This window comes from Tautonia sociabilis (genome assembly GCF_003977685.1).
Lineage (GTDB): Bacteria > Planctomycetota > Planctomycetia > Isosphaerales > Isosphaeraceae > Tautonia > Tautonia sociabilis.
This window is the reverse complement of sequence record NZ_RYZH01000003.1, coordinates 172,617-227,022: the sequence shown is the minus strand read 5'-3', so window position 1 is coordinate 227,022 and position 54,406 is coordinate 172,617. Positions and strand designations below refer to the sequence as shown.

Sequence of the window (54,406 nt, the reverse complement as noted above, 5' to 3'; positions counted from 1 at the left end):
GCCGGCTCGCCGGGCCGGAGCACGGCCCGGCCCAATCGGGAAGGAGCCCGATCGGGTGCGATGGCCTGCACCGACCTCCGGAGACGCCGGCCCGCTCCGGGCCCGGCTCGAACGGCTCGACGGCCTGCCCCTCCGGCCCTCGACCGCCCGGTCGCTGATCTTCGGCTCCCCTAAGGAGGCCGCGACCCTCGACCCCGCCTGGGCGCTACTGGTTTCCGCTCGGGGGGAGGACGAGGCCCGCCGCCTCCTGCCCGACTGGCCTCACTGGCCCCCCTGCGGCCCCCGGGCGGCTGCCGCCCGGGACCACCTCTGGCGCTGCTCGGTTGCCGCGGCCACTGCCGCCCGGTCCCTCGACGGCGATCCCGACCCCGAGGCCTCCTCTCGGCTCGCCCTGCTGCTGCCGATCGGCCTCTGGGCCCTCGCCGCCGTCGACCCCGACCGCCTTGCCGACTGGCTCGACGCCCGGGACCCGGCCCGCCGCGGTCTCCTGGAACGCTCCTGGTTCTCCCGGGATCTCCGCGGCCTCGGCCTGCTGCTCGCCCATCGGTGGGGATGCGACCCGGCACTGGTCGACGTCCTCCGATCCGTCGATCCCACGCGGCCGGCCGGCCCGTCCTCCGCCGCCGAGCCCGACCGGATCGCTCGCGTCCGAGCCGCCCTTCGCCTGGCTTCCCGGACCCCCTGGGCCCTCTCCCCTCCCGACCGGCCCAGCGAGCCGGACGATCCCCGACGCCGTTGGCTGATCGCCACCGTCCAGCACCGAACCGCCGGAGGCCTGCTGCCTTCCCTCGACCAGGACGACCTCGCCCCCCTGCTCCGAGAGGCCCTCCGCCTGAGGGACCGGGTCGATCGGCTCGAGGAGGGGCTGGCCGACGGTCAGGACCAGTCCCCGGCCGCCGTCGGCCCTGCTCTCCCCCCCGAGGCGCCCGGCCTCCCCTCGTCCCAGGTCCTCGACGCCATGGCCGAGTTCGCTGGCGGGGCCGCCCACGAGCTGAACAACCCGCTGGCGATCATCGCCGGCCGGGCCCAACTGCTCCGATCCCGAGAACCCGATCCCGACCGGCGGAAGGACCTCCAGACGATCATCGACCAGGCCCGTCGGGCCCACCAGATCCTCCGCGACTTGATCTACATCGCCCGTCCGCCGGCGCCCCGCCGAGTGCCTTGCCTCCCCGATCAAGTGCTCCGAGCGGTCGTCGACGACCTCCGCGGTGAGGCCGATCGGAGGCAGGTCGGGCTGGTGTTCCGGCCGGGGAAGGCAACCGGCGCCGTCCTCTCCGATCCGGACGCCCTCCGGCACCTGGCGGACGCCCTGATCCGCAACGCCCTGGAGGCGAGCGCCCCGGGAGGGCTGGTGGTCGTGCGATCGATCGGCGAGGCCCGATCGATCTCCTGGATCGTCCGGGATTCCGGCATCGGGCTCGACCGCGAGCGAGCCTCCCGGATGTTCGACCCCTTCTACTGCGGACGAGAAGCCGGGAGAGGGCTCGGCCTCGGGCTGCCGAGGGTCGCCCGGTTCGTGCGGTCGATCGGGGGCGCGATCCGGTGGAGATCGGCCCCGGGGCGCGGCACCATCCTCCGGATCGACCTGCCGGTCGAGACGGACGGCGAGCGACTCGGAGACGGCTCGAGGCTGCGGGACGTCGGTTGATCGGGAGGCCGAGATCAGGCGATGCAAGTGGTCCAGACCATCTGGTCGGCGATCTCGTGGCAGTCCGAACAGAGGAAGGTCACGTTCAACGGCTCGTCATAACTCCAGTGGTGTCGCTGGAGCCGCTGGCGACGACGGCACCAGGTACACACCTTCGGCCGGGTGATGAGCCCCAGCTGCTCGGCCAGCGCCGCCGCGTAGCGGGCCGACCGCGTCCTGATGCGGCGGGGCTTGCCGGGATGGAGGCAGATGTCGAGGTGACGCCGGAGCCGGAGGAACTTGGCGCGTTGCCGGTTCGGGCCTCGTTTCATCGTCGCATTCCCGCGAAGGAACCTTGGGACCAGCCAGGACGGCGACTGCGGTTCCCACTCCCTCGGCGGCGCTCCGCCCGGAGGCTCTCCTGCGACCGACGCTCCGATCGGGTTGTCACCGGAAGCTTACCGCAAAATCGGGGCCAGGGCCAACCTTCCCAAGCGTTTCGATTGTATCGACCTGTCCTCCTGTGGGCCCGGGGAGCGGCGGAGAGGGACTCGCCCGGGAGCTTCAGCGACCGACGACGGCCGGTCTGGGGACCGATCGCTCGGGGAAGAAGTGGCGAACGCCCGATCGGTTGCCATCCGATCAAGCAGTCTCGCCTCCTCGATCGGCATGGCGGAGCCACGCTCAGCCTGAGTGGACATTCTGGGGATGGGTGATCTGTTCCCGGGCGATGAGCGAGGCGCCGAGAACGCCAGCGTCGTCCCCCAGCTCGGCCTGCTCAATCCGGACGAGCCGATCGGGGTCGGCCATCGCCTGGGAGCGGGTGGCATTGCGGACCAGCTCGACGAAGGGGGGGCCGATCGCCTCGGTGACACCGCCGCCGAGGATGATGATCTCCGGCCCGAGGACGTTGATCAGGCCGCCCAGCGCCAGGCCGAGGAATCGGGCCGCCCGCTCGACCTCGTGGACCGCCACCGGGTCGCCGGAGCGGTAGGCCGAGGCCAGTTCCCTGCTCTTAAGGCGGGAGTGCTTGCTCTTGACCACCTCCCGGAGCGGAGTGGAGGCCCCCTTCTTCAGCGCCTTGTGCACCCGACGGGTGATCGCCGTCCGGCTGGCCAGGGCCTCCAGGCATCCCCGGCGGCCGCAGCCGCACTTCGGGCCTCCGGCCTTGACGATCAGGTGCCCGACCTCGCCGGCGTTGCCGGTCACTCCGGTGACGATCCGGCCATCCCGGATCAGGCAGCCGCCGATCCCCGTGCCGACGAACGCCGCGAGCACCTCCCGGTAGCCTCGGCCGGCGCCGAGGCGGAACTCGCCGAAGCCGCCGACTCTCACGTCGTTCTGGACGGCGACCGGCACGCCGAAGGCTTCCGAGAGTGTCGCCTTCAGCGGGAAGTCGATGACATTCAGATTCGGGCTGGAGCGGATCACCCCCGCCTCGACATCGAGCGGACCAGGAGAGCCGATGCCGACCGCGGCCAGGTGATCGGGACCGATGCCGGCGGCCTCGATCGCCTCCCGGCCGGCCTGGATCAGCGCCCCGCTCAACGCGACCGGCCCCTCCCGGGCCGGGGTCGAGACCTTCGATCGGCCGACGATCCGGTTCTCGGCATCGACGACGCCGGCCAGGATCTTCGTGCCTCCCAGGTCGATTCCCAGGACCAACGGTCCCTCGGACGGCATCGTCATCGGTCGATCTCCTCGGTTCGGTCTCTCGTGCGCCCGGGGTCGATGCTCGGGGCCTCCTGGGCCCGGTTCGTTTCAATCATGAGAGTAAGTCTGGGGAAACGGATGGGGTCGACTCCGTGTTCGGTTTTTGCAGACTCATCTCGTGGGACAGGTCGCGATGGAACCGCCGCCGATCCTCGGGCACGGGCACCCCGGTCGAAGCGATCGCGTCCAGGGCTCGGGAGATCGCCGTTCCGGACGGCAGCCCAAGTTTCTTGACAATCCACCGGGCCATCGATTCGAGCTGGATCGTGCCCCGACCGGGGTGTTTGAGGGCCAGAATGAGCCAGGCCACGAAGGCGGCTCGATCGGGCTCGTCGAGTTCCCACACGCGGGGCACATCCGTTGGGATCGTGTCGGGCTTGCTGGGATCGACCGATTTCCAGCGGGAGAGGTCCTTCCATCGTGCCTCGTCGGTCTTGCCCTTCCAGTGGAACTCGGTGAGCGCCCGAATGCATCCCCAGCGGAGTTGGGCGATCGAAGAAAGCTCGTTCCCGGGAGTGACGGCGGTTGGCTTCGGGACGGGAACGGGATCGACAAATTCGAGAGGGAAGTCAGGTTCGTTTCGGACCGAGGAGAAGGCGGGAGTCGGCTCTCGGCCGAGAAGCCAGGCCTCGACGCTCGGCACCTCCCGGGAGGAAGGGATCGGTGCCATCGGGACGAGCCGGGCGAACGCCGCTCGGGCATCCGAGATTTTGCCGTCCTTCGGTCCCGAATGCCACCAGTGGATCGGGCCGAGCGTCCGCAATTCCCGAGCGAAGGTCGGAACGACCTCGGCGAGCCTCGGGCCGTCGCAGGCGTTCAACAGGGCCTCGAAGAACCGAGCGGAGTGCTCTCCCTTGTCCAGCGTCAGCGACCAGCGCTGGGAGACCTCGCCGGCTCGCCGCACGGGCTCCTCGAGGAGTTCTCGACGGAGGTCCGGGGCAAGGGCTCGGTACCGCCGGGGATCGCGGAGCAGGAAGGAGCGGATCGCCCAGGAGTGCTCCGGCTCGTCGGCCCACCGGCAGCACTCGACCGCGATCGCGGAGGCAATGCCGTCGGGGGGCCAGTTGGGACCCTCGGAATCGGCAACCCCGAGGAGCCCTCGGAGTTGGTCCACGCGATCGGCCCAGGCGGCGGGCTCTCGGAGGAAGGGGAGGAGCAGGCCCGAGAGCGGGCCAGACAGGGGCGGAAGCCCCTCCGAGCCGGCATCGAACGCCCCAGGCCAGGCGAGGACGCAGCGTTCGAGGATGGGGCCGCTCGCCTCGAAGCTCCCGCCCGCCAGCCGATCAAGCAACAGGCCGAGGACCGGTGCGCGATCGTCGCTCGGAAGCCGCTGGAGCAGGTCGAGGCCGGGGTATTCCGGCGGGCCGATGATCAGCCGGGCGAGGACCTCCGCATCCGCGATCCGATCGAGGCTCCTCGACGACAGCCCCCCCGCTCGCTCGGCGGTTTCGATCCAGGAGCTCAGCGGTTCCCCGAGCTCGACCAGGCGGCGGGCCAATCGCAGCGGAGAGCCGATCCGGTCGAGATAGCGGTCGACCCACTCCGGCGACTCGGGTCGATCGGGGGTGCTCAATCGGAGCACGAGCGACTCCACCGCCCAGGAATACGCGACCGGCGAGGCATCCGGCCCCGAGGCGACCGCCAGGCAGACCGTCGCCAGCCGGGGCCGAAGAGCCTCGGGAGTGCGATCGCGGAGGGCGTCCCAATCGGGTCGTCGGATCTCCGTGGCGAGCAGGAGCCGGACGGCGGGGGCGAGCCAGTTCTGCCCGCCGAGGCCGGTCCTCGCAAGCGCCCAGCGCTCGAAGGCCGACCTCGCCTCCGGCGGGGCGTGCTCAATCTCGCCGCAGACGAACTCGACGATCGGCCGGGCCTCCGGGGAAGCACCGGCCTCGTCGGCGATCAGGTCAAGCGTCGCGGGGAGCGACCGGACGCGATCGATCGCGGCTCGGACGACGGACTCGAGCGCGTCTGCCCGGCGCTGCTCTCGGAGCAATCGGACGCCAAGTCGCGCCCGGAGCGGGAGCAGGACCTCGGGATCACCCCCTCCCGAGCGGTCGAGCCAGTCGAGCGCCTCGTGCGCCTCCTCGGCGGGGGAGGAGCGGATCAGTCCGTCGAGGAATCGGGAACGCTGGGAGACGGGGCTGATCTGACGCAGCGTCCTGGCGAGCACCCGGCTTCGGAAGGTCGGATCGCCCCGGCTCCAGAACCGAGAGGCGACGACCCCCCAGTGGGCGGCCTCCTCGAGACTGGAACGCGGCCAGGTCGAGGACGAGAGGGCAAGGGTCCAGAAGGCGATCTTCGCCTCTCGGTTCCGGTCGAGATCGCGGGGGGCGTTTTCCCACCAGGAGGGATCGCAGGCGTCAGCCAGTTCCGAGGAGAGGCCGGCCGCATCGGCCCAGGACGCCTGACGGGAGAGCCGGGCCCAGTCGAAGCCGGGGCTCGATGCCGATCCCGGTGACCTCAGGGCCTCGGCCTGGTGGATCAGGCCGTCGAGCCAGGCGTCGGACCAGAGGACGGCGGGATCGTCGGGGAGGCGGGCGAGTCGGCATCGGGCCTCGGTGGCAGTCCAGTCGTCGGCGTCCCCTGGCTCTCGTCGGGTGAGCCAGGCCGCCAGCGACCGGGCCCAGGACGGGGGAGGAGTCGCGGGCTCGAACCGGCCGGCGGCAAGGTCGGCGATGGGGCCGAGCCCGGCGAGGACCGCTCGGTTGAGCAAGGGGGACGGGACCGTTCCCTGGATGCGGAAGCCGCTGAGCTCCTCGGGACGGTCGTGGTAGGTCGAGAGGGTCAGCTCGCCTCGGAGAGCGGAGGGGAAGGCGAACGTGAGGGCGGCGATCCTCGGGCCGAGCCGATCGGGGGCGTCGATCAGGAAGAGGGCACGATTGGATCGAACCGCCTCGGCCACGGCGGCGAGCAGGAGGGCGAGGCTGTCCGGATCGAGATCGACCAGCGGGGCGACGTGCTCGAAGTCGGGAGGGACGGCCAGGGAGTCCCGGCCGATCACCAGGTCGTCGGGCCGGCGTCCCCGGCTGGGCTCGGGATCGGAGCGTCGCCAGAGGGGGAGGCCGAACAGCCCGGCGGGCCAGTGGGCGATCGCCTCGAACTCGTCGGGATCGAGGCGGATCCCGTGCGCGAAGTGCCCCCCGGGGCGTCCCCACTGGCCGCGCTCGGTCTCGTACTCCCGGGCTCGGGGCTCGAGCCAGGCGACCTCGGCCACGGTGCCGACCCTGCGGTATCGGAGCGTCCCCGGGGCCATGACCTTGCCGTTCGAGCCGGGGAGGAAGGCGCGAAAGGCAAGGTGACGCACATCGCCGGAGGCGGGATAGCCGGCCCCGATCCGCTTGATCTGGAACCCGTTGCTCGCCCCGAGGCCGTAGCCCATCGGGCACTGGGTATAGTAGATCTGCTCCATCCGGCGGCGGTCTCTCGCCTCGACATCACTCGGGAGCTCCCCTTCCCATCATAGCCGATCCGGAAGGAAGGAGGGTGGCCCGAGCACCTTGAGAGCGGGGAGGGGCGGGCCGAATCGGCTCAATCGGGGAACCCTTCCAGGCGGGTCGCGCTGCGGGGGGAGGGTCTGGACTTCGCGGGAGTCGGGGCGTCGGGCGTCTTGAGGACCTGGGGGATGAGCTCGTCGATGGTCACATCCCAGTTCATCTGGCCGATGGCGACGACGGCCTTGTTCTTCTTCGAGTCGACCCGGACGACGCGGCCGGGGCGGTCGTAACCGAGCCGGGGGACAACGACGCGGTCGCCGGGCTGGAGCCGGGCCCGGGACTCGGCGAGGCGAGCGTCGCGCTCGGCCTGGGACTGCAAATCGGCAAGCTTCTGGGCCAGGGCGGCCCGGGTGCGCTCGGCCTCGGCTTGCTGGGCCATCGCCTCCTGCCTCGCCTGCTCGGCCTCGGCCCTCATGCGCTGGACGACCTCCCACTCGGGAGAGCCGTCGCCCGCCTCCCGGCGGCGGTCGAGATACCAGGAGGCTCGGTCGACGAGGTGGGCGGGCATGGCGAGTCGCCGGGCGATCTGCAAGGCGTTGGAGGCGCCGATGTCTCCGATGTGCAGACGGTAGCGGGGCCGGAGCGTCTCCACGTCGAACTCGACCGCGGCGTTCTCGGCCCGGGGGTTGGAGAAGGCGTAGGTCTTCAGGTCGCCGATGTGGGTCGTGACGATCGCCCGGCAGCCGAGACGGTCCAGTTCGTCGAGGATCGCCCTGCCCAGGGCGGCCCCCTCGGCCGGATCCGTGCCGGCGCCGACCTCGTCCATCAGGACGAGCGAGCGGTCGGTGGCCTTCTTGAGAATCGCCGTGATGCGGCGAATGTGCGAGGAGAAGGTGGAGAGCGATTGCTCCAGGCTCTGCTCGTCACCAATGTCGGCCAGCACGTCATCGAACACCGGAAGCTGCGATCCCTGATTGGCCGGGATGTGCAAGCCGCACTGGGCCATGATCGCCAGCAGGCCGACCGTCTTCAGCGCCACCGTCTTGCCGCCGGTGTTCGGGCCGGTGATGACGAGGATGTTGAACTGGAGGCCGAGGTGGCAATCGATCGGCACGACCTCTCGAACGGGGATGTCGGGCTTCGGTCGGGAGGCCTCGGCCGCCGGCTGATCCGACGTTCGAGAGGGCGACCGCTGGCGATCGGCCGACGGGCTCCGCTCCCGGCGGCGCTGCTCGAGGGGTCGTCCGGAGAGGCCGCCCTTGAGGGCCGCCTCCTCGGGCTCCGGCGGGGGGAGATCGAGGCGTCGGAACCGCAGGGGAGGAGACGGCGGCTCGACGGCCTCCCCGGGGACGGCGGGGGCACCGACCGGGGGCTGGAAGAGGCCTCGATCGAACTGGTACTCCGGCTCGACCAGGGGAACCCGGCTGCCGACGGGGAGCTGGAACAGCTCTCGGGAGAACTCGGTCGGCTCGGGGGGACGGGGGCGAGTGCCGACCGGCTCCTGGTGGAAACCGACAGCGAACGAGGGAGGAGCCGAGGAGCCCTCGCCGACACCGACCGCTCCGGAGACGTCGGAGCCCACCGTCGGCTCCTCCGACTGGGCGGCCCTCGCCTCGGCCTCGGCGCGGAGGCGGCGGGCCTCCTCTCGGAAGAGGTGTTCGAGAATCGGATGACGGGCCCCTCGGAGGAGGAGGCGGCCTTCGGTGTTCAGGTCCGGCGGGGTCATCCGGTAGTCGATGCTGAACCGGGCCCGGCACAGGACCAGGTCGAGACCGGCCATCACGTCGAGGGTCGAGACGAGCGGATCGGCCACCTGCCCGACCTGGGCGCTGAGCCATCGGAGGATGCGGCGGATCTCCTTCGCCTCCTTGGCTCGGAGATAAGAAAGTTGGGCCGACTGCTCGGCTACGGCCAGGGGCTCGATATACACCGTCTCGTTGCTGGCACTGGTGCGATGGACCGAGCCCTTCAGCTCTCCTCGGAAGTCGCGGGCAACCGGGAGAACGTAATGTTGGCCGACGACGGTGAAGTTCGGGTAGCGGAGGATACGGCGGATTTCCGGGTTACGGAGCATCCGTCGGAGGGTTTCCTGGATGCGATCCTCGACGGAGCCGATCTCGCGTCGGATCTCGGAGAGGCGTCGGCTGGCGGTGTCGAGCACCAGGCCCCGGGGGTCGAGGCAGCCGTCAATCGCGTTGGCGACGCCGGAGAACTCGCCCACGTCCTGCTTGATCGCGCCGAGCCGAGGGAACGAGTCGCCGACTCGGGCGAGCCAGCGGTCCACCTCGGCGATGATCCGGAGGGAAGAGGCGATGTCGGCCAGCTCCTCGGCGGCGAGCGTGGCGCCGATGGCGGCGCGGCGGACCGGCCCGCGCACATCGATCAGGCCGGCCAGCGGAGGAGAGAGCCCGGCGGCCAGGGCGTCGGTCATCTCGGTCGTGAGGGCCTGGCGGTGGCGGACCTCGGCGACGTCGTCGCTCGGCTCGAGCGCCAGGGCGGCCGCGCGGCCCAGGGGGGAAGCGGCGTAGGAGGCGACCAGCGCGCGGACGCGGTCGAACTGCAGCAGCTCCAGCGTATGCGTGTCCATGACACCTCGGCGACACGGCCCCGGCGGGCCGGGTTCGGGACGATCCGGCTCGTGCGTGCGCGGTGGGATTGGCGATGCAGGCCCCGGCTGATTGTCTCATGAAGCGGAGCGCGCCTTCCACCCGAGTCGCCGACCGATCGCCCGATCGGATCGGCTTACCGGGGGGATTCGTCGCCGAGCCGGGAACGGGCGAGTTCCTCCCAGCGGTCGATCTCGAAGCCGAAATCCTCGCCGGTCACGTCCTTCAGGGCCTGATAGCTGGCGGCCCGGATGGCGGGGTCGGGGTTGCGCATGCCTTCGACCAGGGTCAGCCCGATGCGGGGATCGACCTCCTCCAGGTCGCCGAGCGCCTCGATGGCCGCGACCCGGCAATCTCGGCTGGTGTCGGCCGTCATCACTCGGGCGAGGATGGTGGCGTCCTCGGCTGTCCCGATCGCGCCGAGCGCCCGGCAGGCCTCGGCGCGGACGATCGGGTCCTCGGCCAGCGCGGCCTTGCGGAGGGCGGTCAGGGCCTCGGGGCGATCGAGGGCCCCGAGCGTCCGACAGATGGCCGCCTGCGTCGCGACCGACTCCTCGCCGCCTTCCAGCGCGGCGACGAGAAGGCCGACCGCCTCGGCCTTCTGCGATTCATCGTCGTAGCAGTTCGGATTGGAGAGCTTGGTGATGGCGGCATAGCGGACGTTCGGATCCTCGCTCTCCCGAATGTGCCGGAGAAAGCTCGACGCCGTCGTGCCGATGAAGCCGACCCCGGCGCACCCGGCGGCCCAGGGGGCGACAAGCATCAGCAGGATGATCGGCGCGATGATCGGCGATCGATGCGATCCGAGCGGTCGGGGAGGGCGGCCTTCCATGGACGGGTCCCCAGCGGGCTTCGGCGGTCTCGACGCGCCATCGGGCCTCGGCCTCGACGGCCGGGCCGGTCCGGTCCGATCCGGCCGGAGATCATCTTCGGAGCGGTCGGGGCGGTCAAGGCCAAGGAGAGCCAGAGCGCGGCCCTCCCCTGCCGCATCGGAGACGGCCGGGCTGGGAATGTCTCCGGATTGCCGAGCCCGGTCCCCACCAGGGATGCGACCGATAGCGGTCGATGATCGACCGCGAGGGGACGGGGTGCGATTGGGGTGGGTTCTGGGGAGACGCGCTCCCGATCCGAAACGGCGCGATCGGGGAAGGAGCCTCCCCCCAATCGTCCCGACCGTCGGGAGGCCGCATCGCCTCGCTCGGGGAGATCGGGCCTCACCGGCGGCGCCGAACGAAGGGAACCGAGACGAGGGCTCTGGGCGGACGCTCCTCGACGGCGGTGGAAGCGATGCCCGCCCAGGCCCGAGGCCGGGGCGGGCGTGAGGTCACTCGGCGGCCTTGGCGGCGAGGTGCTTCTTGCCCGCGGCGGTGGTCATGTAGGGATAGGAGCCAGACGCCTTGTCTTTGGCGCCGCGCTTGACCAGCTTCAGCTCGCGGAGCTTCTCGATCGACCGCAGCTCGGTCTTCTGAGCCGGGGTGTAGCCGGTGTCGCCGGCGGCGTCGATCAGGCCGAGGATCTTCTCCTGGGCGTCGCTGAGCTTCAGCGGCTTCTTGGCGGGAGCCTTGGCCGCGGGCTTGGTCTTGGTCGACGAGTCGGAGGCGGGGGTATTGGCGGCCTTCGGCGCCGCCGCCTTCCGCTTGGGGGTCGTCGAGGCCTTGGCCGAGTTGGTCGTCGCAGTCTTCTTGGTCGCGGTCTTCTTCGCCGCCATCGTCTCTCACCCTCAGTGGAAGGGAACCGTATGGGCCGGAACCGGTCCACCGGCCATGCTGTGAGTTTCTTAGCGAAATATATCACGCCTGGGAAGACGGCGAGTCGGCCCCGAGGCCCGTTTTCCCGCGGGATCCGGGCCCGAGGGGCCCGATCCCACCGCCTGGAACAGTGAGTGACGATTCAAATATTTTTTGAATTCGCCAAGGTTCATTTTTCTTGAATTTTCGATTCTTGTGAGGAATCCTCCGGAAATTCCGCGGTGTCGCGACGGCCTCGCCTTCCGCTCGGATCGGCGCGATCGGCCGGAGCGCTCTCCGATGGGGGGCAGGTGCGCGCGTCTCGCCCGGCCGGGAAAAAAATCGCGGATCGATCGGGATTTTCGCCACGAAACGCCCCGGGAGCGCGACTCGGAGGGCGCTGGCCGTCCATCAAGAGGTGCGGTCGTGCGCGATCCACCCCGCTGCCGTCCCGTCGTCCGGGCGCCGGCCTCAGGCGAGGACGATTCGATCTCGGCCCTCGGACACCCCTCGGGTCGCGTTGCGCGGATCGACCACGAGGGAGCAATGGCGGACGATCCAGTCCCAGTCGTAGCAGGAATGGTCGGTGCAGATCAGGACGCAGTCGGCGGCCTCGAGCGTCTCGGCTGTCAGCGCCACGCTGGAGAGGCGGATGGTATGGTGCCGCATCGGCGGCAGGGTGGGGATGAGCGGGTCGTGGTAGGAGACCTCGGCGCCTCCTTCTTGGAGCCGCTCGAGCAGCTCGAACGCGGGGCTCTCACGAGGGTCGTCCACATCCTTCTTGTAGGCGGCGCCGAGCACGAGCACTCGGCTGCCGTTGAGCGGCTTCCGGCGGGAATTGAGGGCGGCGACGACCTTGCCGATCACGTAGGCGGGCATGCTTGTGTTGATCTCGCCGGCCAGCTCGATGAACCGGGTCGGCTGGCCGTACTTCCGGGCGATCCAGGTCAGGTAGAACGGATCGATTGGGATGCAATGCCCCCCCAACCCCGGGCCGGGATAGAACGCCTGGAAGCCGAACGGCTTGGTCTTCGCCGCCTCGATCACCTCCCAGATGTCGATTCCCATGCGGTCGTAGAGCACCTTCAACTCGTTGACCAGCGCGATGTTCACCGAGCGGTAGGTGTTCTCCAGGATCTTGCAGGCCTCGGCGACCTCGCAGGAGGAGACGGGGACAACCCGGGGGACGACGGCGCCGTAAAGCTCTCCCGCGATGGCGAGCGAGGCGGCGTCGAGGCCTCCGACGACCTTCGGGATGCGACCGGCGGAGTGCTCCGGGTTTCCGGGATCCTCGCGTTCGGGGCTGTAGGCGAGGAAGAAGTCTCGGGAGGCGACGAGGCCGCCGGCTTCCAACTGGGGGCGGAGCACGTCTCGAGTGGTGCCGGGGTACGTCGTGCTCTCGAGCACCACGAGCTGCCCCTCCCGCAGAGAGCGGCCGATGGCCGAACCGGTCTTGAGGACCGCCGAGAGGTCGGGCTCTCGGTGCTCCCCCAGCGGGGTGGGGACGCAGATGAGAATCGCGTCGGCATCGGCGAGCCGGGAGAAATCGGTGGTCGCCTCGAACCGTCCGGTGGACCGCATCGCCGAGACTCGGGCGCTGTCGACGTGGCCGATATAGCTCTCCCCCCGGTTCAGGCGGTCGACCTTGCTCGGGTCGATGTCCAGCCCGAGCACCCGGAAGCCCGAACCGGAGAACAGCTCCACCAGCGGCAGGCCGACGTACCCGAGGCCGATGACGGCCACGACGGCTTCTCGGTCGGCAATCTTCCGGCTCCAGGACGATAGGTCGGGGGGGGCCATGCGTGGTTCTCGGTCGAGGTCGAGTCGAGGTCGAGCCCGGTCGCCCGCCGGCTCGAGCCGGCGGCCGATCGGGTTCATCGGCGGGGGGATGGGAGGCCGGACTCCCCTGGGGGCTCGCTGAGATCGGCGGCCGCGCTCGGGGTTCCGTGCGGGTCGATGCCGGAGCAGGAGGCACAGTCCTCGGGAGCCCAGGACGAGTTCCCGTCCAGGAGTCCTCCGGGGTCGGGGGCGTCGCGATCGGGTTCTCCGGCAGGCCGGCCGCAAACCGGGCAGCGCCCGGGACGGATGCGGGACCAGAGCGCGAGCAGGCCGGATCGCAGTGCGAGCAGGGCTCCCAGGATCACGATCTCGAGGGCGATCAGGTCGACCGGAACTCCGTCACCCCTGGCCGCGGTGGAGCCGATGTCGGCGAACGCTTGGAACCCGATCGCCAGCAGGGCGACGGCCAGGGCCAGCCCCGACGCCGCCAGCAGGATCGCGACCAGGCGTTCCCGGCCCCGTCCCGGGCGAAGGAGCACCATGGCCGTGATCGCCAGGGCGGCCGGGAGGCCAATCGCGACCCAGAAGATCACGGTCACGATCCCGAACGTCTTCTCCAGGCCCGACCGGGCCGCGAGCGCGAGGCTTCCCGAGACCACCGCGGCGAAGACCGGGACGGTCAAGAGCTGCGAGAGCGACAGTTGCGGGGGCGACTGCGAGGCCATCGGTCCCTCTCGCCCGGCGACTCGGTCAGCTCGGGTCGAAGGAGCAGAGCGATCGGACGTGGTCCAAGCTCCCGTCGTTGGCCCATCCGTCGAGCTGCGCCGGGTCCTTCAATTGTTGCCCGCGAAGGCGGTCCACGGCCAGGAAGGCGCAGGACAGATCCGGCAGGGCCGTCAGATCCCCCCAGAGCTTCTCGAACTGGGCAACCGGCAAGACGTCTTCCTGGGCGTGGCCCCAGCGGCGCTTGACGTCCTTGATCGTCACATAGGTCGGCACCCGGGCGGCCATTCCCCGGATCGCGGCGGCGACTCGGGAGGGGTCCCCCTCCAGGTCTCGGCGGGAGAGCCCGAAGGCGGCGAGCAGGCCGTCGATGTGCACCCAGGTCGTCAGCGAGTTGTAGTAGCGGAGCCGGAACTCCACGTCCTCCCTCGGCTGGGCGAGCCCTTCGAGGAGCCGGAGCCGGCCGTTGACCCGAGCCAGGCCGCCGCCTCGGTCGTCGATCCGGCGCGGGATGACCTCGAAGGCGAGCGTCGCCCCGGAGTCCCGGACCCGGGCGAAGACGCCGGGGTCGAGGTCGGCGCCGAGGGTGTCGATATTATGGACCAACAGCCAGGAGAGCCGGGGAAATTGCTTCAGCAGCGCGGCCATCGTGCCGTTGCGGAGCAGATTGGGCACCTCGTAGAAGTGCCCGGGCGGGTTGAAGCGTTGGAGCGGGACGTTGTCGACGTAGTCCGAGCCCTCTCCCTTCGCCTTCGCCCAGCCGAGGATGGCGCGGCGGGCAGCCTCGCGCACCTTTTGCTTGTTCTCATCGAGCGTCTCGTGGGCCTGTTCTTCCCAGAGGAACGTCAGGTCGCGAGCCATTGGGATGAGGCGCTGGGCGATTGACTGCCCCCGGGAGAGGAACACCGGGCCGTCGTGCCCGTAGTTCCCGGTGCGTTCGAGCGTGCGTTCGATGGCCGAGTGGGTCAGGTAGCTCGTCGTGACGACGTGGGGGATCGTGACACCGGAGTCCCGCATCGCCAGTCGAGTCTTGGCCAGATGGATCTCGAGGAAGCTGCGGTGCTGGCCGTCGAGCATCACGAACGGGTTGATCGCCTTGACGACACCGGCGCCGGTCGTCCACCGGCTCCCGACGCCTCCGGCAAGGCTGACGACGGCGACCTCGCCGTGGTCGGCGCCGAAGTCGTAGGGAACTCGCTCCCCGGGAGAGAAGCGGGCGTCGATCAGCTCGTCGTCGCGGACGTCCTGGATGTCGGTGTCGACGGGCAGGCGGTTGCGGGCCAGGCCGATCCGTCCGCGCTGCAGGTCCTCGCGAAGCTGCTCGTGCTGGATGGGGTCGAAGCCGTTCTCGCGTCGGATCCGATCGGCCTCGGCGTCCCAGCCGGCGGCGGTGGGGTCGGCGGCCGACCGGGAAACGGGGAAGAGCGTGTTGATCGTCGTGCGGAAGAGGCGGAGCAGTTCGCCGGTGTCCTTGCTTCGGGAGGCGAAGTGGTCGATGTCGATGCGACGCTGAGGAGGAACCTCGGTGTGCCCCTGGGCGATCATCCGGGGGATCTGCAGGGTGTAGTAGCGCGGGGGCATCGTGGCCGCGTCCCCCTCCAGCAGCTCGGCGACCGTCCCCTTCGGGTTGATGGCGAAGTCGTAGACCACGGGCTCCATGGCGAAGGGCAAGGCGGTATCGAGCCCGGCCTTCACCCGACGGAGGATCTCCAGCGCTTGGGCCCGGAACGCGTCTCGACGGTGCGGCGCGACGAAGAAGGCCATGCCGCCGCCGGACATGCCGCCGAGCATCAGGAAGCCCCAGAAGTCGTCTCCGAGTTGCGCCTTCGCCTCGGCGATGATCGACTCCGTGAAGCGGTTCGTCACCCAGGGGATGATCCGCTTGAGCGGCCCGTCCCAGTTCTCGGTCGTGAGTCGGCCCAGCGCGCGGACGTCGGCCGATCGGACGGCGGCGACGATCCGATCGAAGATGCGAAGGGCCTCCTGGCGGGCCTCCCACTCCCCTCGGCTGCGGAGGAGGTACTTCTCCGTGACCATGTTCAGGATCGGCCCGACGTTCTGGGCCATCCCTCCGTGGATCAGCACGAGGCTGTTCGCCAGCGCCTCGTGGAAGGGGGACGACTCCCCCTCGACATCGAGCGGCGTGTGCCTCGGCAGCAGTCGGCCCCGACTGACACCGAATTCCGGGTCGTCCTCACCGGAGGGGACGCCCTCGATCAGCTTCACCCCGGGGAAGATCCCGCCCGAATCCTGCCAGCCGCCGCCGGAGCCGCCAAGCCACTCGCCGAGGATGGCTCGGGCGACGACCACGGGCGCCTCCTCCGGCGAGAGGGGCCCGGTCAGGTTCCGGGTCTGGCCGGTGGCTCGCATAAGCAGGGTGATGAGCGACGCGAGCAGGTTCGTCGAGACGGCCAGCCGGGAGCCCTTCGGAATGTCATTGACCTTGCTGACCACTTCCAGGCCGTACCCGGGCCGCACGACCTGGTCGAGCACCTGGCGAAGCGTGGCCGAGGAGCCTTCCAGCGACGGCGGCACCAGGCCGGAGGCGATCACGCCCGCCTTGACCAGTCCGAGGTAGTCGTTGCCGAAGTTGAAGAGTTCCTCAAGCGAGTCGACGTCCTTGGCGTCGTTCAGGTCGATGCTGGAGAGGCGGAGCACGGGCTCGGCAATGACCCGGCAGTAGGTCTCGATCGGGGGGCGAGGGTGGTCGTCCCGGCCAAAGACGCCAAGGTCGACCGAAATGTTCAGGACCCGGGCCCCCTCGGGGTAGTCCATGCCAAGGAAGAAGATGTCGGACCAGCCGCTGTGCGACAGGTCGAGCCGCACGGGGGTGCGCTCCACGAGGATGGGAAAGAGGCCCTCGTCCCCTTCCCGGTCGAGCAGACGCTGGTTCAGCCGGAGCGGATGCTCGTCGGCCGACCCGACGCGGAACATCCAGCGGTTTCCCCGGCAACCGCGGACGGAGCGGCGGACCTGGTCGGCCAGGGTTTGCAGCGCGATCTCCTCGTAGGCCTTCGCCAGGGCGCTGGCGACCGTACCGTTCGGGCCGTCCTTCTTCTGCGCGAGCCGGAAGGCGGAAATCGCCTGCTCGAACCGTCGCTGCATCAGATCCTCGACCCCCTCCGCCGGGATGTACCCGGTGGCGGGCAGGTCGGGGGCGTCCTGAACGGCGTAGCGGTAGAGGGCATGGAGGAAGAGCGAGGCGCGGACGCGCTCGTACAAATTCGAGGCCCGACGGCGGAACGCCTCGAGCGCCTCGCAATGGTCGAGGATGGCGGCGGTCGGCAGCCCCTCGACCAGGGACCGGAGGGGACGGTCCCGGACGTCGGGGTCGGCCGAGGTGATCGTCTCGATCAGCGGGTTCGGATCAGCCATCTCGGGGTCCGGCTCGGCGGGAAGGGACGGCGGCCGACGCCGAGGGCGTGCCGACGCCATCGCGGGGTCTCGATCCGGGGAGGGTCGGCTCGCCCGTCGGCTCACAAGGGGGAGGCGGCCTCCCCGGCCCCCGGTGCGGTGAGGCCCTGCTGGAACCGGGCCACCGACTCGACCAGCAGGGCCAGCATCCGTTCCCGGTCGTCGCCGTTCAAGGCCAGGGCGACTTGGGCCTCCACGTAACCGAGGCGAACGCCCAGGTTGTGCCTGGTGCCCAGCGTCTCCAGGGCCAGGTACGACTCCCGGGCAGCCAGGGCGTTGAGTGCCGGGGTGAGCTGGATTTGCCCCCCCTCGGACTCTCCCCTTCGGACGAGGTCGTCGAGCAGCTCGAAGATCGTCGGCGTCAGCACGTGCATGCCGAAGAAGCAGAGGTAGTAGCCGGCCCTCAGCCCGGGGACCTGCAACCGAAGCTCGGCGAGCGTGGGGTTCGGCTTCTCGATGATCTCGTCGATCTGGTAGGCGTCGGGCCGGTCGTGCAGGCGACGCCCGGTGAGGGTGCCGTACTGGTGGATCAGGTGCTCCCTCGTCGCCTGGACGGCCGAGACGGCGCACTGCTCCTCCAAGGCCAGGTCGATCAACTGCCGGGCGCAGCGGCGAGGCTCCCGGGAAATGTAGAGGTGGTCCCCCAGCAGCAGCAGGAACGGCTCGTCGCCGACGAACGATCGCGCGCACCAGACGGCGTGGCCGTACCCCTCCGGCTCCTCCTGTTCGACGAAGCGGAGCCGAGACTCCAGCTCCGCCACCCGCCTCGCCTGCTCCTCGGCCCAGGCGACGCTCCGGAAGGCGGAGCGGAGATGCTCGGCGATGGTACGGAACTGCTGGCGGTAGCGCGCCTCGTCCCCCGGCGAGGAGACGACGCAAAGCTCCTCGATGCCGCTCTCCAGCGCCTCCTCGGCGATGATCTGCAAGAGCGGCTTCGTCAGGCCATCGCGGTCGACCAGGGGCAGCATGGCCTTCTGGACCGTGTCGGAGGCCGGATACTGCCGGGCTCCTCGCCCCGCCGCCGTGATGACCGCCTTGCGCACCTGCACCGCGCACACCTCCCGCCTCGGCCCCGGGCCATCCCCGCCCTTCGTCGCTCTCAACCGGGCGTCCCAGGGGTCGACTCAGGATAAACACCCCTCCCCAACTCGACAAGGGACCAGACGCTTGACGGCCTCCCCGACCCGAGATAGGATTAGGCCGTCCCGCGAGGGGATGTAGCTCAATTGGTTAGAGCACCGGCCTGTCACGCCGGAGGTTGCGGGTTCGAGCCCCGTCATCCTCGCTGACCCACGTGGTCACTCCCAAAGGACCTGGCGTCTCTGCCCGATGCGGGGCGGAACGATCCAAATCGAACGCCAGTCCGACGCTCGATTGGATCAGGATCGTGCCTCATTCTTGAGGCTCCTGTTCTCCTCTCCGACGCACCACCCTTTCCGCCAGGCGATCCCGACCCGGGACGGGACGGCGAGAATCATCACGTCGTGCGTCGCCACTCCGACGAGCCGAAGCCCACATCGCGACGTGTCATCGTTGAGCCCGATCGGTGGTCGCCTGTTGGATCGCGCAGCGGTCGTCCTGTCGGCACCGGCCGAGAACGCTCTCCGAGGTCACGCTCTGGAACGCTTCCCCAGCGGCCCGGTCGACGTCACCCTCCGTCCTCGCCTCGTCCCGGTGAAGCCACTCCTCTGGCTTCGTCACCGCCCCTCGATCGGCGAATCGTCCGAGCGGCGCTGCTGGCAACACCCAGCCCCGCTCCTTCGATAGCCACAATCCTCCCGGGAGGAACGATGCGGCTGGATGTCCATCACAGCCGCCAACCCATCATCACCGCATTTGGTTTCTCTTGCGAGAATGGAGACGACCGGGATCGAACCGGCAACCTCCTGCGTGCAAAGCAGGCGCTCTCCCAGTTGAGCTACGTCCCCGGATCCCCTCGGAGAGGGGGAGATGCTTGATTGTGACGGCGGGAGGGGGGGGAGGCAAGACGAATCGGCGGGGTTAAGGGGAAGAGGAGAGCAACCACGCCTCGCAGGAGTGTCGGGCGAGGGTGCGGGAGTCGAAGGGGGTGGCCCACCAGCGGACGGGCCCGCCGTCGGGGAGGGTCTGGGCGCGGACCCAGTGGTCGATCTGGATGGGGGACGGGGAGACGAGGACGGCGCGGCGGGAGCGGCCGGGGCCCATCGCCTGCTCGAATCGGACGCCGTAGAAGGGAACACGCTCGTAGCGGAGCGAGGAAAGGTGGGAGTCAATTCGCCGGGGGGCCTCCTCGGGAGAGAGGCCGAAGGTGTCGATGAAGAGTCGGAGGTGGTACTCCGGGGGGCGATATTCGAGCGGGGGATGGCGTCCGAGCGCGAGCAGGAAGGAGCGCAGCGCCTCGGGATGGCAGCGGGCCAGGTAGTGAGTCAGGCTCCAGGAGAGGGCGTAGTCGGTTGGGGAGAGCTCGGTCTGGAGGAGGAGGCGACGCACCCAGGAGGCGTCGAGCGCAAGCCGGCCCGGATCCTGGGGAGAGGAGGAGAGCACGGCGGGCGGGAAGGGGGCCAGCGAGGGGACGGGGTGCCGGAGGTCCATCAGGGTGGCCATGTGGAAGGGATTGACCCGCCCGAAGTTGCCTCGGCCGTAGTCTCCCCATCCTTCCGGCTCGTCGGGATCGGTGGGGAGCGTGGCGGTCGGGGCGAAGTATTCCGCCAGCCCCTCGACGAGCCAGGCCGGCCAGCACGACAGGCGGGGCTGGATCCCGATGTTCTGGAGGATCTGGTGGACCCCCTCGTGGGCGATCGCCTGCGGGCGACGAAGTCGGGCCAGCTCGGGAGCGAGGCGATCCTGGTCGGATTCCTCGAAGAGAATGATGCGGTTGGTCGAGCCCTCGTAGTAAGCCCGGACGTCGGGGTCGACCGGGCGGTAGGCCCGGAACGCCTTCTCGTCGGGGAAGATGATCGCGACCAGGGGGAACTCGGGTTCCGAGATGGAAAGGTCGCCGTCCTCGAGGCATTCGACGAGGTCGCGATAGAGCCCCTGGAGCAGGTCCGCGGCATCCTCAGCGAAGCGGTCGCTCCCCCTGGTGAGCACGAGATACGGCGCCCGTTCCACGACGCGGAACCCGCGGAAGGGGCCGCTCCGGAGAGCGAGGCTGAGCCTCCGGGAGGACCAGGGCTGGAAGGGGCGGGTGGTGGGCACCTCGCCGTCCGGCCAGCCGAGCGAGCCGTCGGGCAGCAGCACGATCGGGCCCATCGGGGTTCGGGCGTACAGCCGGCTGACCAGGACGCGACCGAACTCGTCGCCGACGAGCAACCTTGGGGGCTCGTTGGACGTCGGGGAGGAGCTCGGCGTCGGGATGGGAGTCTCCGGTTCGGATTCGGTCGGAGCGGGAGGGCCGGGGAGCGTCGGCGCCTTCAAGGTCGGGAGCCGGCGGAGGTCGGGGGAGCCGTCGTGCTGGGCGATCTCATTCGCCCGGAGGGCCTGGTGGGGGGCGTCCTCCAGCGGCTGGACACCGGGAGGGGGCGGCTCCGAGTCGGGAGCGGTGGTCGGAGCGACGGGGGAGGCTTCGAGCGGCGAAGGGACGGGCGGCCGCTCCTCGATCGGAGGCCCCGAATCGGAGGGAGGGGGAGGAGGCCCGAGGCCGTGATGGCCGGCAAGCGAGCGGCGAGGTTGACGGGCCTCGGGGGAAGGGCTGACGGCTGGGGGAGCGCCGACCCTCGTCGAGGACGGCCGAGCCTCCGGGCCAAGGCGGACGGCGTCTCGCCAGGCGTAATAGGAGATCACGGCCAGCACCGAGCTCAGCGTGAGCAGGAGGCCCGCCTCCCGAAGCCATCGGAGTCGGGCCATCCTGCGCAGGTTGGCCGGGGAGTAGGGGTCGGACGGACGGCCGAGGCGGGGGACCGGCCGACCGGCCTCACCGATCGATCCGGGAGGAGTCGTCGAGTCCGGGCCGGGACCGAGCCGCTCGGGCCGGGCACCGGCCCCGGGGCGGGGGACGCCCAGGCCTGGACTCGGGGACGACTCGGGGTGCATGGACGGCTGGAACCTCCGAGGAAGCGGGGCCGGACGGCCCGAGAGGGGGATCGAATCAAGTTTACCGGCCCGAAGGCCTTCGAGGAACACGTCCTTCCGCCCTGCCCTGGCCGATCCGAGGAGGGTTGGGGAGATCGCCCCAGACCAGGGTCACGACAGATGGTCTCTGGCCAGGATGCGCACCCGGAAGCCCATCGCCCTGCCCAGAGCGATCAGCTCGGCGAAGATGTCGCCGTAGGCCACGGCGACGTGATTGCTCATGTAATGGGCCATGATCGTCTCCTTCGAGCAGCCGAGGTCGGCGGCCATGAACGGCCACTGGCGGGTCGTCCCGCGCCACCAGGACTCCCGGACCTGCTCGGGCAGCGCGACCGACTCCCCCCGGCCGACGTCGAGCACCGGCTGCCCCTGGCGGTCGAGCCAGGCGCGGGACCAGGTGATCTTCCCCGGCTGGCTGACGCCGGCGAAGGTGCCGCCGGGGACGGGGAAGTAGCCGCTCGGCTGGCGATAGCTGTGGACGCCGGCCAGCGAGTCGACGTCGAGGTTGAACGCGAAGGCCGAGCAACTCCCGGAGTTGAGCAAGACCCAGAGGAACCGGCCGTCGTGCTCGGCCCCCCAGCGGACGTCGTGGAACATGACGGCGCCGGGGAGGCCCTTGGCCTCGAGCAGCCGCTTCATCAGCTCCATCGGGACGAGGTTCCCCTGGTCGGCCTCGGTGGCCGTGATCAGCGGGTGGCCGTCCCCCTCGGGGCGGGCGTGGGAATTGAGCAGCCCCTCGGCGAAGTCGCTCGGCGGCAACAGCTTCAGCAGGCCGAGCTGGTACTGCCAGCCAATGCAGTCGGCCTGGAACTCGCGAGCGAGGTCGAGCACGGCGAGGTAGCCGCGGAGCTGCTCTCGAGTGGCGGCCTCGGTGAAGTCCTCGGCGTCGGGTTCTCCCCAATGGAAGGTGACGCCGCGGTCGGTCACGAAGCGGAAGGCGTCCTCCACGCGGCGATCGTCAACAAGGCCAACTCGTTCCAGCAACCAGGCTTGATCGACCTTGTGCTCGCTGAATCCCAATGGGGCGAGCACTCGAGGGCCAAAATAGCCGTTGATCATCCCCATCGACGTGTCGCCCAACATGAGAGCGAGCACTCGCCGCGCGTGGATCCCATCGAGCACACGATGGGCGAGTGTCTCCGCCGCATCGGGAATCGTGCAATGGTCGTGGAGTTCGGAGCAGTTCTCTTCGATTCGGCCGGTCTCGCACCACTCGGCGAGTCGATCCATGAACGATCGGTCGGCGGTCCAGTCGTCGGCATCGGTCCAGATCCGGGACGCGGCCCGGCCGACGCTCTCCAACGAGGCGGCGGTGTTGAGCAGGGCGACCAGCCCCGGCCAGGTCCCGGAGAAATTCGAGGCCAACAGCAGCGGGTTCGATTTCCCGACGACCCCGTCAACCGTGTGCGGGGCGTAGGCCCAGTGGACGAACAGGCCAATCATGGGATCGTCAATCGGCCCCAGACGCTCAATCGCCTCACCAGGACGGGTCAGCGGTCCTTCAACAAGGTAAGGTACCCTGCCCAAAGACTGAAGCGCGGCGAACAACCGCGCTCGGGCCTCTTCAAACTGCGGACGAGCCCATTCGTTCGGCTTCGACCGATAATCGCCTGGCCAAAAGACGGCCACTTTGCTCGCCATGACCTCTCCCCCCCCAACTCGGACGGGACTATCGAGATCGTCTCGCTGGAAACCCTCAGATCGCTCCCGATCATGCCATGAGTGGAAGTCGGCCGCCATCCCTGGCTCGGAAACCGTTCCCTGTGAGGTGGGAAGATTCGATTGGGAACGGTTTCTCCGAGAACGATCCGGTTTCGGAAACACTTCGTGCTTCCAGACGATCCGGGCGAGAGAGAAGGGATCGAGCGGATACGCTGACGATCTGATTCGAACAAGCAGGATTCGCAGGGCGAGCCGGGATCGCATCCGGTGTTGATCCCGGCTCAACTCCGGATGCGGCGTCGGGCATCGTCGCGGTTCAGCTCCTCAGCATGATCCCAGCCGCTTCACCGAGAAAACTCGGACCAGGAACGGGGTGGCCCGAGTCTCACCAGACCGATCACGGATTGACCTGATCATCAGGAGAGGATTCCGAGGCGGACTCTCCCGAGGAGGAATCGTCGGTGGAGCGATTCTTCTGGGTTTGGAAGCCAAGCCGATCCCAATCGAACGAATCGAACGCGCTGAACGGCGAGCCTGCGACTTCGGAGGGGAGGGCGTCGCTGAACTGATCGGTCAACCGTTGACGAACCTGAGCCAGCATGGGATAGAGCCGCTCGGTATAGAGCGACCGTTCCTCAGGGCTTTCGGCCAGACCGAATTGGAGGTTATAGGACCTCATGAAATTCAGGAGGACCGGCAACTCAATGCGTTCGACCTCTCCTGCCTGATCGAGCACATCCTTGACCTCCGGCTCAACGAGCATGGCCACCATGCCGGCCTGGGCCTTGAGATGCCGTATCGCCTCGGCGGTGGCGGGTCCAGGAAGATCGGCCTGACGAACGGCCTGGTAGAGTTCGTTGAGGGTCGAGCGCGCCTGGTCGATCAACTCGCGAGGAACAGGCTGGCCTTCTGGAATTTCGAGGATCTGACGGGCGATCTCCTCGTACCGCTCTCTTGGTTCGGTGAACGCCTCGGCCCGAAGCGCCGAGGGCCAACCCTCCCCCTCGTGAAGCATACGGTCGATGGAGACGGATGCGCCCTTGTGCGAGAACATGAAGGGGATGGTCTTGACCAGTGAGCCCGGCAACGCCAAGCCCTGAGCCGCATCACGAACGACGGAATCGGGGATGGCCGGGTCATCGAGCAAGAAGAGGATCGCGTTGAGCGCATCGCCGGACTCGATCTCTTGCGGAGTGGGATCGCTGAGGGTCCGGCCGCGAAGTTGTTGGCGAGCCTCATCCGCGCGCGACTCCACGCGAGCCGCCTGCGCCAGCGCATGTTGACGGCTCAGCATCCGGGATCGATAGAGATACTCGTTGAGTTCCATCCAGGTCTCGGCCCGGATGGCAGCGGCCTCGGAGGTCATCAGATCAGCCGCGCCGATACCTCGGGCAAACGCCCCCATGCCCAAGGCCGCACGGCCCAAGGGTGTGGCGGCGGAGTTCCAACCGCCAAAGCCGTACGCTCCGCCCGGCGGGACCGAGACAACTTGGGCTGCCGCATCGAGTGTCGGTCCGCAGACCAAGACGAAGCATACGAGCACCCACGCGCTCCTCCAAGTCGGATTGGCGAATCTTGAATCGCTTCTCATTACGATCGTCCTCATGGCTGGGTTCGACCAGCTTGCTGGCAAGACAGGTCGATTGGGAACTTCCGCGACCGGCCGCCCAAGCGTACCCGGCCACGACCTCAGTCGAGTTCCTCCCGCAATTGGAATACCAGCTGGCTCCGCCCGAGAATCGGCCCTCCGCCCCAGCCATCTTGCTCGGAATCGGAACAGGAACTGCGTAATCGATTCCCATCCGGCCTCGATGTGCCGGTTCGAATCGAACGGGTCCGGAGTATGTCCGCTCCCCAACCCGCGGAGGGCGGTCCGGCCGCGCGGTTCGTCGAATATCCAACCCTCAAAGGAGGACACTCATGATCGCGTTCTGGAACCGCCTTGGCATTCCAGTGATGATCGGGGGCCTGGCACTGTCGGGAGGCGTCAACGCTCAGGAGGGGGAGGGCCAGCCCGCTCTGACGACTCGGACCGACGCCATCGCCGACGCTGAGACGGCCATCGCCCCGGTGCGCCGGGTCAGCGAGCTTTTCAAGGGAGAGGTGAGGGGACCGGGTGACGAGGAAAAGATTGCCTCGATCAAGGACCTCATCCTTGATGGCCAAGGAGCGCCGCACTATGTGCTGATCACCCGAGGCGGCGTGGCCGGGCTTGGAGGAGAGACCATCGCGGTGCCGTTCGAGGTCGCCCGGCTCACCTACGTCGAGGACGGCGGCTGGCGGCTCACACTTGAGATGACGGGAGAGCAGCTCGCGCAGGCGCCGACCCTGGAGGAGGGCTCACTGGCCCCGTTGCGCGACCGGTCTTGGCTGCAAGCCAATCGCCAGTTCTTCGGGGCCAACCCGGCTGGGAACGATTCCGGAACCGGCGACGAGAGCTTCCTGTTCCGCGCCAGCGCCTTGAAGGATGCTCAAGTGCGCGGAGCCGGTGGCGACGAGTCGATCGCCAACGTCGACGACCTGCTGCTCGATGACGACTTCCGGGCGACCTTCGCGATCCTGGGCTTCGGCGGCATCGCCGGGCTGGGCAAGGAACAGGTGCCCGTGCCGTTCGACCGGCTCCGGCTCGACTCGGAGGAGGACGGGGGCCGCTCCGTCCTGATCGTGCGCAGCGACACGACCAAGGAGCGGCTGCAGAGTGAGACGGCTCCTCGGCTGGACGGGGAGTACAACCGAATGCTCGACCCGACGTTCGTGGAGAGGGTCCGCGAGTATTTCGGCGCCATCGATCCCGGAGCGGCGGGGCTGGAACGCCGGCCTTGAGGTCAATGCCTCTCGAGCATCCCGAACCGTCAACGACGCGCCTCGCCCCGCCCCCCGCTCCGGCCGGGGCGGGGCTCGTCGCGACCGGGTCGGGGGAGGTAAGATCAGGAGCGGCCGATGCCGAAGTAGGTGAAGCCGAGCTCGGTCATCTTCTCCGGGTCGTAGAGGTTGCGCCCGTCAAAGACGACGGGGCGGTTGAGTAGCCGCCTCATGATCTCGAAGTCGGGATTGCGGAACTCGTTCCACTCGGTGGCGATGGCCAGGGCGTCGGCCTGCTCGAGGCAGCCGTAGGGGCGGTCGCAGAAGGTGATGCGGTCGCCGTAGATGGCGCGGACGTTGGGCATGGCCTCGGGGTCGTGGACCCGAACCGAGGCGCCGGCCGCGAGCAAGGTGTCAATCAGGACGAGGGATGGGGCCTCTCGGATGTCGTCGGTCTTGGGCTTGAAGGCGAGGCCCCAAAGGGCGATGGTCTTGCCGTTGAGCCCCTCAGGGCCGCCGAAGAACTCGATGATCTTCCGGGGCAGGACGTGCTTCTGGGCCTCGTTGACCTCGTCGACGGCCTCCATCATGCGGCTGGACATCTGCTTGGACCGGGCCATGTGGATCATGGCGCGGACGTCCTTGGGGAAGCAGCTGCCGCCGTAGCCGACACCGGGGTGGAGGAAGTGGAAGCCAATGCGCTGGTCGTGCCCGATGCCTCGGCGGACGTCGTTGATGTCGGCGCCGTAGGCCTCGCAGAGGTTGGCCATCTCGTTGATGAAGCTGATCTTCACCGCGAGCATGCAATTCGCCACATACTTGGTCATCTCGGCCGATTCGGGGGACATGACCAGGAAGGGACGGTCGGTGCGGAGGAACGGGGCGTAGAGCTCGTGAAGCTTTTCGGCGACCTCGGGGCTGCGGACGCCGACGACGACGCGGTCGGGCTTGGTGAAGTCGTCGATCGCGGCGCCTTCCTTGAGGAACTCGGGGTTGCTGGCGACGTGGAAGGGCACGTCGGTGAGCATCGAGATGCGACGGCCCAGCTCGGCGTTGGTGCCGACCGGGACGGTGCTTTTGACGACGATGATCTTGGGGTGGTCCCGGTCGTCGAGGTGACGGGCGAGCTGCTCGCCGACGGCCCAGACGCCGCTGAGGTCGGCGCCGCCGTCATCCCCCTGGGGGGTGCCGACGGCGATGAAGACGATCTCCGCCTCCCGAATTCCCTCGGCCAGGTCGGTCGTGAATCGGAGGCGGCCGTCCTTCGAGTTGCGGAGGACCAACTCGGTCAGGCCGGGCTCGTAGATGGGGATTTCTCCCCGCCGGAGCCGCTCGATCTTTTCCGAAACCTTGTCGACGCAGACGACGTCGTTGCCGCTGTCCGCCAGGCAGGTGCCCTGCACCAAGCCGACGTACCCGGTGCCGATGACGGCGATCTTCACGGCGGTCTGCCCTCGTTGCTGTGGAGCCGGGATGCCCAGACGCTCCGGGTAATCAATCGAGCGCGGTGGGATCGGGCGGTGGACGGCTTCGGGAGGAATTCTAGGACATCCTCTCGCGTCGCCGGGAGTGATCCCTCGTCCGTGAGGGTTCGAGAGCGGCCCGGAGTCGGCTCGATCGGGCCGGATGCGGGACGGAGTCGGCATTATCGGGACTCCGTTTCAGGCGGACAACCCCGATTCCTGGCGTGATTCGGAGATCAGACGCCGGTGGAAGGGCCTCGGAGGCTCGAGGAGTCGGGGCATCGGCCGGGGGACTAAGAGGGGTCGTCCCCCCCGAAGGCGGCGTGGTCGATCGAGTCGATCAGGAGGGAGCGGACGGCCTCGGGGCCGTCGGCGGCCCAGCGATCGAGCCAGGAGGGGTCGGCCCACCGGCGGAAGAGGCGGCGGCGGGTCGTCGCGTTGGGGATGCGGGACCGGGCCAGGGGCCGAAGCTCGGCCAGCAGAAGGGCCATCCCGGAGGCCGAGGGTCCGAGGGCGACAGCAGCCCGGTCCCGGAGCGAGCCAGCCAGGGCCGGCCCGGCCCCTCCGGTGGAGACTGCCAGCAACAGCGGCCCGTCGCGATGAACGGCCGGCAGCGAGAAGTCACCGGAGGTCGGGTCGGAGGCGGCGTTGACGAGGATCCCGAGCCGTCGGGCATCGGCGACGACGAGGCGGTTGACCTCCGGCGTCGCCGAGGCGAAGGCAAGCAGAGCACCTTCGAGGTGCTCGGTCCGGTAGGGCTCGGCGAGGATCGTCAACCCAGGAGGTGGAGGGCCGGGGAAACCGACGGGATCGATGGCAACCACCTTCGCTCCGGCCTCGATCAGGCCCAGGGCCTTCCTCCTCCCCACCGCGCCGAGACCAACAACCGCGACGCGACGGCCCGAGAGGTCGAGGATGATCGGATAACCGCACATGGATCAATCGCCGGAGATGGAGTCGATCGGGTTTGTGGACCGGGGCCCTCGTCGACTTCGGAGGGAGCGTCTCGTATCCTGCGGGGAGGATCCCCATCCCAGTCCAGGAGCCGACCGCGATGACCAGTCGAAGAACCGTCCTCCGCCTGCTCGCCGGCGCCGCCTCGTCGGGGGTGATCCCCAGCTTCGACCGGTCGGCGACGGCCGAGGTCGTCCGGGTCGAGGCGCCTGTTCGGCCGGTGACGAGGGGACCGAAGGCCCATTTCTTCGGGTATTACGACAAGTGCCCCTGGGACGCCACGGGGCGCTTCCTGCTCGGCATGGAGATCGACTTTTGCGATCATCAGCCGGCGCCGGGTGATGAGCTGACCGTTGGCATGATCGACCTGGAGGACGGCGATCGGTTTCTCCCGCTCGATCGGACGGCGGCGTGGTCGTGGCAACAGGGAACGATGCTCCAGTGGCTCGGTTCGGCACCGGATCGGGAGATCATCTACAACGGGGTGGACGGCGATCGGTATGTCGCCATCATCCGGGACGTGCATTCCGGGACGTCGAGGACGCTCCCTCGCCCGATTTATGCGATCGACGCGAGCGGCTCGACGGCCGTGACGCTCGACTTCGATCGACTGAATCGCCTCCGCCCCGGCTACGGCTACAACGCGCTGCCGGAATCCCATCCCGACGACCCCGCGCCAGAGGACCTCGGGATTTATGCGATGAACCTCGCGACCGGCGAGAACCGGCTGATCATCCCGCTGTCCTGGGCGGCCTCGAACCGGGCGGACGACCGGTTCTCCGACGACGCGCACCACTGGTTCAACCACCTGCAATTCAACCCCTCGGGCACGTTCTTCATCTTCCTGCACCGCTGGGGGAGGCCGGGGACGCGCTGGGCCACTCGGATGTACGTCGCCCGGCCGGACGGATCGGACATCCGGCTGATCCAGGACACCGGCATGGTCTCCCACTTCGACTGGGAGGACGACCGCACGATCCTCGCCTGGAGCACGACTCCCGATCAGGGGAATGCCTTCTACCGCTTCGACATCGAGCGAGGAACCGTCGAGCCGATGGGACGGGACGTCCTGCCCCGGGACGGGCATTGTTCGTACTCGCCGGATCGCCGCTGGATCCTCAACGACACGTACCCGGATGCCAATCGGATGCAAACGCTGATGGTCTACCGGCCGGAGGACAACCTGCGCGTGGAGGTCGGCTCCTTCTACCTGACCCCGGAGCTGAGCGGGCCCGTCCGGTGCGACCTGCACCCGAGGTGGAACCGGGACGGGACCAAGGCGTGCATCGACTCGGCCCACGTCGACGCGACGAGGCAGCTCTACATCGTCGATCTGGAGTCGATCACCCGAGGGTGATCGACTCCAGGAGGACTGATCGGACCGCCGGGAGGCTCAGCCCCGATCCCCGTCTCGGCCTCGGTCGCGGCGATCGGGGCGGGTTTGCTTGAGGTCTTCGAGCTCCTGGCGAAGCTGGTCGAGCTGCTTGAGGACGTCGTCGAGCTTGCGCTCCAGTTCGGGAGACACCTGGCCGGGGAAGACGAAGGAGCGAGGCTGCATCGCGCCGCCGGGACCCGGTCGGAGCACGTTCCCCTCGGGGTCGATCATGACGCCAGGGCCGAAGAAGCGGAACCCTTCGGGCACTCCGGGAGGGGCGGGGGGAACCGGCGGGGCGGGGGCCTTGCGCGGAGTGACCTCGACGGTCGTCTCCTCGCCGTCCCGGATGATTGTCAGTTCGACCGGCTTGGCGCCGTTCTCCTGAACCTGCTCGGACAGCTCCCGGGCGCCGACGATCGGCTCGCCGCCCAGCGTGACGAGGATGTCGTTGGGCTTCAGGCCGGCCTCCGCCGCGGCGCTATCGGGGGAGACGCTCATGACGATCACGCCCTGGCCCTCCGGCAGTCCGAGCTGCGCGCGGACGGCGTCGTCGGGAGCCTCGATCGTGACGCCGATCACATAACGCTCGCCCTGCGGGGCATCGGCTCTGGGGCGCTCCACCTCGACCGTCCGCTCCTCTCCCTTGCGGAGCAAGGTGATCGCGAGGGTGTCCCCTTCGGCCGCTTCAAGGGCCTCGGAGAGGTCGGAGGGCTCGGAGAGGGTGGTCTCGCCGACCCGAAGCAGGATGTCATTCTCCTCGATCGTCCCCTTGGCCGGGCTGTCCTCGGCAACATTCGAGACGACCAGTCCTCCCCCCTCCGGCAGGTCGAGGTGGGAGCGAAGCACCTCCGGGGCGGGCCGGAGGGTCAGGCCGAGGACCGACTCCCCGTCGAGCTCGAACCGGAATTGCCCCATCTGGCCGGGCCCGAAGAACCGGAGGCCCCCCTCGGGACTCATGGGGAAGCTCCGCTCGAACTGACGGCGGATCGACTCGCCTAGCTCATCCTTCTGCTGGGGATCGATCCGCTCGAACCGAAACCGGCGGACCTGGAGGCGATCGGGGGAGGAGTGTTCCCCCTCCTGGCCGAGGGCGAACCCGGCCGGCACGACGGCCAGGCCGAGGATCAGCGACGGGCGGAGGAGTTGGCCGAGTGTCATCAGTCGTTCTCCATTGGGGTGGATGGCCGCGACGACCCTCGCGCCGCGGCTTCGGATCAGGGAAAGACGGGCCAGAACAGAGCCCGATCGTTCCCCGAAGGGGATCGCCTCGATTGCCCGAGGCGGGACCTGTGCGAGTCGACCGGCGCCCGCCCGAGCTGGTCCTCGGCGGGGCTCCCCTCAGCGAGCCCCGCCGTCGAACCTCCGGGATGAGGCGGTCCTGGAGCGCAGCGCGAGGACCCACCCGACGAGCAGGGGAGGCCGTCCATGAGAACTGGCCTCAATACGTCGTGCGGGGGGGGGATCGGAGCATCACCTCGTCGACGGGGATGGTGAGGTAGCGGCCGGAGTCGTCAAGCTGGACGGAGACGAGCCGGCGCTGGAGTTCAACGTCGAAGCCCTGGCGTTTCCAATCGCGCCAGACCCGGGCGGGGACGAACGGGGGCTGGTCTCGGAGCCAGCGGTCATCGATGCCCGGGCCGGAGAGGACCGGGAGCTGAACGACGGGAGCTTCGGGGTCGTCAGCCGTGGGGAGGTCAAGGAAGCCGATCGCTCGGATCGGGGGCTCCGAGACGGCGGGGTCGTCCGGTTGGCCGGCCGGATCGAGCGCGGCGACGGAGCGATCGGTCGGGTCGGGGGAGGGATCGGACCTGGAATCGGGGGTCGGGGGCGTAACCGTCTCCGACCGGGGCAGTTCGGCCAAGTGATCGTCCACCCGGGGCCTCTCCGGGCCGACCGAGGCTCGACCGATCAGGAAGGCGGCCAGGGAGATCCCCGCCGCCAGGGCCACCGGGGCGAGTCGGAATCGCAACCCGGGGTGGGGGGAGGGCGTGATGGGCTCACGATCGCATCGCTCGCGGTCGGCGATCGAACCGAGGGCGGCCCTCCAGGCCTGCGCCTCCAGGAAGGCGAGGGCGCAGCGGCGCCAGCCGTCGGGCGAGGAGTCGAGGCGGATCAGGAGCTCCCGGCGCTCGGCCTCGGGGAGGGAGCCGTCGACCAGTAGGTCGAACTGCTCGGGAGCGACGTCGAGGGGGGTTCGGTTCGAGTCCATCGGTCGTGCTCGCCGCGGGGGCGGCGGTCCGGGCGGTCGTCCGGCAACGGGGCCGGAGGCGGTTCAGTCGGAGGCTCCGGGGCGCATGAGGCGGTCGAGCCGGGACCGGAGTCGGACCCGGGCGCGGTGCAGTCGGGCCTCGACGGCCGATTCGGAGAGTCCGAGCCGGTCGGCCAGGTCTCGGCAGGACCAATCTTCGGTGTACTTCAGGAGCAGCAGCTCTCGGTCCCGGGCCGGAAGCTCGTCAACCGCCCGGCGTACCAGCCAATCGCGTTCCTCGGAGAGAAGCCAGGAGAGCGGGTCGGGCGTATCGTGACCGTCTCGGTCGGCGGCCTCTCGGGCATAGCGGCCGACCAGCTTCCGTCGGCGGCCCTGGGCCCGCCGATAGAGCAACGAGTGCCGGACGGCCAGCCGGTAGAGCCAGCCCCCCACCCGAGAAGGATCGGCCAGCGGAGCCCGCTGGGCCACGGCGGCCAGAGAAACCTCCTGCAGGACCTCGTCGACCCCCTCGGGCTCTCCCAGTCGGGCCCGGATCACGGTCCGGAGCCATCGACCATGCTCCGCCAGCGCGGCCGCCCAGTCGATGGCGGTCGGCCCGGCAGGGGATTCGATCGGGAGCGGGGTGGGGGGCGTCGCGGCCATGACGAGGAGAACGTTACCGCAGGGACCATTTCCTTGCGGTCATTTTCTCCGGGGCCCCCCGCAAACTCGGCAGGCCCAAACTCGATCTCCGATCGGGCCGGCCCCACTGGGGAGCGCCTCCGGCCGATCGAGGAGCGATGCGTGCGCCCGAATCCCCCGGAAGAACGACGATCCGGGGCCTCCTCATGCCATCGGTCGGTCTTCCACGATCGTCGGCATCAGATCGCGAAGCCTCCCGATCGGGGAGGATTAGGAAGCGGGCTCGGTGGCCCGCCAGAGCGCGATGCGACGGAGGGCATCCTGCGCCGCCGAGACGAGATCCTGACCCTCGGCCTCGAAGTGCTGGGAGACGGCCCGGTCGCCGATCACGGGGACGACGCATCGGAAGGTGACGGGCCCGCCGAACTCCCCCTCGACCCAGAACCGTCCGACGCCGAGTTCCTCCATGCGGCGCCGGATTTCGGACCACTCGCTGGCGGCGTTCTTCGCCGGGGTGTCGTCCTTCCCCGAGGCGAGCCGCACGCCGGGATCGACCTCGTCGGAGGGCGAGGAGCCTCCCTCAACGACCGGGCTCGATCCGGGAAGGACCGCGTGGGCCGGGGCGGTCGAGTCGGGAGCGTCGGACCAATCGGGTCGAGGGGACTCTTCGGCCCGAGTGGTCTCGGGACTTGCTTCGCCGGCGGCGTCAGGGGTTGCGGGCTGCTCGGTCACCTGGGAGACGAAGCGTTTCGGAAGACGGGAACGGGCCGCTTCGAGCAGCGACGGAGGAGGAATCGGGGCGCCTTTCCCCGAGGGGGAAGGCTCGGTGAGCGGCGATCCGTCCGCGGAGGCGGTCGAAGCGATCGAGGGCCCCCGAGGAGCCCGAATGGTCGACGAACCGTCCTCCGGATCGGACTCGGGGTCGGCGGCAGAAGCGGGCAAAGCCGGTCGGTCCGCTGGCCTGGACGCGAACGGGGACTGCCCGGCCACCGGGAGGGGGTTCGACTCGGCCTCCTGGGAAGGCATCGCCGATTCCGAGAGCGGGCCCGAGTCCTCCGGGACCGAAACCTCGGGAGCGACGGGGTCATCATCGGGGGCCGCCGGGGTACCGCCGACCGGTGCGTCCATCGCGGCGAGTTGCTGGCGAACCCAGTCGAGGCCCGGTCCGTTGACCACGGCCCCTCCGGAGAACGCCGCGAGAATGAGGAGCAAGGCGAACAGGCTCTGTCGCACGGCGGCCTCCCTGCCCGATCCCTCCGGTCGGGGACACTGGGCTCCCACCGGGGGCCGGCGACTCAAGCTTCCACGATCCCGATCGAATACGACTCCAGGTTTCGATCATGTTGAGTAGCAGATTCGGAGAATGGTCGCAAGTCCAGCCGGCGGATAGCCGATGGGCAGGAGAGCGCCGTCGCGTCGGTGGTCCGAGGAGCCGGCTCGGAATCGTACCGCCCCTCGAGGAGTGCTCCCGAGATGGCCACGAAGACGCCGCCGAGCATCACCGCCGAGCCGAGGCCGGGGCCCCCAACCCGGTCGGGGCGAGGTTCGGGTCGATTCCGGGGGCGAGTCGCTGCCGGGAATGCCTCCCGATCTAGCCGGGGATCGGCTAGGATCGGTCGTATGTTCGGCGCGATCGTCCAGGTCATGACGCTGCCGTTCCGGGTGCTGGCCTCGGCCTTCGACCTGCTGGGGCGGTTGTCGTCCCTGGCGCTCGGGTTTGGCCTGATGGTGGTGGGGGCGGCCCTGCTGGCTGGGCCCTGGATGCTGCTCGGAGCCCCGCTGTTCGGGTTCGGGCTCCTCCTCACGCTGCGGGCCCTGGGCTGATCGGCACGCTTCGGGATCGTCCCGGGGCTCGAGGGGCGAGTCGTAGCATGAGGCCCATCTACCTGGATCATAATGCCTCGTCGCCGATCGACCCGGACGTGCTTGAGGCCATGCGGCCCCACTGGCTGGCCCCAGGGAATCCCGACAGCCGGCACGGCTTCGCTCGGGGGCCAAGACGGGCGCTGGAGGAGGCCCGGGAGACGGTCGCTCGCGTGCTCAATGCCGATCCCTCGGGAGTGATCTTCACCTCGGGGGGGACCGAGGCCAACAACCTCGCCGTGCTCGGCCTCTCGGGGAGGAGACGCCCCGGGCATCTCGTGACCAGCCCGATCGAGCATCCCGCGGTGGCCGAGGCGGTGGACCTCCTGGAGCGGGAGGGGTTCGAGGTCGATCGGGCGGCAGTGTCGGCCGACGGCCGGGTCGATCCGGACGCGATGGCCGACCGGCTCCGGCCGGGGACCCGGCTGGCGACCCTGATCCTGGCGCAGAACGAGACGGGAGTGATCCAGGACGTCGGCCGGCTGGCTGATCGGGCCGGGAGGCTGGGGGTGCCGGTGCACACCGACGCGGTTCAGGCGGTGGGCCGGATCCCGGTCGACTTCAAGCGGCTCGGGGTGGCCTCGCTGGCCGCCAGCGCCCACAAGTTCCACGGGCCGGTCGGGGTGGGAGTGCTCCTGGTGCGCCCGGGCATCGAGCCGGAGCCGCTGCTCTTCGGAGGGGGGCAGCAGAAGGGACGCCGGCCGGGGACCCAGGCGGTGGCGCTGGCGGTCGGCCTGGCCGCGGCGCTGGAGCGCTGGGATCGGGAACGGGAGGAGCGGACCCGGCGCTGGGCCGTGTTGCGGGATCGGCTGGAGCGGGCTCTGGTGGACGGGCTGGGGAGGGAGGCGGTCGTGAGGACCGGGCCGGACGACCCGTCGGCTCGCCTGCCCCAGACGGTGCATGTCGGCTTCCCGGGGGTGGATCCGGATGGCCTGCTGATGCAGCTCGATCTGCTGGGGGTGGCGGCCTCGTTCGGCTCGGCGTGCGCGAGCGGGTCGAGCCGGCCGTCTCCGATCCTGGTGGCGATGGGAGTCCCGGGGGATCGCCTGCGGTCGTCGGTTCGGTTCAGCTTCGGGGCGACGACGACGGCAGCGGAGGTGGACGAGGCGGCGGTGAGGATCGTCGAGGCAGTCCGGAGGGCGGCCGGAAACCTCGGGCAGCGGTGACGTGTCGAGGGCTCTCGCCGAGAGCCCGCCCCGCAGCCGGAATCGGCCACGGGGCGGGCCGAGGTCATCGGCTCGAGGCCATCCGCATGGAAGGCGGATGGTTTCTAGACTGGAGTTCATGGACAGCCGCCTCCAGCGACTTCAGTGCGGCGACCGTCTCCCGAGAAACCTCCAGGTGGCCGTCGATGAGCCCCTGGATCTGCTCCTGGTAGAGTTTCTGGTTCTCGGCGTTCTGGCCCATCAGACGGTTGATCTGCTCCTGGAAGGAGGCCTGGGCCGAGGCCACCCGGCTGTTGAACGTTTCGGTGATCTGGGTCAGGCCGTTCTGGGTCTTCTCCTGTTGCTTCAGGAACAGGATGACGGTCACGATGAGCGCCGCGACGCTGCCTCCGCCGGGGAGCATTTTGAGCAATTCGATTTCCACGATCGGACTCTCCGGGTCGCAAGGTGCACCTGCGATGGGGGATTGGGGTGGCACTCCTGCGGGGGTCCCTCCTCAGCCGCGGGCCTCCGTCGCGGTCCGGTTCCCGAAGCTGAGGTTCCCTCGACCCAGGGGCGAGTCGGTGGGTGGGCGTCGCGCCCGGCCGCATCGTCGACGGTCGTCGAAACCGGAGCGGTGCCCGTCGTCGGGCTCGGGGCGGGCGGCGTCGGCCTGGCCGGCAGGGCCCTCGATCGGATCGGGAAGGGGGCGGTGCTCGTCGCCCCTTACCATGAAGATCAGTCGCCGAGGGGAGGCGCAGACAGGTTTTTGTCCCGGAATCACGGACGAACACCGGGAGAAGGGCGGACGGATCAGGCGTCTCGGATCGATGCAGAGGGCGGCTGGCGGGTGGGGGAGGTGAGCGGATCGACGGCCAGAGGCTTGAGCGCCTCGGCCATGGCCGAGGCGGACGGCCATCGATCGGCGGGGTTCTTCTCCAGCGAGCGGCGGAGGATGCGGTCGAGCGCCTCGGGGGCGTCGGGGCGGTGGGCGCGAAGCGGGACGGTGGGGTGTTCGAGGGTCTTGGTGATCGAGTCGGCGTCCTTGGGGTCGAAGTCGAGGAAGGGATAGTGGCCGGTGAGCAGGTAGTAGAGGGTGGCGCCGGCGGAGTAAATGTCGGCCGGCCACTTGACCTCCCGGAAGTCTCGGATGTGATCGGGGGAGAGGAACCCCATCGAGCCGCCGAAATCCCCCTCGATGGTCAGACCATTGAACCCCGCCTCGTCCCGGAAATTCTTGGCCAGGCCGAAGTCGGACAGTTTGACCAGCGGGCGGCGGGCCCCCCCCATGACGAGAACGTTGGATGGCTTGATATCTCGGTGGACGAACCCGCGGCGGTGGGCGTGATCGAGCGCCAGTAGGAGCTGGACGCCGATCGAGCAGATGGCGGGGATCGGAGGGGGGCCGGGCTGGGCCTCGACCCACCGGAGGGCCCCCTTCCCATCGACGTACTCCATCAGGAGCTGAAACTGACCCTCGTCCTCGATCGCCTCGTAGAAGGCGACAATATTGCGGTGCCGGAGGTTGCGGAGGACGTTCATCTCCCGGAGGAAGTAGGCTCGGGCCCGTTCACTGGCGGCGACGATCGGCATCATCACCTTGAGGGCGACGGGCAGCTTGTCCGACTCACGCCGGGCGAGGAACACTTCGCCCATCCCGCCGCCGCCGATCCAGGACTCGATCCAGTAGCCTTTCGGGGGCCTCGGATAGCGGCGGCGACGGCTGGCGCACGAGGGGCAGTACCACTCGACGTTCTCGCCAGGAGAGGCCGAGATGGTCAGGTCCGGCGGGGCGTGCGTGCCGCAGCCTCGGCAGGCGACCGGGAGCAGGCCCGAGGACTCGATGACGACCTTGAAGGCGCTGTTGCCGGCGGTGATGAGGTCGCCGTGGTGCAGTCGGGAGTGCTCGACGCGGACGCCGTTGACCCGGATGCCGTTGGTGCTACCGAGGTCGCGCACCGAGCAGACCGGCGGGTTGACCTCGACAAGGAAATGGTGCCGGGAGAGGAAGGGGTCGTCGGGCATCGGGCACTGGGCGTCGTGTGCCCGGCCGACGACGAAGGTGGCGTGCCTGTTGAAGGAGAACGTACGCCCCAGGTGCGGCCCGGCGCTGACTCGCAACTCGGTCTTCATGATCGGGACGCCCTTGGAGGGGGGCCGTTCCGCATTCGATCGGATCGATCGGGTCGGGTGGTCAGTCGGTCAACCGGGCTGGCGTTCCCGGGCGATCTCCTTGAGCCGCCTCAGGTCGAGTTTGCCCGTGCCGAGGACGGGGATCTCGTCGACCGGGAGGAAGTCGTCAGCCGACGGGATCCACAGCTTGGGGAGCGGCCCCTGGTGCAGTTTCCGGACCAGATCCGGAGGGGAGATTCCCAGCTCGGGCGTGTAGAGCACCACGAGACGCTCGCCTCGCTTGGAGTCGGGCAGTGACGTGACGACAGCAACCTGGTCTGAGGTCCCGGCGGCCTCGAGAATGGCCGATTCGACGGCGCCGTGCGGGACCATCTCGCCGGCCACCTTGGAGAAGCGGTTCAGGCGGTCGGTAATGACGATGAAGCCGTCCTCGTCGACGAGCCCCAGGTCGCCGGTCCAGTACCAGCCGTCTCGGAGGACTTGAGCGGTGGCCTCGGGATGGTTGAGGTAGCCGGCCATCACCTGCGGCCCCTTGATGCAGATGATCCCCTCTCGCCCCGGGGGAAGTTCCTGACCGCTCTCCGGATCGACGACCTTCACCAGCGTCCCGGGCATCGGCTGGCCGACGGTGCCGGGACGGTTCCCCGGCACGGGGCGGCCGTCGGCAGCCTTGCGTTCGTAGGGGGAGTTCACCGAGACGACCGGGCCCGTCTCGGTGCAGCCATACCCTTCCAGAGGCTCGATCCCCCAGGCCTCCCGGATCCGCTCGGCGAGCTCGGGTTTGAGCTTCTCGGCGCCGAGGACAAGCAGGCGGACCGAGGCAAAGTCCTCCCGCTTGCATCGCTTCAAAAAGCCTCGGACGAACGTGGGAGTGGCGAGAATGACCGAGGCCTTGTGCTCCCTGGTCAACCTGGCAACGACCTGGGCCTCGAGCGGGTTGGGGTGGTAGACCGCTTTCAGCCCGATGCAGCAGACCGTCCAGAGGGGCACGGTGAAGCCAAAGGAGTGAAAGAAGGGAAGGATCCCAAGCACGACATCGCCCGGGGACAGATGGATGTGATGCTGAATCTGGAGGGCGTTGGAGAGGATGTTTCGATGCGTCAGGACAACCCCCTTGGGCTGCCCGGTCGAGCCGGAGGTGAAGATGATCGTGGCGGGCGAATCGAGATCCTCGTCGCGGAGGCCAGGGAGGACCGAACCCAACAGTCTGGTCGGCATCAGCAGGGCGACCGCCGCGGCCCAGATCTTGTCGGTCGCGCCGACGAGCGGGGCCAGATCCTCCAGGAGAAGTATTTCCCCCTTCGGGCGGAGCTCGATCCGGTCGAGCATGCGCCTCGACGAGAGAATGTGCGTGATCCCCGCCTGGTCGACAGCCGAATCGACCGACTCCTGACTGGAGGTGTAATTGAGGTTGACCGGGACCCTCCCCCGGAGGGTCAGGGCGATATTGGTAACCGCCCCGGCACAGGAAGGCGGCAGAAGCACGCCGACGTTCCGGGCCGGGCCGAGGACCCGTTCCAGGACCCGTCCCAGCGCCAGCGACTTGAGGAGGGCCTGCCGGTAAGAGAGCGAGGCGCCGGTGCTGTCGACAAAGGCCGGATCGCCCCCCCTGGCCCGGCTGGTGGTGATGAAGGCCCTCCCGAGCGAACGCCAACTCGGCGGCAACGCCGGCATCGGCACCAGCGGCAGGGGGACGGTCGCTGTTCCGTGCGGACGTGCGGCGGTCTCGACACTCATCAGAATCACTCCCGACACCCAGAGGGCGGCGCGGCTCGGGATCCGCAGGGGGGGCCGCGGTGACGATTAACGACCATACGCCATCGGATCGCCCCGAGCAATGGCGGCCCAAGGCGATTCGGGCCATCGGCTTGGGGGGCAAGGCTCCAGAATGTCACCCCTTGGCTGTACCCTGGGAAGACGCCCCCAGGTCGTGCCAGACCGGATCGAAGGACCAGGAGGTTTCGGGGGAGGCCTGAAATAGTCGGCCGCCCCGGCGCGTCGATACCGGCGACGGCAACGAGGGCCCCCGATGGAGCCTCCCAGCGACTTTGCCCGATCGGGAGCCTCCGGCGGACCGAGCCCCGGATCGGATCGACTGAGCCCGACCCAGGTCGCGGACCTGTTCTCCGAGATCGGGCCGGAGCTCTCCCGGTTCCTGCTCGGGGTGCTGCGCAACCCGGACCTGGCCCAGGACGCCCTGCAAGCCACCTTCACCAAGGCCCTGGAACGAGGACACGAGGCCAGGCCGGAGTCCCTCCGGGGTTGGCTCTTTCGGGTCGCCTACCGGGAGGCGATCACCTTGCGCCGCCGGGATTCGAGGCGACATCGCCTCCAGCGAGGGCTCGCCTGGATGATCGAAGCAACCTCGGAGGACGACCCGAACGTCGACGACCCGATCGTCCGCCGGGAGGCGGTCGAGGCCGTGCGGAACGCCCTGGACACCCTCCCCCCGGCGTACCTCGACGTCGTTCGGGCCCGCATCTACGAGGACAAAACCTTCGCCCAGATCGCCCGGGACCAGGGCCTCCCCCTCGGGACCGTACTGACTCGGATGCGGAGGGCCCTGGAACGGCTCTCTCGCCGCCTCCGAGACGAGGAGTTGCAATGACCCCCCCTGCCCTGCTCGACGACGATCTCCGGTGGCAGGCCTTCCGGTATCTCGCCGACGAGCTTGACGAGGATGGTCGGCGTCGGTTCGAGGCCCGGCTCGAGGCCGATCCCGACGCCTGCGCCGCGCTGGCCGAGGCGGTCGAGCTGGTTGCCTCCTGCCTCCGGCTCCCGACCCCGAGCGGGCTCCCGAAGGGCTCCCGCTCCCGAGCGTTCCCGGTGGTCGTCGGGGTGTTGATCGCCGCCCTGGTCCTCGCGGCAATGGGGATCGATCAGATCATCGGCCTCGGCCCGAGGGAGCGGCAGGAGCGGGGCACGATTGAGCCGGGCATCGCCGTCGAACGCGCCTGGTCGCATCTCCAGAGGGAAGTCGGCCCCCTGGACGGCCTGATCGACCCGGCCGAGGGGGACTGGCCGGAAGAAGAGACGGCCGATCCGGCGTGGCCCGCCGGCGAGGACGGGGAAGATCCGGAGCCTCCCGGCTGGCTGTTGGTCGCCGTCAAGCTGGACGGGGGGCCGGACAGCCCCGAGCCGCAACCGCTGGAGAACTGAAGACATGTGCCGAGTCGTCCGGACGCTCGTCGTCCTCGCGATCGTCTCGGTCCCCATCCCGGGATCGCCGGCGCAGGAGCCGACGCGCCCCTCCGGCTCCACTCCCGGAGACGGGGAGGAGCCCCCCGACGCCCGGGAGAAGATGGCCCTGGAGTTCGTCCGGCAGCACCATCCGGAACTCGCCGGCCTGCTCGCTCCCCTGAAAACCATGGACCGGGGAGCCTACGACGCGGCCATCCGGGAGTTGTCTCGCACCCGGGAGAACCTGGATCGGCAACGTCGTCGGGATCCGGAACGAGCCGGGCTGGTCCTCTCGAGCTGGAAGGCGACGTCGCGGGTCGACCTGATCACGGCTCGGTTGATCAGCAAGCCGGACGACAAGCGAGAACGGGAGCTCCGAGAGGCGATCGCCGAGCAGCTCGCCGCCCAGCTCGCCCTCCAAAAATACGACCGAGCCCGCTTGCAAGAGCGGCTGGAACAGCTTGACCAGCAGATCCAGCGGCTTGAACGCCGGGGAGACGCGACGATCGAGTCACGCTTCGATGCCGCGATGAAGAAGGTGCAACGCGTCCGTCGCCAAAACGACAGCGGCGAGGGAGTCCGGCCAGCCGCCCCCTCACCGCGTCCGATTCGCTCGGAAGAAGGAGACCGACCGTGATGATCCGATCCCTCGCCGCGATCCTCGCGGTGCCGCTGGCGCTCTGGGCCGGTTCGGACCGCTCCCGGGCGGCCGATGTGCTGCCTCCGGCCTCGGCTCGATTCGCTGGCCCCACGGCCGACGAGGTCCCCGACTTCCAGCGCCACGTCCTGCCCCTGATGGGCCGGCTTGGCTGCAACGGCCGGGCCTGCCACGGCTCGTTCCAGGGACAGGGGGGCTTCCGGCTCTCGCTCTTCGGGTACGACTTCCAGGCCGACCACGACGCCCTGATGGCCGAGGGGGAGTCTCGGGTGGACCTGGAGGCTCCCGAGTCGAGCCTCATCCTCGAGAAGCCGACCCTCACCCAGCCCCACGAGGGCGGTCAGGTGCTCGAATATGATACGTGGGAATACCAGCTCTTGCTCCGGTGGATCGAAGCCGGAGCCGAGCCGGCGGCGCAGGGAGCGGTCTTCGAACGGCTGGAGGTCATGCCGAGCGAGGTCGTCTTCCAGGAGGAGGGCGAGACAACCCAGTTGAAGGTGATCGCCCACTGGTCGGACGGATCGATCGAGGACGTCACCTGCCTGACCCGGTTCCAGACCAACGATGAGTCGATCGCCGAGGTCGACCGCGACGGCGAGGTGACCAGCACCGGCCCCGGAGACACCTACGTCGTCGCCTTCTACGACAACGGCGTGATCGGCACGCAGGTCATCCGCCCGGTAAGCGACCGCTTCGGCGGAAACGCCCCTGAGATCGCCTCGCCGACAGAGATCGACCAGCACATCGCCACAAAGCTCAAGAAGCTGGGGATGGTTCCCTCGGAGGTCTGCTCCGACACCGAGTTCCTCCGCCGAGTGAGCCTCGATCTAACCGGATCGCTGCCGACCCCGGAGGAGATCCGGGCCTTCCTCGCCGACGAGGATCCGGAGAAGCGGGCCAAGAAGGTCGACGAGCTCTTGGCTCGTCCGACCTACGCGGCCTGGTGGACCAATATGCTCTGCGATCTCACCGGCGCCTCGCCGAACAACCTGCGCGGGCAGGCCGCCAGCGTGACGATGGCCCGCCACTGGTACGAATGGATCGAGCGCCGGGTCGCCGAGAATGTCCCATATGACGAGCTGATCGCCGGCATCGTGCTCGGGACGAGCCGGGAACCAGGGCAGGACTACGATGCGTACCTGGAAGACGTCGCGGCGCTCTATCGCGAGAACGACCCGGCGGACTTCGCCGATCGGGAGACAATGCCCTACTTCTGGGCACGTCGGAACGTCCGCCAGCCCGAGGAAAAGGCGCTCTCCTTCAGCTACGCCTTCCTCGGCGTCCGCCTGGAGTGCGCCCAGTGCCACAAGCACCCGTTCGACCAGTGGACGCAGGACGACTTCCATCGGTTCACCGCGTTCTTCCAGCCGATCTCCTACGGCTTCCCGCCCCAGGAACGCGACCGGATCCGGGAACTGGAGAAGGCACTGGGGATCGCCGGAAAGCCGGGAGGCGTGAAGCGTCGCGAGATCGCCAAGCGGCTCCAGGAGGGGGAGATCGTCCCCTTCGAGGAGGTCTACGTCGTCGCGTCCCGGATGCGAGGGAACCGACGCGGGGCGTCGTCCCGGTCCGGAGCGGGACGGGCGGTAACCCCTCGGGTCCTCGGCGGGGACGAGGTCACACTGGCCGGGTACTCCGACCCGAGGGAGCCGCTCATGGAGTGGCTCCGGAGCGAGGAGAACCCGTACTTCGCGCAGGCGTTCGTCAATCGGGTCTGGGCCCGGTACTTCGGCCGGGGGATCATCGACCCTCCCGACGACATGAACCTCGCCAACCCGCCGAGCAACCCGGCCCTGCTGGAGGCGCTCACCCGCGGGTTCGTCGCCAGCGGCTTCGACATGAAGTGGTTGCATCGGGAGATTACAGGCAGCCTCGCCTACCAGCGCAGCTGGAAGCCAAACGACACCAACTTCCTCGACGAGCGGAACTTCAGCCGGGCCATCGTCCGTCGCCTGCCAGCGGAGGTCCTGCTCGACGCGGTCTTGCAGGCAACCGCGGGGCCCGAAGAACTCACCCGCTTCGCCGTCGAGGCCGATCAGCGCGCCTTCGGCCCCCGGCAGCGGGCCGGGACCGGCCGGGGAAACGCGAACTACGCCGAGCGCGTTTTCGGCCGGTCTCCCCGGGACACAAACTGCGACTGCAGCCGATCGGACGACCCGAACCTGCTCCAGCTCATCTACCTGCAGAACGACCAGGAGATGCACGCCGCGATCGATCGCCGGGACGGCTGGGTCCGGTCGCTTCGGAAGCAAGAGGAAGGGGCCCCTGATGCCCTGATCGAGGAGGCGTTCCTGCGCACCCTCTCCCGGCGACCCAATCCCGAGGAACACGAGGCCTCGAACGCGTACTTCGAGGGCTCGAAGGGTGCCGAGGAGGGGCTCCGCGGTCTGCTCTGGGCGCTGATGAACACCAAAGAATTCATAACAAACCACTGATTCGATCCGGCCGCCTCCTGGCGGGGATGCCCCCGGAGCGGCCAATCCTCTCCGACCTCATCGACGCGAGCTATTCCCGAATCCCCCTTCCTTCTTCTCCGCGGGAGGCCTCCTCCGATGGCCACGAGTTGGACATGCGACGGCGTGCGACGCCGCGACTTCCTGAAGGCTGGCGTCTTCGGCGGCGCCGGGCTGGGCCTGTCGTCCTTCCTCCGACTGGCCGAGGCCGGCGAACTGAAGGGCGGCAAGGCGACGGCCGCCATCCACATCCACCTGGGCGGCGGCCCGTCGCACCTGGATACGTTCGACCCGAAGCCAGAGGCCCCCGAGGGGATCCGGGGAGAGTTCGGGACGATCGCCACCGCGGTTCCGGGCATCTCGATCGGCGAGCATCTGCCGAGGCTTGCCGCCTGTGCCGACCGATACACGATCGTCCGGGGGGTCAGCCACACCCTGGCCGCGCACGACCTGGGGACGAAGTACCTGAACACGGGCAACCGTCCGCTACCGTCGCTGGTGTACCCGGGGTACGGGTCGGTCGTGAGCAAGGAGCTGGCCGCGCCGCCGGACCTCCCGCCGTTCGTGGCAATCCCGACCACGCCGCAGGTGGCGGGCTACCTGGGGGTCGAATACGCGCCGTTCAGCACCCAGGCGACGCCTCGCGCCGGCAGACCGTTCAACGTCCGGGGGATCGCCCTGGGGGGCGGACTGACGGTCGAGGAGATCGACCGTCGACGGGACCTGCTCAAGAGCCTGGACCAGGCCTTCGCCGGATTCGAGTCGAGCGACCTCGTCAACGGCCTCGACGCCTTCTCGCAGCGGGCCTACGACATCATCAGCTCACCGAGGTCCCGAGAGGCGTTCGACATCAGCCGGGAATCGTCGTCGATCACCTCCCTGTTTGGCGAGGATCCCTTCTCCCAGAGCTGTCTGCTGGCAAGCCGGCTGGTGGAGGCGGGCGTCCGGTTCGTGAGCGTCTCCAACGGCGGTTGGGATACGCACCAGGACAACTTCAACCGCCTGAAGGACCGCAACCTGCCGCAGCTCGACGCGGGCCTCTCCGGCCTGTTCCTCGCCTTGGAGCAGAAGGGGCTGCTGGACTCGACCCTTGTGTTCGTCTCCGGCGAGTTTGGCCGCACGCCGAAGGTGAACCAGCGGGGAGGCCGGGACCACTATCCGAGGGCGATGTTCGTCCTCCTGGGGGGCGGCGGGATCGCCGGCGGCCGAGTGGTCGGCGCCAGCGACGAGACGGGCTCCGGGCCGATCGACGGGAAGGGGATCACACCGGACGACATCGCGGCGACCGTTTACGACCGGCTCGGCATCGATCCGGCCAAGGAATACCACACGCCGACCGGCCGGCCGGTGGCGATCGTCCGCAACGGGACGCCGATCGCCGAGGCGCTGGCCTGATCCGGAGGCCGGGGGGATCCGGGTTTCCCGGACTCCCCCCGGTGTCAGCCCGATGCGAGGAGCGCCGCGGCCAGGGCCGCCTGCGCCGCCAGGATCGCAGCCAGGGCGAGGACGAACCGACCCTTCCGCCGCTTGTGACCCAGGCCGAAGACGCCGACCAGGGCACCGAGCGACCCGCCGATTGCCGCGAGGCCGAGCAGGGCCCGCTCGGGCACGCGGCGGCCATCCCGGACCGAGCGATGCTTGTCCCAGGCCCAGACGGCGATCGTCGCGAGGTTCATTGGCACCAGGAACGCGACGACGAGGGGCAGGCCGGCCATCCTCAGGGCGATCGTTCCCAGGATGACCGGCCCGATCACCAGCGAGGACGCCGCCGCCGCGGGAGTCATCCCCTGCGATCCCGGCCACGCCCGGACGGCCCGAGGGCCGCGGTCGGTCGGCTCCGCCAGGAAGCGAACGCGCTGGCCGGGGACGAGACGCCCGTCCCCCTCGATGACCGAGGCGTGCACGAACACGTCCCCGGCAACGCGATGGGAACGGATGAAGCCGAACCCCTTCTCCTGGTCGAATGCGACGACCACGCCGTGGGCCTCGATTGTCATGGGACCCGATCCGACGGGTTGGCGGGGGGGCGTGCGATCCGCCTCGGGGGAGGCAGGATCCCGGGGCGTTTCGTTTCCGGCCGCAGGAGCGTGATCCGGGCCATCTCGTCCCAGATGGACGCCAGGATGGTCGGGGCCGATTCCGGGGATCGGGCCGCCCGATCGACCCGACGCGACAGGTCGAGCCGAAGGGCGTCCAGCCGCGACCGGTCGAGCCGGCCGGTGCCGACGACCTCTCGGAGCATTTCCTCGGAGGCATCCACCGCCTCCCGCCATCCTGGAGGATCGAGGCCTGGAGGAGACACGTCCGCCATCGGCCGGAGGACCGGGACGACCTGATCCATGCCGTAGGCGATCCGCTCTCGGACTCCGGCCCGCCAGGCGTCAAAGGCGAGGGAGATCGCCCCCCAGCAGCCGAGCAGAACGAGAACGGCGCCGAGGACGAATCGCGAGCCGGACACACCTCGGGGAGACACCTCGGGGCCCGCGGCCGAGAGATGGAGCCGGAGGGTCGGCTTGCGATCGCCGTCGGGCTCGTCGAGGGGCATCGGCGACTCTCCGGGGCGAGGGCTCCGGTCAGGAGGCGGCCAGTCTCGCCCGGATCCGGTCCAGGATCCGGGTCACGTCCTTCCGTCCGACCGGCACGAGGACATAGCCGGCCGCGAAGGCAAGCGATCCCACTCCGAGATGGAGGGCAAACGGGAACAACCGCCCCAGGAGGTCGTCGCCCCGGGGCTCGGCCGAGATCGCAACGGCACCGAGGAGCCAGCAGGCCCCGAGCAGGGCCATCGCCCCGACCGAGGGGGCGAGCAGGGTGCGTCGGAGATAGGTGCCAAACCTGACGCCGAGGACGCGGAAGCTGTAGATCGCGGGAACCAGCAGGTTGGAGACGAGTGTCGTCAGGACCGTTCCCCAGATCACCCCCGAGACACCAAGCCGAAGGGTCAGGGCGTAGCTCAGGGGCAGGTTGATCACGCCCCCGATCAGCGCGGCGACGGCGATCAACCGGAGCCTTCCCAGTCCCGTCGCCGCCTGCACATGCACCGCCACGAACAGCGGCAGGGCCGCGACGAGGAACAGCCGCATCAGCCGAACCAGCTCCGGCACCTGGCCCGGGAACCTGCCGCCGACCCAGAGCTCCAGGAACGGGCCAGCGTAGACGAAGGCCAGCAGCCCGACGAGCAGCACCGCCGCCGAGTGCATCCGGGCCCCATCGTAGGTGACGCGTTCCAGCCCCTCCCGATCCCCGACCGCGGCCAGGCTCGCCACGGCGGGCATGACGAAGTACGCCAGCGTCCAGCCCATCTGCCGGAGCTGGAGGAAGGGACTGCTGACCGCCCAGTAGACCGTCTCGGCCTTCGCGGCGTCGTCCAGGGCGAAGCCGAGGACCGTGGTGTCGATCTTATCGGCCAGGACCACACTCAGCTGGACGAGGAACATGTAGACGCTGAACTGCACGAGGTTCCGGAAGTCGTCGAAGCCAACCCGGACGAACCGAGGCCGGTAGTCCAGCTCTCGGCCAATCACCCAGACGGCCGGGCCGAGGCTCAGGCCGATGGTGAGGACCGTCTGTGTGATGACGATCGTCAGCAGACCGGCGCCGATCGCGACCCCGCCGAGCAGGGCGACGAAGCGGATGGCCACGATCAGCAGTTCGAACCTCGGCATCACCTCGTAGCGCCGGGCCGCCTGGAGAATGCAGGAGACGACCACACTGATGCCGTAGAACGGGGCCGTGAGGGCCTGCAGCCAGAGGAGCTGGACGATCAGGCGGTATTCGTCCGGCCCGGAGAAGCGGGCATGCGGGATCGCTCCGTAGGCCACGGCCATCAGGACCACCGCCTGAACCAGGGCGATCACCGCGTAGAAGAGCGCGCCGCAGGTGATCGCTCGGTCGACCCCGTCGCGGTCGCCCCGGGTCCAGCGTTCGGAGATCTCGCGCTGGAGCGCGGAACTCATGCCGAATTCGAGCAGGAACTGGAAGAAGCCCAATCCCCAGGCGAAGCGGTAGGCGCCACTCGGTCCATCGCCGAACGCTCCGATGATGAGGGGGACGCTCCAGAAGCCGGTGACGGCCTGCAAGGGGGTCCGCAGCGCCAGCCAGAAGGTGCCGCTGAGCAACCGGCCCAGGATCGGCGGGAGGGATCGCCCGGAGATCCCGGGAGTCGGGGAATCCGAGATCGGGGGAGGTGGCTCGGTCGCCGAGTTCAACGTGGTGGTGCTCACGGGATTCCGTCCCCGAGTTCGCGGCGTCCTGCTCGATCCGCGCCGGGGTCGGCGCGCTCAAGGGTATCTTAGCCGGCCGGGGGGGGATCGGGGTAGGGCAATCTCGGGTTCGAACGCCGACCACGGGCCGCCCGACGACGCCCCTGCGCTCGTCGGATCCCAACCCCAGAAGAGGAGATGAGGAGACGGGACGTCCCTGGTCGATCGCTCCCGCCCCCCCTATGATAACGGCAAGGAGGTCGGGAGGTCAGACCCCAGGAGACCGCACCGTTGCGAGGCGAGACGGCGATGTTGCATTCCCGGATCCTGAGAGTCGGCCTGGTCCTCGCGACCATCGGCCTCTCGCCGGTCCCGGCGACCGAAGACGGGGCGCAGGACGGGCAGGTTGGCCAGTCGTTCCGCGTGCCGTACCGATTAACCGAGACGAACCATCACATCGTCCGATGCCGAATCAACGGCCGGGGACCGTTCAACCTGGTCGTCGACACCGGGGCCCCCGCTCTCTTCCTCTCCGAAGAGGCGGCCGAGGCGGCTGGCCTGGAACCGGATGAGGAGCACTACTTCACCCGGGTCGACCGGATCGAGTTCGAGGGGGGAGCCGTCCTGGAGTCGGTCCAATCCCGCGTGGAGGACCTGTTCCAGCTCGTCGGGATGAACGCGCTGGGGCTGCCGGGCGTGCGGATCGACGGCATGCTCGGCTTCAACGTGCTCTCGCGCTTCCGGATCGAGCTCGACCCGACCGACGACCGGATGACGTGGACCCGGCTGGATTTCGAGCCGGAGGACATGCCCGACCCGGGGCGTCGGCGGGCGAACGCCCCGGCGGAGGTGCAGGCGATGAGCCTGCTGGGGGGCGTGGCCAAACTCGCGGCCGTGTTCGTGGGCAAGCAACCGGAGGATACGTTGATCCCCCGGGGCTTCCTCGGACTGGAGCTGAGCGAATCCGAGGGGGTCGTCACGGTGTCGGGCGTCTTGCCCGGATCCCCCGCGGAGGGAGTGGGGATCGTCGCGGGGGACCGCCTGGTCCGACTCCTGGGACGGGACATCGACTCGATCGACGACGCACGGGTGGCCGTCTCCCGAATCGAGCCGGGGGACCGCGTCTCGCTCCGGATCCGCCCGAAGGGGGGAGCCGAGGGGGACGTCGAGACTGAGATCCGGGAGCTGACCCTCACCGCCGGAAAGGGGCTGTGACGCGATGACGACCTGCCGAGTCGTGGTGATGGCGGCACCGATCGTCGCCGCCTCCCTGTTCGCCGCCATCGGCCGGGCCGAGCCCGGTCCCAGGGCGGACGCCCGGGTCGAGGTGCCATTTGAGATGCTGCCGTCGAACCACATGGTGGTCGAGGTCTCGCTCAACGGCGAGGGCCCGTTCCGGCTCATCTTCGACGTCGGCTCCCCCGTGACCCTCATCAGCAACCGGGCCGCGAAGGTCTCCGGGCTGATCGACGCGAAGTCCCCGTTCACCTTCCTCTTCGCCGCCCGGGGCGAGGCGGAGGTGGAGCGCTTGCAGGTCGGGGACCTGTCGGCTGAGGACGTGCCGGTGATCGTGATGGATCACCCGGTCGTCAACGCGCTCGGCGACATCCTCGGCAAGCCAATCGACGGGCTGGTCGGCCACTCGTTCTTCGCCCGATATAAAACGACGATCGATTATCAGGCGAAGACGATGGCGTTCGAGCCGGTCGATCACGAGATCCGGGACTTCCTCGGCGGCCTCCCCGACCGGCTGATGGGCCCCAAGGTCGCCCGCCGGATCGTTCTGGAACCGGCGGCGCTGGTTGGTATCGAGCTGGAAGACACCGAGGCGGATGGGACCGAGGGCGTCACCGTGGCGTCGGTCCTGACCGGCTCTCCCGCCGAGTCCGCCGGCCTGCGGGTTGGCGACGTGATCACGTCCATCGACGGCCGGTGGACGACCAACATCGGCGATGCCTATTACGCGGCGTCGAAGCTCTCCCCGGGAGAACCGATCACGATCCTCGTCCGTCGGGAGGGGGAGGAGATCGCCGTCGAGGTCACGCCGAAGGCGGGTATCTGAGGCCCTCGCCTCGTCGATCGGCCAATTGATTCGAGGAGACCCTCGGGGGAAGCGACCTCCAATCGCCCGGTCGCGGCCCCCGTTGGTCGATGGAACCGCTTCGGCCTCAGGCCCCGAATTTCTGAAGGCGGCCGGCGTGGGCCATGGCCAGGGGCATGATGTGCTTCGCGAGGATCTGGCCAAGGCCGCCCCGGATGCACGGGCGCTCGCCAAAGGAGGTCACCTCGTCCGGCCGGACAGTGGCCGGGGCCCAGATCAGCAAGGGGACCGGGTGGAAGCTGTGCGACTTCATCCGGCTGGGAGTCGAGTGGTCCCCGGTGACGATCAGGACGTCGGGCTTCAGCTCCATGAGCTTCGGAAGCTCGGCGTCGAGGGCCTCGATCACCTCAACCTTCTTGGCGAAGTTGCCGTCTTCGCCGGTGCTGTCGGTGTACTTGTAGTGGATGAAGAAGAAGTCGTACTTCCCCCACTGCTCCCTGGCCACGGCGAACTGGTCGGCGATGGTCTTGCCGGGCTCGACGACCGTCATGCCCACGAGCCTGGCGAGGCCTCGGTACATGGGATAGACGGCGATCGCGGCTGATCGGAGGCCGTAGACCTCCTCCATCGTGGAGATCGCGGGGAACTTGGCGAACCCCCGCATCATCAGGAAGTTGGCCGGCTGCTCGTCCTTGAGGATCTCCTTGGCCTGGCGGAGAAACTCGGCGGCGACTCGGGCGGTCTTCTCCGAGCCCGGGTCGGTCGCCTTCGGCGCGAGCGGATGCAGGCCGGTCTGAAGCGGGTCGGTGTCGGCCACGCGGTCGCCCAGGCCCTCCCCCCGGAACCGGACGACGAGGCGATACTCGCGGACCGGCGCGACCAGGGTCTCAACGCCGTCGATTTTCACCCCCTCGGCCAGCTTGGCGACGAGTCGCTCGCCGACCTCGCTCGGGATGCGGCCGGCGCGACGGTCGGTGACCCGGCCCTCGGCGTCGATCGTGCAAAAGTTCCCCCGGATGGCGACGTCCTTCGGGCCGACCTCCACGCCAATGCCGAGCGCCTCGAGCACCCCTCGGCCGATCTGGTGCTCGATCGGGTCGAACCCGAAGAGGCCCAGGTGCCCCGGCCCCGATCCGGGGGCGATCCCCGGAGCGACCGGGATGCTCAGGCCGACGGTCCCCTCCTTCGCCAGCCGGTCGAGGTTCGGCGTCCGGGCCTCCTCCAGTTCGGTCGGGCCTCCGGGCTCGATGGGCAGGCCCCCCAGGCCGTCGGCGACCAGCATGACGATCTTGGTGCCGTTGTCTTCCCGAAGCTGCGCGATCAGGTCCTGCTGGTTCATGAGCGGAAGGCTCTCGATCCCCTTGCGGTCTTGGCGTCCAGGCGCGGTGCTTCCGCATTGTGGCGTCGGGGGCCTCGTCCGGTCAATTCGCCTCCGAGGCACGACAGGGGCGATCGGTTCCTGCGGCTGGCGAGTCCCCCTCCTGGAATCCAGGGGCGACCCGAGGCGAGCCCGTCAGCCTGAGACTCCTGGATTCGAGAACCTTCGAGAACCAAAGGCGATGGCCAAATGCATCCTGGTGGTGAAGGCGGGCGCCAGCGGAGGCGGCCTTGTCGGCCGAGTGATCGTGGGGGTAGAATGGTTCGTTCCGGCGGGGCCATCACAATTCGCCCCGCACCGGTCGACCCGAGCGGGCGGCCGGGAGTGCGGCGTTGGAACGATCGAGGTTGAGGTCACTCCGCGATGGCTCACAAGAAAGGTCAGGGGTCCAGCCGGAACGGTCGGGACTCGAACGCGCAACGCCTGGGCATCAAGCTCTTCGGCGGCCAGCGTGCGAAGGCCGGCGCGATCATCTGCCGGCAACACGGCACGAAGTGGCGTCCGGGCAAGAATGTCGGTGTCGGCCGCGACTGGACGATCTTTTCGTTGATCGAGGGGCAGGTCTATTTCGACCAGGACGGCCGCAGAATCAACGTCCGCCCGCTCGCTGAGGCGAACGCCTGACGGACCCGCCGTGATCGGACTCCGATGCCCGGCCGACGACCCCGAGACGCGGGGGCGGGGTCGGGCGTCGTGCCTTTCTGGGGGAAGGATGTTCGTCGACCGGGCGACGTTGCACGTCAAGGGGGGCGACGGCGGCAACGGCTGCGTCAGCTTCCGACGCGAGAAGTATGTGCCCCGAGGCGGTCCCAACGGGGGGGATGGCGGCCACGGGGGGCACGTGATCGTCCGCGCGGTGGAAGGGCTGACCAACCTCGCCCACCTCTCCGGCATGCGCCACTTCCGAGGAGAGCGCGGCCAGCATGGCATGGGAAGCTCCCGGGACGGCAAGAGCGCCGACACCGTTTATATCGATGTGCCCCCCGGCACGGTCGTCCGCGACCACGACCGCGGCCACATCTTGCGCGACTTGAAGGCGCCGGGCGATTACGTCGTGGTCGCGCGGGGGGGCAAGGGCGGCCACGGTAATGAGCACTTCAAGTCGGCGACCAACCGAGCCCCGAGGCAGGCCGAGCCCGGCCAACCGGGGGAGGAACGGTCGATCGACCTGGAATTGAAGGTGATCGCCGACGTCGGCTTGATTGGCCTACCCAACGCCGGGAAGTCGACGCTGCTCTCCCGAATCAGCCGGGCCCACCCCGAGATCGCCGACTACCCGTTCACGACCAAGTACCCGAATCTCGGCGCCGTGGTCGTCGACGACGACGCCTTCATCGTCGCCGACATCCCCGGCCTGATCGAGGGGGCCCACCAAGGGCACGGCCTCGGGCACGAGTTCCTGCGGCACGTCGAGCGCACCGGCCTGCTCGTCCACCTCGTCGAGGCCGTGCCGATCGACGGCTCCGACCCGGTCGAGAACTACCGGGTCATCCGCCGGGAGTTGGAGCAGTACAGCCCGGCGCTGGCGACCCGGCCCGAGATCCTGGTGCTCTCGAAGTTGGACGTGACCGGCGCCGAGGAGGTGGTGGACCGCGTGGCCCACGAACTCTGCCGGGAGCCGCTGACCCTCTCCGCCGTCACGGGCCGGGGAATCCCCGCCTTGATCAACCGGATCGTCGAGCTCCTCCGCCGCTCTCGCTCCGATGAGGCCGATGACGATGGATCGGATGAGGGAGCCTCCCCGACCGGCTCCGACTGACCCGGTTGCGGCCGGCGAGGTCCTGGGCACCTGAGGGCGGGAGGATCGCCCGAGCCATTCGAGAGGGCACTTCGTTGGCGAGTTCGATCGTGTTGATCGACGTGGGAAACACCCGGATCAAGGCGGGATGTGCCAACGCCGATGGCGTGATCCGATGGTCCTGGGCCGGGAGCCTCTCGGACGGTTCGACCTGGGAGTCGTTGGGGGACCGACTCTCGGCGATCGAGGCCGCTGGGGTGGCCATCGCCTCGGTCAATCCGCCGGCGGCGGATCGGATCGGGGAGATGCTGGGCCGTCTCGGGATCGGCCCGATCCGGTGGTTCCGATCGGCGAACGACGTGCCTGTGTGTCATCGCCTGGAAGCCCCGTCTCGCACCGGGGCCGATCGGGCGCTGGCCGTCCTGGCGGCGTTGGATCGGGCCGGGAGGATCGGGCCGGGGATCGTGGTGCAGTGCGGCACCGCGATCACGGTCGAGCGGATCGAGGCCGACGGCTGCTGGGCGGGGGGGGCAATCGCGATCGGGCCGGGGCTGGCGTCCCGGTCGCTCCGGAGTGGGACGGCACAACTCCCGGAGGTCGGGCCGACGATCCCGGAGGCCCCCCTGCCCCCCTGGGGGGCATCTCCCGAGCCGGCGCTGCGTGCCGGGATCGTCTGGGGGACAGTCGGCGCCATCCGGGAGCTGATCGCTCGACAGTCGGAGGGTTTCGACCGAGATCCCTGGGTGGCCTGGACCGGAGGCGACGCCCCGGCCCTGGCGATGCTTCTCGGCCGGGAACACCCCTGGATCGAGCCGTCCCTCGTCCTGCGAGGGCTCCTCGTCGCCGTGGCCTGGGGAAGCGAATCTCGCAGTCCACACCCGGAAAGCGGGTGATCGACGCCGCCTGTCCGAGCCGTTAGAATCGGCCGCGACAGGCCCGGCCCTTCCAGGAGGCTCCCCGGCGCCGGACGGATCGCGAACCGTGGAACCCGATCGCGATGAAGAGTTTGAAGGGACATTTCCTCGTCGCCTCCCGGTCCCTCTCCGACCCGAACTTCGTCCGGACCGTCCTCCTGATCATCGAGCATTCCGAGGCCGGTGCGGCGGGAGTCATCCTGAACCGGCCCACCGGCGCGACGATCGCAAAGATCTCCGAGGAGGTCTTTGACGAGGTCGAGGACTGGGAGAAACCGATCTTCCTCGGCGGCCCGGTCCCCGGGCCGCTGATGGCCTTGCACTCGGTGGCGGCGCTCGGCGATCAGGAGGTGATCGAGGGCCTGTTCACCACGGTCGACCCGGAAAAGATCCGGGATCTGATCCGGCAGCGGGCCGAGCCCTCCCTCTTCCTGGCGAACTATGCGGGCTGGGGTGCCGGGCAGCTCGAGATGGAGCTCGCCCAGGAATCCTGGGTCTTCACCCCCGCCGACATCACGCTCGTGCTGGAGGGGGGGGAT

At 69.2% G+C, this 54,406-nt stretch carries 42 protein-coding genes and 2 tRNA genes (1 of these 44 running past the window's edge); 17 read left to right on the top strand and 27 right to left on the bottom strand.

Annotated elements, in window-relative coordinates:
- Positions 1-55 precede the first annotated feature (55 nt).
- Positions 56-1,651 (top strand): ATP-binding protein, encoded by a 1,596-nt coding sequence (locus tag TsocGM_RS03010; protein ID WP_158633345.1) that lies wholly within the window; start codon positions 56-58, stop codon positions 1,649-1,651.
- Positions 1,652-1,665: 14 nt separating this feature from the next.
- Here the strand turns inward: TsocGM_RS03010 and TsocGM_RS03005 are convergent, their stop codons facing one another.
- From TsocGM_RS03005 to TsocGM_RS02960, 10 genes are all read right to left on the bottom strand, one after another.
- The gene (locus tag TsocGM_RS03005; RefSeq protein ID WP_126723827.1) at positions 1,666-1,962 is read right to left on the bottom strand and encodes a hypothetical protein; all 297 of its coding nucleotides are present in this window, start codon (positions 1,960-1,962) and stop codon (positions 1,666-1,668) included.
- Between the two features lie 352 nt (positions 1,963-2,314).
- Positions 2,315-3,319 carry an ROK family protein gene (locus TsocGM_RS03000; protein ID WP_126723826.1) on the bottom strand — a complete coding sequence of 335 codons (1,005 nt, stop codon included), beginning with the start codon at positions 3,317-3,319 and terminating at the stop codon, positions 2,315-2,317.
- A gap of 76 nt (positions 3,320-3,395) precedes the next feature.
- Positions 3,396-6,752, bottom strand: coding sequence for a hypothetical protein (locus tag TsocGM_RS02995; protein ID WP_126723825.1), 3,357 nt, complete (start codon positions 6,750-6,752; stop codon positions 3,396-3,398).
- A 119-nt stretch (positions 6,753-6,871) separates the two neighbouring features.
- Entirely contained in the window at positions 6,872-9,364 is a 2,493-nt protein-coding gene (locus TsocGM_RS26755) for an endonuclease MutS2 (protein ID WP_233578209.1), read from the bottom strand.
- Between the two features lie 155 nt (positions 9,365-9,519).
- A complete protein-coding gene (locus TsocGM_RS02985) occupies positions 9,520-10,146 on the bottom strand; it encodes a HEAT repeat domain-containing protein (protein ID WP_233578208.1) in 627 nt (208 codons plus the stop codon).
- A gap of 561 nt (positions 10,147-10,707) precedes the next feature.
- On the bottom strand, positions 10,708-11,091 hold the full coding sequence (locus TsocGM_RS25730) for a hypothetical protein (protein WP_158633344.1): 384 nt from the start codon (positions 11,089-11,091) through the stop codon (positions 10,708-10,710).
- 490 nt (positions 11,092-11,581) lie between these two features.
- Positions 11,582-12,910: a nucleotide sugar dehydrogenase gene (locus TsocGM_RS02975; protein ID WP_126723823.1), complete on the bottom strand. Its 1,329-nt coding sequence runs from the start codon at positions 12,908-12,910 to the stop codon at positions 11,582-11,584.
- Between the two features lie 74 nt (positions 12,911-12,984).
- The gene (locus TsocGM_RS02970; RefSeq protein ID WP_126723822.1) at positions 12,985-13,614 is read right to left on the bottom strand and encodes a hypothetical protein; all 630 of its coding nucleotides are present in this window, start codon (positions 13,612-13,614) and stop codon (positions 12,985-12,987) included.
- Positions 13,615-13,639: 25 nt separating this feature from the next.
- A complete protein-coding gene (locus TsocGM_RS02965) occupies positions 13,640-16,987 on the bottom strand; it encodes a UTP--glucose-1-phosphate uridylyltransferase (RefSeq protein WP_126723821.1) in 3,348 nt (1,115 codons plus the stop codon).
- 101 nt (positions 16,988-17,088) lie between these two features.
- Positions 17,089-18,084, bottom strand: a complete 996-nt coding sequence (locus tag TsocGM_RS02960) for a UTP--glucose-1-phosphate uridylyltransferase (protein ID WP_233578206.1) — start codon at positions 18,082-18,084, stop codon at positions 17,089-17,091.
- 153 nt (positions 18,085-18,237) lie between these two features.
- Here TsocGM_RS02960 and TsocGM_RS02955 point away from each other — a divergent pair.
- Positions 18,238-18,311, top strand: a tRNA-Asp gene (locus TsocGM_RS02955).
- Positions 18,312-18,881: 570 nt separating this feature from the next.
- Here TsocGM_RS02955 and TsocGM_RS02950 read toward each other — a convergent pair.
- From TsocGM_RS02950 to TsocGM_RS02935, 4 genes are all read right to left on the bottom strand, one after another.
- Positions 18,882-18,954: transfer RNA gene (locus tag TsocGM_RS02950), tRNA-Ala, on the bottom strand.
- Between the two features lie 73 nt (positions 18,955-19,027).
- Positions 19,028-20,851, bottom strand: coding sequence for a DUF1570 domain-containing protein (locus tag TsocGM_RS02945; protein WP_158633343.1), 1,824 nt, complete (start codon positions 20,849-20,851; stop codon positions 19,028-19,030).
- 336 nt (positions 20,852-21,187) lie between these two features.
- Positions 21,188-22,519 carry a fucose isomerase gene (locus tag TsocGM_RS02940; RefSeq protein WP_233578205.1) on the bottom strand — a complete coding sequence of 444 codons (1,332 nt, stop codon included), beginning with the start codon at positions 22,517-22,519 and terminating at the stop codon, positions 21,188-21,190.
- Positions 22,520-23,135: 616 nt separating this feature from the next.
- Positions 23,136-24,281 carry a hypothetical protein gene (locus TsocGM_RS02935; RefSeq protein ID WP_126723817.1) on the bottom strand — a complete coding sequence of 382 codons (1,146 nt, stop codon included), beginning with the start codon at positions 24,279-24,281 and terminating at the stop codon, positions 23,136-23,138.
- Between the two features lie 377 nt (positions 24,282-24,658).
- Between TsocGM_RS02935 and TsocGM_RS02930 the strand changes: the two genes are divergently transcribed.
- Complete coding sequence (locus TsocGM_RS02930; RefSeq protein ID WP_126723816.1) at positions 24,659-25,561, top strand: PRC-barrel domain-containing protein; 903 nt, start codon at positions 24,659-24,661, stop codon at positions 25,559-25,561.
- A gap of 104 nt (positions 25,562-25,665) precedes the next feature.
- Here TsocGM_RS02930 and TsocGM_RS02925 read toward each other — a convergent pair whose 3' ends face one another.
- Both TsocGM_RS02925 and TsocGM_RS02920 read right to left on the bottom strand, forming a co-directional pair.
- Positions 25,666-26,982, bottom strand: a complete 1,317-nt coding sequence (locus tag TsocGM_RS02925; protein ID WP_126723815.1) for a UDP-glucose dehydrogenase family protein — start codon at positions 26,980-26,982, stop codon at positions 25,666-25,668.
- A 314-nt stretch (positions 26,983-27,296) separates the two neighbouring features.
- Positions 27,297-27,938: a precorrin-2 dehydrogenase/sirohydrochlorin ferrochelatase family protein gene (locus TsocGM_RS02920; RefSeq protein ID WP_126723814.1), complete on the bottom strand. Its 642-nt coding sequence runs from the start codon at positions 27,936-27,938 to the stop codon at positions 27,297-27,299.
- A 119-nt stretch (positions 27,939-28,057) separates the two neighbouring features.
- Here TsocGM_RS02920 and TsocGM_RS02915 point away from each other — a divergent pair, with 119 nt between their 5' ends.
- Positions 28,058-29,314, top strand: a complete 1,257-nt coding sequence (locus TsocGM_RS02915) for a hypothetical protein (protein WP_126723813.1) — start codon at positions 28,058-28,060, stop codon at positions 29,312-29,314.
- Between the two features lie 36 nt (positions 29,315-29,350).
- Here TsocGM_RS02915 and TsocGM_RS02910 read toward each other — a convergent pair whose 3' ends face one another.
- From TsocGM_RS02910 to TsocGM_RS02895, 4 genes are all read right to left on the bottom strand, one after another.
- On the bottom strand, positions 29,351-30,490 hold the full coding sequence (locus TsocGM_RS02910; protein ID WP_126723812.1) for a PDZ domain-containing protein: 1,140 nt from the start codon (positions 30,488-30,490) through the stop codon (positions 29,351-29,353).
- A 280-nt stretch (positions 30,491-30,770) separates the two neighbouring features.
- Positions 30,771-31,541 (bottom strand): hypothetical protein, encoded by a 771-nt coding sequence (locus TsocGM_RS02905; RefSeq protein ID WP_126723811.1) that lies wholly within the window; start codon positions 31,539-31,541, stop codon positions 30,771-30,773.
- 63 nt (positions 31,542-31,604) lie between these two features.
- Entirely contained in the window at positions 31,605-32,183 is a 579-nt protein-coding gene (locus TsocGM_RS02900) for an RNA polymerase sigma factor (protein WP_126723810.1), read from the bottom strand.
- A gap of 249 nt (positions 32,184-32,432) precedes the next feature.
- Complete coding sequence (locus TsocGM_RS02895; RefSeq protein ID WP_126723809.1) at positions 32,433-32,705, bottom strand: hypothetical protein; 273 nt, start codon at positions 32,703-32,705, stop codon at positions 32,433-32,435.
- 1,077 nt (positions 32,706-33,782) lie between these two features.
- On the opposite strand from TsocGM_RS02895, the gene TsocGM_RS02890 reads away from it, so the two are divergent.
- Both TsocGM_RS02890 and TsocGM_RS02885 read left to right on the top strand, forming a co-directional pair.
- On the top strand, positions 33,783-33,986 hold the full coding sequence (locus TsocGM_RS02890; protein ID WP_126723808.1) for a hypothetical protein: 204 nt from the start codon (positions 33,783-33,785) through the stop codon (positions 33,984-33,986).
- 47 nt (positions 33,987-34,033) lie between these two features.
- Positions 34,034-35,191 (top strand): cysteine desulfurase family protein, encoded by a 1,158-nt coding sequence (locus TsocGM_RS02885; protein WP_126723807.1) that lies wholly within the window; start codon positions 34,034-34,036, stop codon positions 35,189-35,191.
- Between the two features lie 64 nt (positions 35,192-35,255).
- Here the strand turns inward: TsocGM_RS02885 and TsocGM_RS02880 are convergent, their stop codons facing one another.
- The 3 genes from TsocGM_RS02880 to TsocGM_RS02870 form a co-directional block, all read right to left on the bottom strand.
- Positions 35,256-35,615 (bottom strand): hypothetical protein, encoded by a 360-nt coding sequence (locus TsocGM_RS02880; RefSeq protein ID WP_126723806.1) that lies wholly within the window; start codon positions 35,613-35,615, stop codon positions 35,256-35,258.
- Positions 35,616-35,983: 368 nt separating this feature from the next.
- Positions 35,984-37,303, bottom strand: a complete 1,320-nt coding sequence (locus tag TsocGM_RS02875; protein WP_126723805.1) for an FHA domain-containing serine/threonine-protein kinase — start codon at positions 37,301-37,303, stop codon at positions 35,984-35,986.
- 69 nt (positions 37,304-37,372) lie between these two features.
- A complete protein-coding gene (locus TsocGM_RS02870) occupies positions 37,373-39,040 on the bottom strand; it encodes an AMP-binding protein (protein WP_126723804.1) in 1,668 nt (555 codons plus the stop codon).
- Between the two features lie 292 nt (positions 39,041-39,332).
- On the opposite strand from TsocGM_RS02870, the gene TsocGM_RS02865 reads away from it, so the two are divergent.
- From TsocGM_RS02865 to TsocGM_RS02845, 5 genes are all read left to right on the top strand, one after another.
- Positions 39,333-39,911 carry an RNA polymerase sigma factor gene (locus tag TsocGM_RS02865; protein WP_126723803.1) on the top strand — a complete coding sequence of 193 codons (579 nt, stop codon included), beginning with the start codon at positions 39,333-39,335 and terminating at the stop codon, positions 39,909-39,911.
- Complete coding sequence (locus tag TsocGM_RS02860) at positions 39,908-40,462, top strand: hypothetical protein (RefSeq protein WP_126723802.1); 555 nt, start codon at positions 39,908-39,910, stop codon at positions 40,460-40,462. The genes TsocGM_RS02865 and TsocGM_RS02860 overlap by 4 nt, the downstream gene beginning before the upstream one ends.
- A gap of 4 nt (positions 40,463-40,466) precedes the next feature.
- On the top strand, positions 40,467-41,120 hold the full coding sequence (locus TsocGM_RS02855; protein ID WP_126723801.1) for a hypothetical protein: 654 nt from the start codon (positions 40,467-40,469) through the stop codon (positions 41,118-41,120).
- Complete coding sequence (locus TsocGM_RS02850; RefSeq protein WP_126723800.1) at positions 41,120-43,576, top strand: DUF1549 and DUF1553 domain-containing protein; 2,457 nt, start codon at positions 41,120-41,122, stop codon at positions 43,574-43,576. The genes TsocGM_RS02855 and TsocGM_RS02850 overlap by 1 nt, the downstream gene beginning before the upstream one ends.
- Positions 43,577-43,693: 117 nt before the next feature.
- The gene (locus TsocGM_RS02845) at positions 43,694-44,989 is read left to right on the top strand and encodes a DUF1501 domain-containing protein (protein ID WP_126723799.1); all 1,296 of its coding nucleotides are present in this window, start codon (positions 43,694-43,696) and stop codon (positions 44,987-44,989) included.
- Between the two features lie 44 nt (positions 44,990-45,033).
- Here TsocGM_RS02845 and TsocGM_RS27860 read toward each other — a convergent pair whose 3' ends face one another.
- The 3 genes from TsocGM_RS27860 to TsocGM_RS02830 are packed head-to-tail and all read right to left on the bottom strand — an operon-like array spanning position 45,034 to position 47,817.
- Positions 45,034-45,591, bottom strand: a complete 558-nt coding sequence (locus TsocGM_RS27860) for a DUF1294 domain-containing protein (RefSeq protein WP_126723798.1) — start codon at positions 45,589-45,591, stop codon at positions 45,034-45,036.
- On the bottom strand, positions 45,588-46,139 hold the full coding sequence (locus tag TsocGM_RS02835; protein WP_126723797.1) for a hypothetical protein: 552 nt from the start codon (positions 46,137-46,139) through the stop codon (positions 45,588-45,590). Before TsocGM_RS02835 ends, TsocGM_RS27860 begins: the two co-directional genes overlap by 4 nt.
- A 28-nt stretch (positions 46,140-46,167) precedes the next feature.
- Entirely contained in the window at positions 46,168-47,817 is a 1,650-nt protein-coding gene (locus TsocGM_RS02830; protein WP_233578204.1) for an oligosaccharide flippase family protein, read from the bottom strand.
- A 270-nt stretch (positions 47,818-48,087) separates the two neighbouring features.
- Between TsocGM_RS02830 and TsocGM_RS02825 the strand changes: the two genes are divergently transcribed.
- Both TsocGM_RS02825 and TsocGM_RS26430 read left to right on the top strand, forming a co-directional pair.
- Entirely contained in the window at positions 48,088-49,011 is a 924-nt protein-coding gene (locus TsocGM_RS02825; protein ID WP_233578203.1) for an aspartyl protease family protein, read from the top strand.
- 4 nt (positions 49,012-49,015) lie between these two features.
- On the top strand, positions 49,016-49,858 hold the full coding sequence (locus TsocGM_RS26430; RefSeq protein ID WP_199756689.1) for a PDZ domain-containing protein: 843 nt from the start codon (positions 49,016-49,018) through the stop codon (positions 49,856-49,858).
- Between the two features lie 106 nt (positions 49,859-49,964).
- Here the strand turns inward: TsocGM_RS26430 and TsocGM_RS02815 are convergent, their stop codons facing one another.
- Entirely contained in the window at positions 49,965-51,176 is a 1,212-nt protein-coding gene (locus TsocGM_RS02815) for a 2,3-bisphosphoglycerate-independent phosphoglycerate mutase (RefSeq protein ID WP_126723796.1), read from the bottom strand.
- A gap of 402 nt (positions 51,177-51,578) precedes the next feature.
- Here TsocGM_RS02815 and rpmA point away from each other — a divergent pair, with 402 nt between their 5' ends.
- From rpmA to TsocGM_RS02795, 4 genes are all read left to right on the top strand, one after another.
- Complete coding sequence (gene rpmA, locus TsocGM_RS02810; RefSeq protein ID WP_126723795.1) at positions 51,579-51,839, top strand: 50S ribosomal protein L27; 261 nt, start codon at positions 51,579-51,581, stop codon at positions 51,837-51,839.
- Positions 51,840-51,927: 88 nt separating this feature from the next.
- Complete coding sequence (gene obgE, locus TsocGM_RS02805; RefSeq protein ID WP_126723794.1) at positions 51,928-52,974, top strand: GTPase ObgE; 1,047 nt, start codon at positions 51,928-51,930, stop codon at positions 52,972-52,974.
- A gap of 74 nt (positions 52,975-53,048) precedes the next feature.
- Entirely contained in the window at positions 53,049-53,846 is a 798-nt protein-coding gene (locus TsocGM_RS02800; RefSeq protein ID WP_158633342.1) for a type III pantothenate kinase, read from the top strand.
- Between the two features lie 104 nt (positions 53,847-53,950).
- Positions 53,951-54,406 carry the 5' portion of a YqgE/AlgH family protein gene (locus TsocGM_RS02795; RefSeq protein WP_126723792.1) on the top strand. Its footprint extends 99 nt past the window's final position, so only the first 456 of its 555 coding nucleotides appear in the window; it begins with the start codon at positions 53,951-53,953; the stop codon falls past the right edge of the window.

Coding starts and splice junctions, on each gene's coding strand:
- TsocGM_RS03005 (WP_126723827.1), bottom strand. CDS start 1,962: ATGAAACGAGGCCCGAACCGGCAACGCGCCAAGTTCCTCCGGCTCCGG.
- TsocGM_RS03000 (WP_126723826.1), bottom strand. CDS start 3,319: ATGACGATGCCGTCCGAGGGACCGTTGGTCCTGGGAATCGACCTGGGA.
- TsocGM_RS02995 (WP_126723825.1), bottom strand. CDS start 6,752: ATGGAGCAGATCTACTATACCCAGTGCCCGATGGGCTACGGCCTCGGG.
- TsocGM_RS26755 (WP_233578209.1), bottom strand. CDS start 9,364: ATGGACACGCATACGCTGGAGCTGCTGCAGTTCGACCGCGTCCGCGCG.
- TsocGM_RS02985 (WP_233578208.1), bottom strand. CDS start 10,146: ATGCTTGTCGCCCCCTGGGCCGCCGGGTGCGCCGGGGTCGGCTTCATC.
- TsocGM_RS25730 (WP_158633344.1), bottom strand. CDS start 11,091: ATGGCGGCGAAGAAGACCGCGACCAAGAAGACTGCGACGACCAACTCG.
- TsocGM_RS02975 (WP_126723823.1), bottom strand. CDS start 12,910: ATGGCCCCCCCCGACCTATCGTCCTGGAGCCGGAAGATTGCCGACCGA.
- TsocGM_RS02970 (WP_126723822.1), bottom strand. CDS start 13,614: ATGGCCTCGCAGTCGCCCCCGCAACTGTCGCTCTCGCAGCTCTTGACC.
- TsocGM_RS02965 (WP_126723821.1), bottom strand. CDS start 16,987: ATGGCTGATCCGAACCCGCTGATCGAGACGATCACCTCGGCCGACCCC.
- TsocGM_RS02945 (WP_158633343.1), bottom strand. CDS start 20,851: ATGGCCCGACTCCGATGGCTTCGGGAGGCGGGCCTCCTGCTCACGCTG.
- TsocGM_RS02940 (WP_233578205.1), bottom strand. CDS start 22,519: ATGATTGGCCTGTTCGTCCACTGGGCCTACGCCCCGCACACGGTTGAC.
- TsocGM_RS02930 (WP_126723816.1), top strand. CDS start 24,659: ATGATCGCGTTCTGGAACCGCCTTGGCATTCCAGTGATGATCGGGGGC.
- TsocGM_RS02920 (WP_126723814.1), bottom strand. CDS start 27,938: ATGTGCGGTTATCCGATCATCCTCGACCTCTCGGGCCGTCGCGTCGCG.
- TsocGM_RS02915 (WP_126723813.1), top strand. CDS start 28,058: ATGACCAGTCGAAGAACCGTCCTCCGCCTGCTCGCCGGCGCCGCCTCG.
- TsocGM_RS02910 (WP_126723812.1), bottom strand. CDS start 30,490: ATGACACTCGGCCAACTCCTCCGCCCGTCGCTGATCCTCGGCCTGGCC.
- TsocGM_RS02905 (WP_126723811.1), bottom strand. CDS start 31,541: ATGGACTCGAACCGAACCCCCCTCGACGTCGCTCCCGAGCAGTTCGAC.
- TsocGM_RS02900 (WP_126723810.1), bottom strand. CDS start 32,183: ATGGCCGCGACGCCCCCCACCCCGCTCCCGATCGAATCCCCTGCCGGG.
- TsocGM_RS02890 (WP_126723808.1), top strand. CDS start 33,783: ATGTTCGGCGCGATCGTCCAGGTCATGACGCTGCCGTTCCGGGTGCTG.
- TsocGM_RS02885 (WP_126723807.1), top strand. CDS start 34,034: ATGAGGCCCATCTACCTGGATCATAATGCCTCGTCGCCGATCGACCCG.
- TsocGM_RS02875 (WP_126723805.1), bottom strand. CDS start 37,303: ATGAAGACCGAGTTGCGAGTCAGCGCCGGGCCGCACCTGGGGCGTACG.
- TsocGM_RS02870 (WP_126723804.1), bottom strand. CDS start 39,040: ATGAGTGTCGAGACCGCCGCACGTCCGCACGGAACAGCGACCGTCCCC.
- TsocGM_RS02865 (WP_126723803.1), top strand. CDS start 39,333: ATGGAGCCTCCCAGCGACTTTGCCCGATCGGGAGCCTCCGGCGGACCG.
- TsocGM_RS02860 (WP_126723802.1), top strand. CDS start 39,908: ATGACCCCCCCTGCCCTGCTCGACGACGATCTCCGGTGGCAGGCCTTC.
- TsocGM_RS02855 (WP_126723801.1), top strand. CDS start 40,467: ATGTGCCGAGTCGTCCGGACGCTCGTCGTCCTCGCGATCGTCTCGGTC.
- TsocGM_RS02850 (WP_126723800.1), top strand. CDS start 41,120: ATGATCCGATCCCTCGCCGCGATCCTCGCGGTGCCGCTGGCGCTCTGG.
- TsocGM_RS02845 (WP_126723799.1), top strand. CDS start 43,694: ATGGCCACGAGTTGGACATGCGACGGCGTGCGACGCCGCGACTTCCTG.
- TsocGM_RS27860 (WP_126723798.1), bottom strand. CDS start 45,591: ATGACAATCGAGGCCCACGGCGTGGTCGTCGCATTCGACCAGGAGAAG.
- TsocGM_RS02835 (WP_126723797.1), bottom strand. CDS start 46,139: ATGCCCCTCGACGAGCCCGACGGCGATCGCAAGCCGACCCTCCGGCTC.
- TsocGM_RS26430 (WP_199756689.1), top strand. CDS start 49,016: ATGACGACCTGCCGAGTCGTGGTGATGGCGGCACCGATCGTCGCCGCC.
- TsocGM_RS02815 (WP_126723796.1), bottom strand. CDS start 51,176: ATGAACCAGCAGGACCTGATCGCGCAGCTTCGGGAAGACAACGGCACC.
- rpmA (WP_126723795.1), top strand. CDS start 51,579: ATGGCTCACAAGAAAGGTCAGGGGTCCAGCCGGAACGGTCGGGACTCG.
- obgE (WP_126723794.1), top strand. CDS start 51,928: ATGTTCGTCGACCGGGCGACGTTGCACGTCAAGGGGGGCGACGGCGGC.